This window comes from Sphingomonas sp. Leaf32 (genome assembly GCF_001421765.1).
Classification (GTDB): domain Bacteria; phylum Pseudomonadota; class Alphaproteobacteria; order Sphingomonadales; family Sphingomonadaceae; genus Sphingomonas.
Genome location: NZ_LMLA01000001.1, coordinates 54,134 through 111,804, shown reverse-complemented (window position 1 = coordinate 111,804; position 57,671 = coordinate 54,134). Strand labels below are relative to the sequence as shown.

42 protein-coding genes, 1 tRNA gene and 2 pseudogenes (2 of these 45 running past the window's edge) are annotated in these 57,671 nt (G+C 66.5%); 23 read left to right on the top strand and 22 right to left on the bottom strand.

Annotated elements, in window-relative coordinates; translation table 11 throughout:
• Positions 1-1,021, bottom strand: partial view of a TonB-dependent receptor gene (locus ASE83_RS00555; protein WP_055787348.1) — the 5' portion only. Its footprint begins 1,556 nt before the window's first position; 1,021 of the gene's 2,577 nt are visible here — the first part of the coding sequence; it begins with the start codon at positions 1,019-1,021; the stop codon falls past the left edge of the window.
• A gap of 200 nt (positions 1,022-1,221) precedes the next feature.
• On the opposite strand from ASE83_RS00555, the gene ASE83_RS00550 reads away from it, so the two are divergent.
• From ASE83_RS00550 to ASE83_RS00540, 3 genes are all read left to right on the top strand, one after another.
• Positions 1,222-2,289 (top strand): ROK family transcriptional regulator, encoded by a 1,068-nt coding sequence (locus ASE83_RS00550; protein ID WP_162236602.1) that lies wholly within the window; start codon positions 1,222-1,224, stop codon positions 2,287-2,289.
• A gap of 57 nt (positions 2,290-2,346) precedes the next feature.
• On the top strand, positions 2,347-2,616 hold the full coding sequence (locus ASE83_RS00545; RefSeq protein WP_055787353.1) for a hypothetical protein: 270 nt from the start codon (positions 2,347-2,349) through the stop codon (positions 2,614-2,616).
• Between the two features lie 79 nt (positions 2,617-2,695).
• Entirely contained in the window at positions 2,696-4,861 is a 2,166-nt protein-coding gene (locus ASE83_RS00540) for a M3 family metallopeptidase (protein ID WP_235513177.1), read from the top strand.
• 214 nt (positions 4,862-5,075) lie between these two features.
• Here ASE83_RS00540 and ASE83_RS00535 read toward each other — a convergent pair whose 3' ends face one another.
• Positions 5,076-6,146, bottom strand: a complete 1,071-nt coding sequence (locus ASE83_RS00535) for an LLM class flavin-dependent oxidoreductase (RefSeq protein ID WP_055787356.1) — start codon at positions 6,144-6,146, stop codon at positions 5,076-5,078.
• A 216-nt stretch (positions 6,147-6,362) separates the two neighbouring features.
• A pseudogene (locus ASE83_RS18730) lies at positions 6,363-6,530 on the bottom strand (aldo/keto reductase); the annotation flags it as partial.
• A gap of 254 nt (positions 6,531-6,784) precedes the next feature.
• On the opposite strand from ASE83_RS18730, the gene ASE83_RS00530 reads away from it, so the two are divergent.
• The 3 genes from ASE83_RS00530 to ASE83_RS00520 all read left to right on the top strand — a co-directional run bounded on the left by ASE83_RS00530 (position 6,785) and on the right by ASE83_RS00520 (position 11,483).
• Positions 6,785-7,873 (top strand): Gfo/Idh/MocA family protein, encoded by a 1,089-nt coding sequence (locus tag ASE83_RS00530; protein ID WP_055787359.1) that lies wholly within the window; start codon positions 6,785-6,787, stop codon positions 7,871-7,873.
• A 98-nt stretch (positions 7,874-7,971) separates the two neighbouring features.
• Positions 7,972-10,263 carry a TonB-dependent receptor gene (locus tag ASE83_RS00525; RefSeq protein ID WP_055787362.1) on the top strand — a complete coding sequence of 764 codons (2,292 nt, stop codon included), beginning with the start codon at positions 7,972-7,974 and terminating at the stop codon, positions 10,261-10,263.
• A 14-nt stretch (positions 10,264-10,277) separates the two neighbouring features.
• Complete coding sequence (locus ASE83_RS00520; RefSeq protein ID WP_055787365.1) at positions 10,278-11,483, top strand: MFS transporter; 1,206 nt, start codon at positions 10,278-10,280, stop codon at positions 11,481-11,483.
• On the opposite strand, the gene ASE83_RS00515 is transcribed toward ASE83_RS00520, so the two are convergent.
• The 3 genes from ASE83_RS00515 to ASE83_RS18675 form a co-directional block, all read right to left on the bottom strand.
• On the bottom strand, positions 11,455-12,462 hold the full coding sequence (locus tag ASE83_RS00515; RefSeq protein WP_055787369.1) for a LacI family DNA-binding transcriptional regulator: 1,008 nt from the start codon (positions 12,460-12,462) through the stop codon (positions 11,455-11,457). The two genes, ASE83_RS00520 and ASE83_RS00515, sit on opposite strands and share 29 nt — an antisense overlap.
• A gap of 286 nt (positions 12,463-12,748) precedes the next feature.
• Positions 12,749-14,164 (bottom strand): PepSY-associated TM helix domain-containing protein, encoded by a 1,416-nt coding sequence (locus ASE83_RS00510; RefSeq protein ID WP_235515971.1) that lies wholly within the window; start codon positions 14,162-14,164, stop codon positions 12,749-12,751.
• A gap of 38 nt (positions 14,165-14,202) precedes the next feature.
• A complete protein-coding gene (locus ASE83_RS18675; RefSeq protein ID WP_235513178.1) occupies positions 14,203-14,955 on the bottom strand; it encodes a hypothetical protein in 753 nt (250 codons plus the stop codon).
• Here ASE83_RS18675 and ASE83_RS00500 point away from each other — a divergent pair.
• The 3 genes and pseudogenes from ASE83_RS00500 to ASE83_RS19085 form a co-directional block, all read left to right on the top strand.
• A complete protein-coding gene (locus ASE83_RS00500) occupies positions 14,921-17,116 on the top strand; it encodes a TonB-dependent receptor (protein WP_235513182.1) in 2,196 nt (731 codons plus the stop codon). The two genes, ASE83_RS18675 and ASE83_RS00500, sit on opposite strands and share 35 nt — an antisense overlap.
• 117 nt (positions 17,117-17,233) lie before the next feature.
• Positions 17,234-19,342 (top strand): TonB-dependent siderophore receptor, encoded by a 2,109-nt coding sequence (locus tag ASE83_RS00495; RefSeq protein WP_055787378.1) that lies wholly within the window; start codon positions 17,234-17,236, stop codon positions 19,340-19,342.
• A 109-nt stretch (positions 19,343-19,451) separates the two neighbouring features.
• Positions 19,452-19,555, top strand: a pseudogene (locus ASE83_RS19085) (transposase); the annotation flags it as partial.
• Between the two features lie 60 nt (positions 19,556-19,615).
• Here ASE83_RS19085 and ASE83_RS00490 read toward each other — a convergent pair.
• Positions 19,616-19,706, bottom strand: a tRNA-Ser gene (locus tag ASE83_RS00490).
• A 90-nt stretch (positions 19,707-19,796) separates the two neighbouring features.
• Between ASE83_RS00490 and ASE83_RS00485 the strand changes: the two genes are divergently transcribed.
• Positions 19,797-20,669, top strand: coding sequence for a peptidylprolyl isomerase (locus tag ASE83_RS00485; protein WP_055787381.1), 873 nt, complete (start codon positions 19,797-19,799; stop codon positions 20,667-20,669).
• 101 nt (positions 20,670-20,770) lie between these two features.
• Here the strand turns inward: ASE83_RS00485 and ASE83_RS00480 are convergent, their stop codons facing one another.
• From ASE83_RS00480 to ASE83_RS00460, 5 genes are read right to left on the bottom strand one after another with little or no spacing between them, the layout of a single operon-like run.
• Entirely contained in the window at positions 20,771-21,385 is a 615-nt protein-coding gene (locus tag ASE83_RS00480) for a LysE family translocator (RefSeq protein WP_055787386.1), read from the bottom strand.
• A gap of 8 nt (positions 21,386-21,393) precedes the next feature.
• Positions 21,394-21,972 (bottom strand): ABC-type transport auxiliary lipoprotein family protein, encoded by a 579-nt coding sequence (locus tag ASE83_RS00475; protein ID WP_235513183.1) that lies wholly within the window; start codon positions 21,970-21,972, stop codon positions 21,394-21,396.
• Between the two features lie 22 nt (positions 21,973-21,994).
• Positions 21,995-22,960 (bottom strand): MlaD family protein, encoded by a 966-nt coding sequence (locus ASE83_RS00470; RefSeq protein ID WP_055787392.1) that lies wholly within the window; start codon positions 22,958-22,960, stop codon positions 21,995-21,997.
• Complete coding sequence (locus tag ASE83_RS00465; protein WP_200921856.1) at positions 22,960-23,811, bottom strand: ABC transporter ATP-binding protein; 852 nt, start codon at positions 23,809-23,811, stop codon at positions 22,960-22,962. The genes ASE83_RS00470 and ASE83_RS00465 overlap by 1 nt, the downstream gene beginning before the upstream one ends.
• Positions 23,808-24,917: an ABC transporter permease gene (locus tag ASE83_RS00460; RefSeq protein ID WP_055787809.1), complete on the bottom strand. Its 1,110-nt coding sequence runs from the start codon at positions 24,915-24,917 to the stop codon at positions 23,808-23,810. Before ASE83_RS00460 ends, ASE83_RS00465 begins: the two co-directional genes overlap by 4 nt.
• Before the next feature lie 56 nt (positions 24,918-24,973).
• Between ASE83_RS00460 and ASE83_RS00455 the strand changes: the two genes are divergently transcribed.
• A complete protein-coding gene (locus ASE83_RS00455; RefSeq protein WP_055787398.1) occupies positions 24,974-25,654 on the top strand; it encodes an HAD family hydrolase in 681 nt (226 codons plus the stop codon).
• Positions 25,655-25,757: 103 nt separating this feature from the next.
• Here ASE83_RS00455 and ASE83_RS00450 read toward each other — a convergent pair whose 3' ends face one another.
• The gene (locus tag ASE83_RS00450) at positions 25,758-26,201 is read right to left on the bottom strand and encodes a hypothetical protein (protein ID WP_055787401.1); all 444 of its coding nucleotides are present in this window, start codon (positions 26,199-26,201) and stop codon (positions 25,758-25,760) included.
• 130 nt (positions 26,202-26,331) lie between these two features.
• Here ASE83_RS00450 and ppc point away from each other — a divergent pair, with 130 nt between their 5' ends.
• Positions 26,332-29,007, top strand: coding sequence for a phosphoenolpyruvate carboxylase (gene ppc, locus ASE83_RS00445; RefSeq protein WP_055787404.1), 2,676 nt, complete (start codon positions 26,332-26,334; stop codon positions 29,005-29,007).
• A 575-nt stretch (positions 29,008-29,582) separates the two neighbouring features.
• Here ppc and panC read toward each other — a convergent pair.
• Positions 29,583-30,422, bottom strand: a complete 840-nt coding sequence (gene panC, locus ASE83_RS00440) for a pantoate--beta-alanine ligase (RefSeq protein ID WP_055787407.1) — start codon at positions 30,420-30,422, stop codon at positions 29,583-29,585.
• A gap of 105 nt (positions 30,423-30,527) precedes the next feature.
• On the opposite strand from panC, the gene ASE83_RS00435 reads away from it, so the two are divergent.
• From ASE83_RS00435 to ASE83_RS00410, 6 genes are all read left to right on the top strand, one after another.
• Positions 30,528-31,304 (top strand): division plane positioning ATPase MipZ, encoded by a 777-nt coding sequence (locus ASE83_RS00435; protein ID WP_443024300.1) that lies wholly within the window; start codon positions 30,528-30,530, stop codon positions 31,302-31,304.
• 6 nt (positions 31,305-31,310) lie between these two features.
• Positions 31,311-31,565 (top strand): J domain-containing protein, encoded by a 255-nt coding sequence (locus ASE83_RS00430; protein ID WP_055787412.1) that lies wholly within the window; start codon positions 31,311-31,313, stop codon positions 31,563-31,565.
• A 255-nt stretch (positions 31,566-31,820) separates the two neighbouring features.
• The gene (gene pgmG / locus ASE83_RS00425; protein ID WP_055787416.1) at positions 31,821-33,188 is read left to right on the top strand and encodes a phosphoglucomutase/phosphomannomutase PgmG; all 1,368 of its coding nucleotides are present in this window, start codon (positions 31,821-31,823) and stop codon (positions 33,186-33,188) included.
• A 170-nt stretch (positions 33,189-33,358) separates the two neighbouring features.
• On the top strand, positions 33,359-34,114 hold the full coding sequence (locus ASE83_RS00420; RefSeq protein ID WP_055787419.1) for an exonuclease domain-containing protein: 756 nt from the start codon (positions 33,359-33,361) through the stop codon (positions 34,112-34,114).
• Positions 34,111-34,506, top strand: coding sequence for a hypothetical protein (locus ASE83_RS00415; protein ID WP_235513185.1), 396 nt, complete (start codon positions 34,111-34,113; stop codon positions 34,504-34,506). The genes ASE83_RS00420 and ASE83_RS00415 overlap by 4 nt, the downstream gene beginning before the upstream one ends.
• Before the next feature lie 340 nt (positions 34,507-34,846).
• Positions 34,847-35,761 (top strand): LysR substrate-binding domain-containing protein, encoded by a 915-nt coding sequence (locus ASE83_RS00410; RefSeq protein ID WP_055787815.1) that lies wholly within the window; start codon positions 34,847-34,849, stop codon positions 35,759-35,761.
• Between the two features lie 154 nt (positions 35,762-35,915).
• On the opposite strand, the gene ASE83_RS00405 is transcribed toward ASE83_RS00410, so the two are convergent.
• A complete protein-coding gene (locus tag ASE83_RS00405) occupies positions 35,916-38,693 on the bottom strand; it encodes a TonB-dependent receptor plug domain-containing protein (RefSeq protein ID WP_055787422.1) in 2,778 nt (925 codons plus the stop codon).
• Between the two features lie 179 nt (positions 38,694-38,872).
• On the opposite strand from ASE83_RS00405, the gene ASE83_RS17975 reads away from it, so the two are divergent.
• Positions 38,873-40,762 carry an isoaspartyl peptidase/L-asparaginase gene (locus tag ASE83_RS17975; protein ID WP_082443229.1) on the top strand — a complete coding sequence of 630 codons (1,890 nt, stop codon included), beginning with the start codon at positions 38,873-38,875 and terminating at the stop codon, positions 40,760-40,762.
• Positions 40,749-41,201 (top strand): Lrp/AsnC family transcriptional regulator, encoded by a 453-nt coding sequence (locus ASE83_RS00395; protein WP_055787825.1) that lies wholly within the window; start codon positions 40,749-40,751, stop codon positions 41,199-41,201. Before ASE83_RS17975 ends, ASE83_RS00395 begins: the two co-directional genes overlap by 14 nt.
• 108 nt (positions 41,202-41,309) lie before the next feature.
• Here ASE83_RS00395 and ASE83_RS00390 read toward each other — a convergent pair whose 3' ends face one another.
• The 6 genes from ASE83_RS00390 to ASE83_RS00365 all read right to left on the bottom strand — a co-directional run bounded on the left by ASE83_RS00390 (position 41,310) and on the right by ASE83_RS00365 (position 50,666).
• Positions 41,310-44,237, bottom strand: a complete 2,928-nt coding sequence (locus tag ASE83_RS00390) for an FAD-binding and (Fe-S)-binding domain-containing protein (protein ID WP_055787425.1) — start codon at positions 44,235-44,237, stop codon at positions 41,310-41,312.
• Entirely contained in the window at positions 44,237-45,613 is a 1,377-nt protein-coding gene (hglS, locus tag ASE83_RS00385; RefSeq protein WP_055787428.1) for a 2-oxoadipate dioxygenase/decarboxylase HglS, read from the bottom strand. Before hglS ends, ASE83_RS00390 begins: the two co-directional genes overlap by 1 nt.
• A 21-nt stretch (positions 45,614-45,634) precedes the next feature.
• Positions 45,635-46,651, bottom strand: a complete 1,017-nt coding sequence (locus ASE83_RS00380) for an arginine N-succinyltransferase (RefSeq protein ID WP_055787431.1) — start codon at positions 46,649-46,651, stop codon at positions 45,635-45,637.
• Entirely contained in the window at positions 46,648-48,063 is a 1,416-nt protein-coding gene (gene astD / locus ASE83_RS00375; RefSeq protein WP_055787828.1) for a succinylglutamate-semialdehyde dehydrogenase, read from the bottom strand. The genes ASE83_RS00380 and astD overlap by 4 nt, the downstream gene beginning before the upstream one ends.
• A 2-nt stretch (positions 48,064-48,065) precedes the next feature.
• On the bottom strand, positions 48,066-49,262 hold the full coding sequence (locus tag ASE83_RS00370; protein ID WP_055787434.1) for an aspartate aminotransferase family protein: 1,197 nt from the start codon (positions 49,260-49,262) through the stop codon (positions 48,066-48,068).
• Positions 49,263-49,532: 270 nt separating this feature from the next.
• Entirely contained in the window at positions 49,533-50,666 is a 1,134-nt protein-coding gene (locus ASE83_RS00365; protein ID WP_055787437.1) for a succinylglutamate desuccinylase/aspartoacylase family protein, read from the bottom strand.
• A gap of 181 nt (positions 50,667-50,847) precedes the next feature.
• Here ASE83_RS00365 and ASE83_RS00360 point away from each other — a divergent pair, with 181 nt between their 5' ends.
• A complete protein-coding gene (locus ASE83_RS00360; RefSeq protein ID WP_055787439.1) occupies positions 50,848-51,735 on the top strand; it encodes an aldo/keto reductase in 888 nt (295 codons plus the stop codon).
• Between the two features lie 60 nt (positions 51,736-51,795).
• On the opposite strand, the gene ASE83_RS00355 is transcribed toward ASE83_RS00360, so the two are convergent.
• Entirely contained in the window at positions 51,796-52,101 is a 306-nt protein-coding gene (locus ASE83_RS00355) for a hypothetical protein (protein ID WP_055787444.1), read from the bottom strand.
• Positions 52,102-52,481: 380 nt separating this feature from the next.
• Between ASE83_RS00355 and ASE83_RS00350 the strand changes: the two genes are divergently transcribed.
• Both ASE83_RS00350 and ASE83_RS00345 read left to right on the top strand, forming a co-directional pair.
• The gene (locus ASE83_RS00350; protein WP_055787453.1) at positions 52,482-54,923 is read left to right on the top strand and encodes a S9 family peptidase; all 2,442 of its coding nucleotides are present in this window, start codon (positions 52,482-52,484) and stop codon (positions 54,921-54,923) included.
• 515 nt (positions 54,924-55,438) lie between these two features.
• Positions 55,439-57,671: the 5' portion of a bifunctional diguanylate cyclase/phosphodiesterase gene (locus ASE83_RS00345; RefSeq protein ID WP_055787456.1), read on the top strand. Its footprint extends 98 nt past the window's final position; the window shows 2,233 of its 2,331 coding nt (coding positions 1-2,233); its start codon is at positions 55,439-55,441; its stop codon lies off the right edge, out of view.

Below are 57,671 nucleotides of genomic sequence, written 5' to 3'. Positions count from 1 at the left end.
GTTCGCGCGAGATCGAATAGACCCGGCTATAGGCTTGCGCACTCGCGCCGGTGAAGCTGCCGCGTCCCTCTGCGGTGGTGGTCACATTGGCCGCGTTGACGGTGGTCCCGCCGCGATAATTGTTCTGAACGATGTCGCTGTTGAAATAGGTGCCTTCGACGAAGCCGTAGAAGCGATCGGCCGAACGCGCCTCCAGCTTGCCGAGCAGGCTGTAGCCCTTGTCGTGAATGTCGAAATCGCCGCGCTGGAGCGCGCTGGTCGGCACGTCGATGCCGTTCCGGACGACATAGGCGGACGTATTGTTGTAGGTCTGGCTGTAGCGATCGTCATGCCACGACGCCGCGCCGACGAAGCCGAAATCACCGTTCGCAAAGGTCCGCTTGACGACGATATTGCCGATCTTGCCCGGACCGTGGCCGTCGGGCGCGCCGCCCTTGTCGAACAGGTTGAGGCCGAAATCCCCCTTGGTCACGGCCGCGCCGCCCAGGTCGAAGGATCGCAGCGTATTGATCGAGACATGGCCGCCGATCGAGTTGGCGTCCATATCCGGCGTCACCGTCTTGGTGACGACCAGTTCGTTGATCGCCATCGCCGGCACCGTGTCGAGATAGACGGCGCGGTCGTTGCGCGTGGAATCGAAGAACATGCCGCCGTCGAGGTCGACGCTGTTGTAGTTGCCGTCGAGGCCGCGGATCGTCGCATACCAGCCCTTCTGGAACTGGAAGCCGCGCTGAAGCGACACGCCCGGCACGCGCGCCAGCGCATCGGCGACCGTCTGGTCGGGCAGCTTCTGAATTTCCAGCGCGCCGACGCTGTCGACCATCGCCAGGTTGGACCGCTTCGCGTCCTGCGGCGCGCGACTGAACCGACGCTGGCCGGAGACGATGATGTCGTTAGAAGGCTCGGCTGCCTCGGCCTGTTCGGCGGCCGGTGTCGGCGCAGGAGCCGTCTGCGCCGAGGCGGGCATGGCGGTCAGCACCGTGCCTGCGAGCAGGCCAATCCGCGTTGCAAGATTATTCATGACAGTCCCCTTCGATCGGTCCGACGCTCCCCTGCGTCGCTTCGGGGCGTGCACTACCCTCGCAGCATGAAATATTTAAGTCGACTAAACTTAATCATGTTTTGGAGTTGCGCGCGGGATCGTGGTAGCCACTCCGCATGTTGCAAACGGCCCGTTCACTTTGGTCCCTGTCTCCAGCCGACCGACGCGTGGTGGGCGTGATGCTGGACACCGGCCCCATATCCCGTACCGAACTGGCGGATCGGATCGGGGTGACGCGCTCGGCGATCACGCAAATGATGGCGAGCCTCGACCGCTTCGGCCTGGTGGAGGAGGGGCCGGCCCGCAAAGGTGGACGCGGTCAACCTGCCCGGCCGATCGCGGTGCGCGGCGCAGCGGGATACTCGGCCGGGATCAGCTTTTCGCACGGTTATCTCGATGCGGCGATCATCGACATCACCGGGACCGAACGCGCCTATCAGCGCCGTTTTCTGCAGGAACCGACCCCGGACGCCGTCGCGCAAGGTGCCGCCGATGCGATCGCCGCCGCCCGTGTGGAAGCCGGTATCGGCGATCAGGAATTGCTGGGAATCGGCTTTGCCCTTCCCGGCGACTTCCGGGTCGATATGCGGCTTTTCCAAGCCCATCGTTACTTCCCGGCGTTTGACGGGCTCGACGCCCGTGCCTGGTTCCAGAACCGCTTCCCGGAGCGGATATTCGTCGAGAACGACGGCCGGACCTGCGTGATGGGTGAGCGCCTGGCCGGATCCGGCAAAGGTTGTTCCGATTTCATGGCCGTCCATATCGGACATGGCGTCGGGGGCGGGCTTTTCCTGCACAACCGCCTGTATCGCGGTGCCCATTTCAACGCGGGGCCGCTCGGCACCTTTTTCCCGCTGGATCAGCCACGGCCTTCGGGACAGGATCTGCTGGAAACGCTCCGCGTCAGCGGCATCGATGCGACCGATTTCGATCGGCTCGAGCAAATCGCCGAGGAACACGGTGATGTTATCGGGCAGTGGTGCGATCGCGCCGGACGACAGCTCGCGCCCTATCTGCGTCATGTCGCCAATTTCATCGATCCGTCGTTCATCGTCGTCGGCGGGCGGCTTCCCGCCCCGCTCCTGCAACGCATCGTCACCGCGACCGGATTGCCTCAGCAGGAATCGCCACAGCGCTTTGCGGGACAATCGCCGGTCGTCATTCCGTCGAAGCTCGGTGCGCGGGCAGGCGCGATCGGTGCCGCTTCGGTTCCTATTCTCAGCCTGCTGCACCAGGAACCGGCATAGCCGTTAGAAAGCCGCCATCGCACCCCTGGACGTGAGTTCTTCGGCGATGATCTGCTGATGATCGACTATGCGGCGCGCCGTCTCACCTTCACCCGCGCCATCGCTCTGCCCGGCGAGGGTGAAAGCATCCTGCCTTACGAGCGTGCCTTTCGAGTGCCGGTGAGGATCGGCGACACATTGACGGAAGGCAGGCAGCCGTTCTCCAACGACGATACGTCTCGCCCTTGGGACGCCGGCGGTTCACGGCTCGAAACGGCAGATTGCACTCGAACGCCTGACCTGCTCGCCGCCTTCGGCCGCCACATCGACTGCACGTCACCCCATTGATCCGGTGGCGGGGCGGGTGCACACCGCGAGCCATACTCGTTTGATGGGACCTTCGATGCGTCATCTTGCCTCTGCTGCCATGCTACTGCTGATGTCGTCCACCGTGCTCGCGCAAGGGCCGCTGCCCGCAGCAACGACCGCAACGCCGCTGCCCGCTTCCAATCCGTTCGCGCAAGCCAGCACCTTGCCGTTCCAGGCCCCGCCGTTCGACCGGATCAAAAGCACCGATTACAAGCCCGCGCTGCTCGCCGGGATGGCGGCGCAACGGGCGGAGATCAGCGCCATCACGCGGGCGCGCAGTGCGCCGACCTTCGAGAACACGATCGCCGCGATGGAGCGGTCGGGGCGCTTGCTCGAACGGGCCAGCATGGCATTTTCTGGTGTGGTCGGGGCGAACACCGACGACACGCTGCAAAAGACGCAGGCCGATCTGGCGCCCGCGTTCGCAGCGCATCAGGATGCGATCAACCTCGACCCCGCGCTGTTTGCGCGCGTGAAGACGTTGTACGACCAGCGCCAGTCGCTGCGCCTCGACGCCGAACAATTGCAGGTGTTGACACTGACCTATCAGGGGATGGTGCGGGCCGGCGCGCAGTTGTCACCGGCCGACAAGGTGACGCTCAGCCGCTACAACAGCCAGCTGTCGACACTGGAAACCGCATTCCAGCAGAAGCTGCTTGCCGCCGCGAAGGCGGGTGCGCTGGTGGTCTACGACAAGGCGAAGCTCGCCGGGCTGTCGGAGGGCGAGATCGCCGCCGCCGCGGCCGCGGCCAAGGATCGTGGGCTGGCCGGCAAATATGTGCTGACGCTCCAGAACACGACGCAACAGCCCGAGCTGGCGACCCTGCAGGATCGGGCGACACGCGAAGCGCTGTTCAACGCGAGCTGGACGCGCGCGGCGAAGGGCGATGCCAACGACACACGTGCGACGATCGCCGACATCGCGCTGCTGCGCGCGCAGAAGGCGAAGTTGCTCGGCTTTGCGACCTGGGCCGATTATGTCTTGCAGGACCAGATGGCGAAGACGCCGAAGACTGCGCTGGGGTTCATGCAGCAGCTCGGCACCCCGGTTGCCGCCGAGCAGCGCCGCGAGGCCGCCGAACTTCAGGCACGGATCAAGGCCACGGGCGGGAATTTCCAGCTCAAGCCATGGGACTGGGATTTTTACTCCGAGCAGGTCCGCAAGGCGAAATACGACCTGAACCAGGACGAACTGAAACCGTATTTCGAAATCAACAAGGTCCTGACCGACGGCGTGTTCTACGCCGCCAACCAGCTATACGGCGTGACGTTCAAGCGCCGCACCGACATTCCGGTCTATCACCCCGACGTCATGGTCTATGAGGTCCGCGAGGCGGACGGCACGTCCATCGGCCTGATGTATTTCGATCTGTGGAAGCGCGACAACAAGAACGGTGGCGCGTGGATGTCGAACTTCGTCAACCAGTCGAAGCTGCTCGGCACCAAGCCGGTGATCTATAACGTCGCCAACTTCACCAAGCCGGCGGCCGGGCAGCCCGCGCTCATCAGCTTCGACGACGTCACGACGATGTTCCACGAATTCGGCCACGCGCTGCACGGCCTGTTCGCCAACCAGACCTATCCCAGCGTGTCGGGCACCAACGTCGCGCGCGACTTCGTCGAATTCCCGTCGCAGTTCAACGAACATTGGGCGCTCGATCCCAAGGTGCTGCCGCATTACGCGATCAACTATCGCACGGGCCAGGTGATTCCGCAGGCATTGGTCGACAAGATCAAGCGGGCCGGCACGTTCAATTCGGGCTATTCGTTCGGCGAGGCGCTGGCCGCGGCCGAGATGGACATGAGCTGGCATTCGCTGACCGCGGCGCAGGGCAAGCAGAACCCCGACGCGTTCGAAACGCAGGCGCTTGCCGCCACCGGCCTCGACGTCACCGACGTACCGCCGCGCTACCGCTCGGCCTATTTCCTTCACATCTGGGGCAACGGCTATTCGGCGGGCTATTACGCCTATAGCTGGACCAAGATGCTGAGCGCCAATGCGTTCGACTGGTTCGAACAGCATGGCGGGATGACGCGCGCCAACGGTCAACGCTTCCGCGACATGATATTGTCGAAGGGGCATACCGAGGATTACGCGCCGATGTTCCGTAATTTCAACGGCGCCGATCCGCAGGTGGCGCCGCTGCTGAAGGGCCTCGGCCTCAACGCCGATGGATCGCGGATCGAGGGCGACGGTGCGGCGCAGGTCAAGGCCGGCGGCTGATGGCACATGCCCGATCGTGAACGGCGCACGATCGGGCAGCGGCACGACCGGATTGCCGGGGTATGCCGGGACACCGCGTCGGCAATCATGCTTGCGACCGTTCCGTTCGGCAGCTCGAGTGAACGAGAATCCGCAGTTCGAATGCCCGTTCTCAACCACGAATGACCGCTAGGGGGTCATGTTGGCTGAAGGCAGGGCGCTGTGATTGGCGTCGTCAGAAGCACGAATTCAGCGGGGCGTGATCGATCCTTGGCAATACATGCCGGGCGAACAGGTCGGCCTCGGCCTGATGGGGATAGCCCGACAGGATGAATGCGTCGATGCCGAGGTCGCGGTACATGTGCAGCTTGGCGAGTATCTGATCGGGATCGCCGACGATCGCTGCGCCGCATCCCGATCGGGCACGACCGATCCCGGTCCACAGATTGTCCTCGGCATAGCCGTCCTGACCCGCGCTTTCCCGTAACGACGTCTGCGCGGCGACCCCGGCCGATCGCGCGTCGAGCGAGCGTGCCCGGATCGCCTCGCCCTGAGCGGCATCGAGCCGCGACAGCAGGCGATCCGCCGCTGTCCGGGCTGCCGCCTCGCTTTCGCGCACCACGACGTGGACGCGGTAGCCGAACCGCAGGGTACGACCATAGCTGGCGGCGCGGGCGGTCATGTCGGCGATGATCGCGGCGACATTATCGCGCGTGTCGGGCCACATCAGATAGACGTCGCACTCCCGCGCGGCGGCGTCGCGGGCGTCGGGGGAAAGTCCGCCGAAATACAGCAGCGGCGCACGGCCCGACACCGTCCTGAGGCGCGGGGGATCGAGTTTCAGCTTCCAGAACGTGCCATCGTGATCGAGCGACTCGCCGTTCAGCAGCGTGCGCAGGATGCGCATCGCCTCCACGGTACGGGCATAGCGCGGGCCGGATGCCAGCGTTTCGCCGGGGAGGTCGGAGGAAATGATGTTGATGTTCAACCGCCCGCCCAGCATCCGGTCGATCGTCGCGATCTGGCGGGCGAGTTGCGGCGGCCAGCTTTCGCCGATGCGGACCGCCGTCAGCAGCGCCAGTCGCCGCAGCATCGGCGCGATCGCGGCGGCGAAGGCGGTGGTATCGATGCCCAGCGCATAGCCCGAGGGCAGCAGGATGTTGTCGTAGCCGCCCGCTTCGGCCTGCAACACGATATCGCGGCAATGCTCCCAACTGGATCGCAAGCGGGGATCGTGCACGCCCAGAAACTCGTAATCGTCGTCGCACAGGGCGGAGAACCAGCTGATTTCGCAGGGATCGCTCACTTGCGGTGTTCCTTTGCCGTTAGGATATGGGAATTGCCGGTCGCCGCGAGCCGATCCATCGTCACGCGGTTCGGCCAGACGATGGCGCGACCTGTGTGGCGGGTAAGGGGTTCGTCCAGTCCCGTGCCGCGCACCCGATGCGTTTCACGGCAACGGCGCGTCGCGTGCCGCGACCAGCACCGCGTTTCACCGTGCACGCGTCCATGGGACACGGCAGGCATCGCCGAAGCCGCCATTGCCATCGAAACCATCGGCGGTGTCGAACAACGTGATTCCGGCATCGAGCGCGGTTTCCACCAATGCCTGTGCGTTGCGCGGCGTTGCACCGGCAAAACGCCACATGCCCCACGCGATGGCGGACACTAGAGCGGTTTCCGACCAGATTGAACCACCGTCATCGCCCTGCGGGCGACCGCTGACGCGACGGGCCGCTTTCGGCTCGGGGCAGCGTTGCTCGTCGGCCACGATGCAGTTGCATCGCGGCCTCCTCTCGCCTCGCCCCAAACCGAAATCGCCTCCGTGCCGGTGATCCAATCTGATCGGAAACCGCTCTAGGATACCGCCCTTGCCGAGCGGAACAGGTTCGGGTGTAACGATGAGCTGCGACATCGCTGTCATGAATAGGACCGGCCCACGCCATGAAGCAAGTACGTTACGGATTGATCGGCACCGGCATGATGGGGGTCGAGCATCTTCGAAACCTGGAGATTACTCCCGGCGCGGTGGTGACGGCGATCGCCGATCCGGTCGCGACATCGCTGGGATGGGCGCGGGAAGCGTTGGGGGAACGGGCCGCCGACGTCCGGGCATTTGCCGACGGAGCCGCCCTTGCGCGCAGTGGGCTGGTGGATGCGGTGATCGTCGCCAGTCCGAACCATACCCATCGTGCCGTGCTGGAGCCGCTGTTCGACGCGGACGTGGCGATCCTGTGCGAAAAGCCGCTGGCCACGACGATCGCGGATGCACGCTGGATCGTCGAGCGGGCGGCGCGATCGTCCCGCCCGTTCTGGACCGCGATGGAATATCGCTACATGCCGCCCGCCAGCGAACTCATCGCGCAGGTCCATGCCGGGCGCATCGGGCGGTTGCAGATGCTGTCCATCCGCGAACATCGCTTTCCCTTCCTCGACAAGGTCGGCGACTGGAACCGGTTCAGCCGCAACACCGGGGGCACGATGGTGGAAAAATGCTGCCATTTCTTCGATCTGATGCACCTGATCGTCGGGGCGGAAGCGGTGCGCGTCTATTGCTCCGGGGGCATGGACGTGAACCATCTGGACGAACGTTATGGCGGTGCGCGGCCCGATATCATCGACAACAGCTATACCATCGTCGATTTCGCGAACGGGGTGCGCGCGATGCTCGACCTGTCGATGTTCGCCGAGGGTGCGGCGAATCAGGAGGAAATCACCGCAGTCGGGGATGCCGCGCGGATCGACGTCACCATTCCCGACAGCGTGCTGACATTCAGCCCGCGCACCGGCTTTGGCGCCCCCAAGCGGATCGAGCGGCGGGTCGTGCCCGTCGATCCGGCCGCACTGGCGGCGGGCAGCCACCACGGGTCGACATTCTACCAGCATCAGAAATTCATTGCTGCGGTGCGCGGCGAGGGGCCGGTCGAAGTAACCGCGCACGACGGATTGATGGCGGTCGCGATCGGGACCGCGGCGGAGATCAGCGCGCGCGAGAAGCGGGTGGTGGAACTGGCGGAGCTGGGGTTCGAGTGAAGCGCAGCTTTGCCTGCCGAAAGACGATCTGCCGGGTGACAGCGCGAGACATAAGGATAACCTACCTATCAAGTGGGAGATAGGGAAGGGAATCGGGCATGACGGTACGACGGCTATTGCTGGGAACGGCGCTGGCGGTGCTTGCCACACCGGCCATGGCGCAGCAGGAGCAGCCATCGGCACGCGGGCCGGAAGCACCGGCCGGGGAAGCCGCGCCGGGCGATATCGTCGTGACCGCGCAGAAGCGCGAACAGCGGTTGCAGGACGTGCCGATCGCGGTGTCGGTGGTCAGCGGCGAAGTGCTGGCGGCGCAGGCCGGGGTCAATCTGGAGAATGCCCAGTATCTCGTGCCGGTGATGAACTTTCGTAAATCCGGCACCACGCTCAACCAGTCGCTGTTCCTCCGCGGGGTGGGCACGTCGACCTTTTCGATCGCGGGCGAGCCGTCGATTTCGACGGTGGTCGACGGCGTCGTCTACAGCCGGGCGGGCGAAGCGTTCAGCGACCTGATCGACATCGACCGGATCGAAGTGCTGCCCGGACCGCAAGGCACGCTGTTCGGCAAGAATGCGTCGGCGGGGGTCATCAACATCGTGACCCGCCGACCGGGCAAGACGCCGGGTGGCTTTGCCGAGGCCAGTTATTTCACCGGCGGCGACGAATGGCGCGCCCGCGCCGCGCTCGACCTGCCGATCGGTGAAGCGGTCCGCAGCCGGATCACGGGCTTCTATGGTAGCTGGGACGGCAATATTCGGAACCTCGCGCGCGGCGGCCGGCGGGTGAACGGATATGAGCATTGGGGCGTGCGCGGCATCGTTGTCGCCGATGTGACGCCGGACCTGACGCTGACCGCGATCGGTGATTATCGCCGCAGCGACGACGATTGCTGTGCGGAAGTGATCGGCACGCAGCCGACGTCGGGCCTGTCGGCGGCGCTGTTGCCCGACATTAACGGCAACCGTTCGCGCACGGTCAACCAGAACCTCGTCACCGCCACCAGCGAAGAAGGCTGGGGTCTCTCGTTACAGGCCGACTGGAGCATCGGGCGCCATGTGCTGACGGCGATCACCGCGTATCGGTCGTGGCGGAACGAGGAGGTCCGCGACGGCGACTGGCTGCCCGCCGCCTATGTCGGGCTGGGCCAGTTGCACGACGTCGGGCCGCAGACGGGCGATACCTTCAGCCAGGAGGTTCGCGTCGCGTCGCCGACCGGGGAGTTCCTCGAATATGTCGTCGGCGGCTTCTATTCGCGTGCCTATTCACACCGCATCTTCACCCGCAACGATATCGTCTGCACGGTGACGCCAGCCCCGGCCGCCGGCTTGCTGGTTCCCTGCACCACGCCCGGCGTGACCGTGACCACGCCCAGCGGCACCGCCGATTTTGGTTCGACCTTCGTCAATTATGCGGCGTTCGGCCAGGCGACGCTGAACTTCACGCTGCGGTTCCGGGCGATTGCCGGGCTGCGCTACACGGTCGACGAACTGGACGTGTTCCACCAGCGCGTGACCGTGCTGGCCGGTCCGGGGATCAACCCGAGCTTCGGTCCGTTCGCCGCCGATACGCGGGGCCGCAACCTGTCGGGCAGGGCCGGCCTGCAATACGACCTCTCGCGCAATTCGATGGTCTACGGCACCTATGCGCGCGGATATAAGGGGCCGGCGTACAACGTCTTCTTCAACCTGACCGCGCCTGCGACCAACGTCATCGAGCCGGAAACGGCGGACAGTTTCGAGGCGGGCCTGAAGAATACGCTGTTCGACGGCAAGCTCGTCCTGAACCTCGCCGCATGGTACGCCAAATATCGCAATTATCAGGCGAACAAGCCCGATCTGGTCGCCGGTGTGCTCGTCACCCGCTTCACCAACGCGGGCGAAGTGTCGACGAGGGGCGCGCAGCTCGATTTCGTGGCGCAGCCGGTACGCGACCTGTCGATCTCGGGCGGCGTCGCCTATACCGATGCCAAGGTCGATCAGTTCAAGCTGCCGACCAACGGGGTCGTCACCGGCGTCGTGCCCAACGGCACCCGGCTGGGCGCGGCGATTCCATGGAAGGGGTCGCTTGCGGCCGATTATCGCCTGCGGACCGGTGGCGTGCTCGATATCGGCTTCGGCACGCAGGTGTCGACCCAGTCGAAACAGGCCGGCCAGTTCGATGCCAATGCGACGATCCGGGCGCTGACCGAAATCCCGGCCTACACCCTCGTCAACCTGTCGGTCGCGATCATCGATCCCCGTGACCGGTTCCGTATCATCGCGATCGTCAAGAACCTGCTCGACACCAGCTTCCCCGCGTCGATCGTGAGCAGTGGTCCGGGCGGTGCCTATCGCTACATCATCCCGCGCGAGGCGGATCGTTATGCCGGCATCACGGCGCGGTTGAACTTTTGAACGGAGGCCGCCGCATGACCGCACCCGCCGGCAACCGACGCTGGGTCGTCGTCACCCTCGTATTCTGCGCGATCATGCTGAATTACGTCGACCGCCAGATTCTCGCGCTGCTGAAACCCACGCTGGAGGTCGAGTTCACTTGGTCGGACCAGGATTACGGGAACATGGTTTCCGCGTTCCAGTTCGCGGCGGCGATCGCGTTCCTAGGCACGGGCTGGTTCATCGACCGGGTCGGCTTGCGCATCGGCTTCGCGCTCGGGGTCGCGGTGTGGAGCGTGGCGGGGATGGCACATGCGTTCGCGACCACCGTGGCCGGGTTCGTCGGTGCGCGGGTCGTGCTGGGCGCGGCGGAATCGATCGGGACGCCGGGCGCGGTCAAATCGGCCGCGACCTATTTCAAGCAGAAGGACCGATCGATCGCGCTCGGCATCGGCAACACCGCGCCGAATATCGGCGCGATCCTGACCCCGCTGGCGATCCCTGCGCTTGCCGCCGCGTTCGGATGGCGGGCGGCGTTCCTCGTCGCCGGCGGGCTGGGGCTGGTCTGGGTCGTCGCGTGGTTCCGGGTGCGATTGCCGCCGCCGCTGCCGGATACGGAGGGTTCGGCACCGATCCGCTGGGGCGCGCTGTTCCGCGACCGGCGGACGCTGGCGATCGCCATCGCCAAGGTTCTGTCGGATCAGGTCTGGTTCTTCATGCTCTCATGGCTGCCCGACCTGTTCCATCGTCTGTTCGGGCTGGCGCAGGGGCAAGTGGGACTGCCGGTCGCCATCGTCTATGTCCTTGCCGCCTGTGGTGCGCTGAGCGGCGGATGGCTGCCGACGCGGTTGATCGCGCGCGGATGGAGCGTGGATCGGGCGCGCAAGTCGACGCTGCTGCTGTATGCGCTGCTGATCCTGCCGGTGCCGGTCGTGCTGTCGCTGCAAAGTCCGTGGACCGCGTCGCTGATTTTGGGATTGGGATTGTTCGCGCATCAGGGATTCTCGACCAACGTCTTCGCCCTGACCACCGATGTCATGCCGGCGCGTTCGGTCGGGTCGACGATCGGCATCGCTGCCTTTTGCGGCAACATGGGGTCGATCTTCATGATCCAGCTGTCGGCATGGTCGCTGGGGCATGGCTGGGGCTATACGCCGATGCTGCTGATCTGCGCGTTCAGCTATCTGGCGGCGCTGGGCGTCATCCAGCTGCTCATCCCCCGGATCGCGCCGGCCCGGTAGACTGGCGACGGATCAGTTCGAATGGAATCTCCCGGCGTTCCGCGCGAAAGTCAGGCGCGAGCAGCAGGTCGGCGGCTTCATAGCCCATCCGGCGGACCGGCTGCCGGATGGTGGTGAGCGGCGGCCAGACGAAGCGGGCGACCGCATCGTCGCCGAAGCCGGCGATCGAGAGGTCATTGGGTACCGACAGTCCCCGGTGATGGGCGACGCTCAGCATACCGGCGGCCATCTCGTCGTTCGCCGCGAAGATCGCGGTGGGCGGCGCCGCCAAGGCCAGCAGCGCCTCTCCCGCATCCACGCCGGCCGCGAAGTCGTAGTTGCCCGGCCGCACCAGCGCGGGATCGAATGCGATACCGGCATCGTCCAGCGCGCTGCGATAGCCGGCGAGGCGCTGGTCGCTCGTAGCATAGCTGCCATGGCCGCAGATGAAGCCGATCCGCCGATGTCCCAGCGCCAGCAGATGCCGCATCATCGCCGCCGCCGCGCCGGCATTGTCGATGAAGACCGATGCGGTCAGGTCCTGCGCGCTGCCCGGCGATACCAGCACGAAGCGGATGTCGTGGCGGGCGATCAGGTCCAGCACCTGTGCATAGTCGGTGGCGGGTGGCGTCAAGATCAGTCCGTCGACGCCCGACGTCGCAACCAGGCTCTCGATATCTTCGGCCAGCTGATCGGAATCATGGTCATAGGGCTGGGCGATCATGCGCACCCCCTCCGCCACGCAGCGGTCGCGCACGCCGGACTGCATCTCGTAGACATAATATGGGCTGGGGTTGTCGCAGGCGAGCGCGATCTGGAAACTGCGATGGCCGGCAAGCGAGCGTGCGGCGAAGCTGGGACGATAGTTCAGCGTTGCCACGGCGGCATGTACCCGTGCGCGAGTGTCCTCGGCCACCCGCAGTTCGTTGTTCAGAACGCGCGACACGGTCTTGATGGACACCTGCGCCAGTCGCGCGACGTCATCGATCTTTGGGCGCACCTGTTTTCCCTTCGACAGGCGGGAATGCCTACCGGCTCGGCCATCCGGGTCAAACGAAATACGTAGGCTATGCTGTTGCGGGCAACACTTACGTATCGGTCGAACGACTTGCGTGTGATCGAGCAATTCGGTGGATCATTTTGTGGACAGGGCGATGCACCTACCCAATCTTAAAGCAGGAGGAATTATATTGCGGATCATAGATCCCGAGAATAGCTAATGAGGGAGCGCAGATTTAGAAATATTGGCTCGCTATCGAGCGTCCGTAATCAGATGAAATGCACCTTCATTCGGCGGTTTTGCCGTCTATTCGCCACCTGTGCAGTAAAAATGCTGCGATGGTTATCAATATCAGGTCGATAATCCAGGCGATCGGATCAAGCGGCCGTGTCGCCATTATGTGAACCGACGCGACCAGAATGAAGAGCAGGATCGTAGCGGCGCGACCTGTCAAACGCACTGCGTCAGGCCGTCTGACAATCTGTGAGACCGCCAGCATGACGATCGTCGTACCCCAGAAAACGGGCATGGCGGCAATGCCGGCAAGGCTTGCCAGCGCCGCCATCAGGATCGCCATGGGTTGACCCCACAGGATGGCCGGCCATGCTCGCTCCAATCGTGTTGCCGGACGTCCCTGTTCCCGCCTGCGTGCCAGCCAGATCGTTCCGCCGGTCGCGACGATCAGCGTCAGCCCGGTTCCAAGCAGCACATAGATGAGCTTCAGGGTAAACCCGCCATAGGTGCCGTAGTGGAGCGGCGTTATCATCCCGTACACGCGCATCCCCAGCGAGCCGTCGGTGAACCCGGCTTTCGCAAGCAGCCGTCCGTCGCTGGCGAACGTAAACGTCTCGTTGCGGGCAAGGTGGCCGGGGGCCGCGACGGCGATCTGGGCGATCTGCCCTGCTTTTCCGGCTTCGTGGAAGAAGACCTGCGTCACGCTTGCACCGGGAAGGTCCTGCCGTACGCGTGCGATCATCGCCGCCACGTCGGGCAGGGGGGCCGGTCGCGCATCGGCCGTCGGTTGCGGCCCCAACAGCGACGCGATCGCCTTTTGCTGGTCCCCACGATAGGCGATCAACGCGACGATCATGATGATGAGGCCGGACAGGCCGAGCAGCGATCCGGTCAGCGATACGACGAGGTGGAAGGGTAGCGCCCATACGCCGATGCGGTTGTGCAGGTCGGCGTTGCTGCGCCTTTGCGAACCGCCCCATCGTAGACGAAAGGCATCCTTGAAGATGCGACGATGCGCCAGAATGCCGGTTCCCAGGCTTGCGAGCAGCAGCGTCCCGAAGATGCCGACCAGATAACGACCGATCGGCCCGGGCGCGGTCAGGTCGAAGTGGAGGCTCTGTACGAACTTCACGAACGGCAGATCGATGGGGTCGCCGACGCGCCCGGCAGCATCGACCGACCATTCCACGCTGCGACGATCGCCGATCGCGAAAATGCTCATGCGAGGATATTCGTCGCTCGGCATCCGGACGATCAGGTCATGATCGAGATCTTCGGTCCGTGCGCGAGCGAAGGCGCGGTCGATCGCGGTTGCCAATACGGGTATCGGCATTCCGTGGACGACCGGTGCATTCGGGCGTTCCCATCGCCCGACCTGGTCGACGAGCACGATCAGCGTTCCCGACAGGCATATGACGTACAGGACGGCGCCGAAGATCAGGCCGAGCCAGCCATGGCCGCTCAGCATCCGGCGGGTAAAATCGTTCGATGGTGCGCGCATCATCCTTATCCCTGGCCCAGCAAGGCAAGGCCGAAGCCGGCGCAGGCCAGCGACGCCATGCTTGCTGCCGGTACCAGCAGGCGCCGCGTCGCGAGCGTCCAGCCGACGAACATCGCCCACAGGCTCGGAACCAATAATCCGGCGCCGATCAGCCGGGTCTGTTCGGCCAACGGGGCACGGGTCGCTATCGCAGCGGCGACGCCGATCGCTGCGGCGAACCCGAGCGGTCCGGCGATGGCGACCTGCGCAACGCCGCGCGAGACATGGCGACGAACGGTACCGCCGACGAGTGCACGGTCGCGCCTCGGCCGGTCCGGCCTTCGCTCCAGTCGGGTTATGATGAACGCAAACCCGACCAGCGCCCATGTCTCGAGCAGGAGCGGGATACCGATCTCGGCACCGAAACCGGAGATCCAGCAGGACGCCGATAGGATGACGAGCAGCCCCGCCAGCAGGCGGACGGCGTCGCCACGCCGTGACATTGCCGACCCGCGCCATAGCGCCACGATGGCACCGATCGTCGATCCAACCCCGCCAACGGCAAGCATCATCTGCATTCGAGGACCCCATTTAATGCGATTGACTCGCATATGCATTGTTATTAGCTCGCTGCCGTAACGACTTTGGGGGGTCAAGATGTTTCTTGTTCGATCGGCAATTGCCGCAATGCTCTGCTCGTCCGCGATACCGGTATCGGCACAGGTCGCCGCTTCCGCACCGAAGGTGCAGGACGATACGAGCGGCGAGATCGTCGTCACGGGCGAGAAAGCCAATCGTTCGTTGCAGGAAACGCCGGCGAGCGTGTCGGTCGCTACGAACCAGATGATCGTCGAACAGAATCTGATCGACGTATATGACGTGCTGGAGCGGACGCCCAACGTCGCGATCGGCGCCAATCGCAACAGCTTCACGATCCGCGGGATCGATGCGTTCAACGTCTCGGGTGCGGGCGACGGGGCGCTTGCCAGCGTGTATGTCGATGGCGCGGTATTGCCGCGCGCTGCGCTGAACAACGGTCCGCTCGACCTGTACGACATCGCGCAGGTCGAAGTGTTTCGTGGACCGCAGTCGACGGTGCAGGGCCGCAATGCGCTTGCGGGTGCGGTCATCGTGCGAACGACGGATCCCGACTACGCCTGGAGCGGACGGGCGCGCCTGATGATGACCGACGCCGACGGGCAGCGTCGCGCCGCCGGGGCGATCGGTGGCCCGATCGTCGACGGACAGATCGCCTTCCGGTTGGCCGGGGAAATCGCGCGCGCCGATGGGTTGTTGTACAACACGACGCTGCATCAGGACGCCGATCCGCGTGCGTCGGAGACGGTCCGTGGCAAGCTGCTGTTCACCCCGGACGCACTGCCTCGGTTTCGTCTGGTGGCGACGTATCTGCACGATCGACATACCCGCGGCGCGTTCGCGAACGAATTCGACGCCCCCTATGATCGCGAAGACCGGATCGTCACCGAAGACTTCGCCTCCGCCACGCGGATCGTCAGCGACATCGGTACCGTGGAGGCGACCTATGACCTAGGCCGCGGTTTCGGGCTGACGTCGGTCACCAATTATTCGAACGTCGCCGCGAAGTACCGGGCCGATCCGGATCGGAATCCCATGCCCGGCCAGACGAGCCGGACGCGCGATCCGGCCAAAACCTTGCAACAGGAACTGCGGCTGACGCTCGATCTGGGCTGGGTTCAGGGTCTGGCTGGCGCATATTATCTGCGCGAGGACAACCGCGATTATTTCTTCGAAGCGACGCAGAACCTGAACCTGACCCGGCTTGGCGTCGATCGCCAGTTGGTGGCCCTGGGGTTGGCGCAGCCGACGGTGAATGCCGTGCTGGCGCTGTATGGCGGCGTCGTTCCCATCAGGAACAGCCTGTCCCAGCCGCGCCTGACACGCAATCTGGCCGGTTTTACCGATCTGACCTTTCCCATCACGGATCACCTGCGCCTGCGCGCCGGGCTGCGATATGACAACGAACGGCAGCAGCGTGGCGCGACGCAGACGGTCGTCATCAACGGCACGCTGCCCGATCCGACGAAGCTGCCGGTCGCGGCGCTGGCACCGATCGTCACCCGGCTCAACGCGCTGCTGATCGCGACGGCCGCCGGCGCCAACAGTGTCGAGCCGGTACGCGAAATCACCTATGACGCATGGCTGCCCAAGATCGGCGCGACGCTGGATCTGGCGCACGATGTGGCGATCAGCGCCACCGTACAGCGCGGGTACCGGGCGGGCGGCGCCGGCATCAACCAGCAGCGCGCGCAAGCATTCACCTACGATCCGGAATATACGTGGAACTACGAACTGGCGCTTCGGTCCGAATGGTTCGGTCGCAAGCTGACGTTCAATGCCAACGCCTATTATATCGACTGGCGCGATCAGCAGGTATCGGTCCAGTTGACGCCGGGTGCGGTGTTCGACACGCAGGTCGTGAACGCGGGCAAATCGCGATTATACGGTTTCGAGGTGGAGCTGCGGGGCAGGCCGGCGAGGACGCTGGACCTCTATGCCGGCCTTGGGCACAGCCGCTCCGAATTCCTCGATTTCACCGTCACGACCGGAACGGCATCGGGCGCGGCGAACGGCAATGACTTCGCCAACGCGCCCCGCTGGACGGCGTCGGCCGGGATGACGTGGCACCGGACCGATGGCCTGATCGCGAACGTGAACGCCAATTTCCGCAGCGCCCTGTTCCAGAATACCCTCGACCAGACGGTGCGGGACATCGAAGGGCTGACCCTGGTCAATGCGAAGATCGGTTGGCAAGGGCGCCGCTTCGGAGCGTTTCTGATCGCCAGCAACATCCTCGATACGCAGAAGCCGACCAGCTTCTATACCGACTTCGACGGGCGGCGCAGGGGGGTGTTGGCCGAACCCCGGATATTGGGCCTCAGTTTCGAGGGCCGCTTCTGACCCTCCGGCGTCGGCAGTACTCGTCCATGGGATCATGGGACGTTTCAAATTGCTATTGATAATCTGTAGCAACGATGTAGGAACCCCTTGAATCGAATGGTGCAAGAGGGGCACGGAATGGAAAAGTTGTTGGCAGCGGCAGGGGTTGTCGGCGTTTTGTTCGCCCATGCGGCATCCGCGCAGACGGCGTTGCCCCCCGCGCCGGAAGAGACTGCGGAAATCGTCGTGACCGGCACCAATGCCGGCACGAAGACGGAGACGCCGCTGATCGAACTGCCGCAGCCGCTGACGCTGATTTCCTCCGAGCAGTATCTGTCGCAGGGGGCGATCAACATCAGCGACACGGTGAAGTACGCGGCTGGCGTCCTCGCCAATCCTTACGGCCGAGACACGCGCGTCGACAGCTTCAACGTGCGCGGTATCCAGGCGCTGCAGTTCCGCGACGGGATGCGGGACATCTTCTCCTATTATGCCAGCATCACCTCCGACCCCTATAACTTCTCTCGGGTCGAGATCGTTCGCGGGCCGGCATCGGTGTTGTTCGGACAGGGATCGATCGGCGGTCTCGTCAATCTCGTATCGAAGGTGCCGGAGTTCAGGACGGGTGGGGAAGTCAACCTCGTCTATGGGAGTTTCGACCGCAAGGAAGCGCTGGGCGACATCAATGTCGCGCTGGGCGACCAGTTCGCCATCCGCGCGGTCGGGCGCGTCCGCGATGCCGACACCTATGTCGATCATGTGCCCGATGACCGCGTTATGTTCGCGCCGTCGATCCGGTGGCAGCCGACGACGCGCACCGACATCGTGCTGACCGGGCTCTACCAGCGGGACGACACCGGTTCGACATCGCAGTTCCTGCCGATCGTCGGCACCTTCCGCCCGAACCCCGGCAATCCGGGCGGACGGCTCGATCCCTATACCTTTGTCGGCAAGGCAGGGTGGGACCGCTATGCGGGCCGGTCGCTGCAGGGCGGCGGATCACTGATCCATCGCTTCTCCGACAATATCCGCGTCAGCCTGAAGGCGCGCTACATCGACAGCGACCTCGAATATTTCACGCACTATGCCGACAGCTACACCAATCCGACCAATCCGTTCGCGGTATATGGCACCGGCGGCCGCAGGATCGGACTGTACGCCGATGCCAGCGATGCGCGGATGAATGTCTTTTCGACCGACAACAACGTGCAGTTCAAGTTCGATACCGGCGCGAATATCGAACACACCTTGCTCGCCGGGATCGACTATAGCTGGAACAGGGTCGGCAAGCGCTATGCCACGACCGCGTTGGAGGTCGTCGACCTCTACGACATCGATTACGATGCGTTGCGCACGTACGATCCGACCGGCCCGTTCGCCAATGATTCCCAGAAGCAGCTTGGCGTCTACGTACAGGACCAGGTCCGCTTCTTCGACCGGGTATCCGTGATCGTCGGCGCACGGCGCGACCATGTCACCAACTCGGCGGGGCAGGAGGACAATGCCACGACCTTCCGCGCGGGCATTATCGGCGAGGTCGGGGCGGGCTTCTCCCCCTTCTTCAGCTATACCGAAAGCTTCCTGCCGATCGCCGGCCGGACGACCGGACCCGGTGGCGTTCCCGGCAATCCTTTCATCCCGCAGACCGGCACGCAATATGAGGCCGGCGTCAAATGGCAGCCGCTCCCGTCGACGCTGGTTACGGTCACCGGTTTCCATATCACGGAACGCAACCGCGTCCTCTATCTCGCCAACAACGTTACGACCCAATCGGGCGAGTTGACGACGAAGGGGATCGAGGTCGAGGCAAGCCATACGCTGCCCGGCAACTTCGAACTGCTGCTGAATTATGGCTATAACGAACTGAAGTCGGAGGTGAACACCAGCCTGGACTATATGCCGCGCCACACGGCGTCTGCATGGTCGACCAAGACCTTCGGCATACCGGGCGATGTGCGGCTGCGGCTCGGTGCCGGTGTGGTGTATAACGGCAACAGCCGCTCGACCGGGCCGCTTGATCCTTATGGCCTGAACGCTGCGATCGCGCTAGGAACGCTGTACACGCTCGTCACCCCGTCGCGGACGACGGTCGATGCGCTGGCCGAAATTACGTGGGATCAATGGCGCCTGGCCGTGAACGCAACCAACCTGCTGAACGAAAAGGCATTCGCGTCCTGTCTGGCGCGGGGCGACTGCTTCGTGGCGGCACCCCGCAACGTGATGGCGACGCTGGGCTTCCGCTTTTGACAAGGGAGGCTTTAGATACAGCAGCCGCCAGCGCTTTGCGCGGTGGTTGGTGACCTGTACCTCGGGAATCATGCTGTTGGTAATTTGGCTTGTCAGATCGAGACGAGCGATGTGGCGAGGCCGATTTACCGGGATCGGATCGTAGGCGTGCTGCGTGAGCATGAGGCTGGCGTGAAGACGGCCGAGCTATGCGGGAAGCACGGCATCAGCGATCCGACATTCCCCGCTTTAAATGGGCTGGTTCTCGGTAAAACGTAGAATCAGCAGTCTGGCTGGCGGAGCGGGAGGGATTCGAACCCTCGATACGGTTTTGCCGTATACTCACTTTCCAGGCGAGCGCCTTCGACCACTCGGCCACCGCTCCGCATTGCCGGAAGGTGGGTTCCCTAGGGCGCGACGGGATTTCGTGCAAGCGGCAGTTGCAGGATGCGCGCGATGCGTGTCACGATAGCCTATGACCTTCGTCTCGCTGATCGCCGCCCTGCTTCAATCCGCTACTCCTGCTGCGGCACCGCCGCCGCCGACCGCAGCCGATCCGGTCGAGGCGGACTGGCGGACCATTCCCGACGACGAACTGATGGTGATGACGCTGGCGGGGGACCGGCGGGTCGTGATCCGGTTGGCGCCGCGCTATGCGCCGGTGCATGTCGACAATCTGCGCAAGCTGGCGCGGGCGCACTGGTGGGACGGGACGTCGGTGTACCGCGTGCAGGACAATTATGTCGCGCAATGGGGTGACGTGACCGAGAAGAAGCCGCTGCCCGGGGGTGTCGTCGCCAATCCGTCCCCCGAATATGTCGGCGCGCGCTATGATGCGGTCACGCGGATGACGCGGGCCGATCCGTATGCGGCGAAGAGCGGGCACAGCGCCGATGGCTGGCCGGTGGCGAGCGACGGCAAGGGGGCATGGCTGACGCATTGCTATGCGATGGTCGGCGTCGGACGCGACATGGCACCCAGCACCGGTAGCGGGGCGGAACTCTATACGGTGATCGGCCATGCACCGCGCCATCTCGACCGTAATATCGCGCTGGTCGGGCGGGTGATCGAGGGGATGGAGTATCTCTCCTCCTTGCCGCGCGGGACCGGCAATATGGGGTTCTATGCGCCGGATCAGGCGCCGACGCCGATCCTGTCGGTGCGGTTGGCGAGCGATATGCCTGCCGCCGGGCGTCCCCACTACGAGTATCGTGCGGCCGATAATGTGCGGTTCGCGGCGTGGCTGCGCGGGCGGGAAAATCGCGAGCCGCCGTTCTTCACGGTGCCGGCGGGCGGGGCGGATGTGTGCAATGCGATGCCGCCGGTTCGGAAGGCACCGGTGGGGTAGGGCGGTTCGACGTTTGAGCGCAGGGTGAAGAAGAAGCGGGACCCCGGCGCAAGGCCGGGGTGACGATAGGTTTGGAGCAAGTCTTCGAGGTGGCGCAGCCGTCAGGCGCGCGAGGCGAGCAGGGCGGCGCTGAAGCCCAGGAAGATGCCGCCGGTCGCGCGGTCGAACCAGCGGCGGACGCGCGGGCGCGTCAGGTGGTGGGCGATCGAGCTGCCACCCAGCGCATAGGCGGCGTACCACAGGCATTCGACCAGCGCGAAGGTCGCGACGAGGATCGCGAACTGCGGCGCCTGCGCCCGGCTGGGGTCGACGAACTGGGGCAAGAAGGCGGTGGCGAACAGAAGCAGCTTGGGATTGCTGATCCCGACGAGGAAGCCGCCGCGAAACAGATGCGCGCGCGGCAGGTCCGTCGGCATCGCTGCGGCCGGGGTCGATCGCGCCGTCCATGCGCGGATGCCGAGCCACGCCAGATAGGCGGCCCCGATATAGCGGAGCACGTCGAACAGGCCCGGCACGGCGGTCAGCAGCGCGGTCAGCCCCGCAGCCGATGCCGCCAGCACCCCGATCAGCGCGGTGAGGCATCCGGCCATCGCCGGCAGGCTGCCGCGCCAGCCCAGCGCCACGCTGCGCGTCAGGACGTGGAGCATGTTCGGCCCCGGCGTGCCGCACAGCACGACCACCGCCGCCACGAACAACAGCCAGCTATGCACCGCCATCGCGTGGCTTAACCCCGGACCCAGTCGGCGACGGCGGTGGAGACGGTGTTCGCGGCCTGATTGATCGCCGGGCCGACGCTGTCGGCGTCGATCGTGGTGACCGGGACGCGCGCTTCGAAGCGGCGCTTTTCGAAGGTCGTTGCACCCTGCCGCTGGAGCGTCGCGTCATAGACCACGACCGCTTCGTTGCGGCTGGCATCGATGCCGAACTCCCGCAGCTCGCCCGACAACTGGGCACCCGGATCGGTGAAGCCCTGTCGCGAGCTCAGCACGACCATGTTCGCGCGCGCGGTCAGCGTGTCGGACAGCAGGCGGGCGAAGAGCCGCGCGGGCGGTTCGACCCATTGCGCTTCCTTCACATAGGCGATGGTCGTCGGGCTGGACTGTACCGGCACACGGGTGACGGCCAGCTCCTGCGGCACGACCGGCACCTGCACCGTGATCGAGCGCGCCGAGGCCGAGGTCTGCGTTTGCCCGGCGGCGATCGGCGCGGCGGGGGTCAGCGTCAGCAGCGCGGGGGGCGGCTCCGCACCGAAGCGGATACAGGCCGCCAGCGGCAGGAGCAGCAGAACCGACAGCTTCTTCATGGTGGCCCTCATTCTTTCCGCGTCACTTCTTGGGGTCATAGTCGGGCAGCTTCGAGCGACCGACCAGCGCGGTCGCGCCGCCCTGATCGACCTTTTCCGCGACCGAGGCGAGCGCACCGGTCATTGCGCGCAGATCGCCAACCAGCTGGTTCACCTGCGGGATCGTCTGCTTGCTGAACGCCTGCAGCCCGGGCTTCGCATCGCCGATCGCTTCGTTGAGCGTATCGGCGCTCTTCTGCGCGCTGGCGATGGTGCGGTTGAGCTGCTGGATCGTCGGCTGGATGTCGTTGGCCAGCACGCCGTTGGTAGTCGCCGCCAAGTCACCGATCTGCTGCGAGGCGACGCCCGCGCGCTGGATGGCGATGCGGGTTTCGGCCAGCGTCGCGGCGATTTCCGGCCCGCGATCGGCCAGCGCGTCGGTCAGCCGGTTGGTGCTGTCGAGGATCGCGGCGATCGAGTTCTGGTTGCGGTCCGACAGCACGTCCGCCAGCCGTTCGGTCAGCGTCGTGACCCGTTCGAGCAACTGCGGTGCCGAGCTGAGCAGTGCAGCGACGCCGCCGGCCTTGGGCGGGATCACCGGTACGCCCATCGGGCATACCTGTTCCGGGTTGGTTTCGGGGCAGGCGATCGGCGGCGCGCCCTTGACCGCGCCGTCGAGCGTGATCGTCGAGACGCCGGTGAAGCTGCCGACCATCGTCGCGGTCGTGCCGAGCAGCACGGGCGTTTCGTCCTTCACCTTCAGCCGGACGCGGACGAACTGCGGGTCCTTCGGCCAAAGGGCGATGTCTTCCACCTGACCCACGGGTACGCCGGAAAAGGACACCGGCGACCCCTTGGCCAGCCCGTCGACGCCCTGTTTGAAGAAGACGTCATATTCCTTTTCATGGCCGCCGCCGACGCGGGCGAGCCACACGGTGAACAGCGCCAGCATGGTCAGCAGGATCAGCACCACCGCGCCGACAAGGACATGGTTCGACCGGGTTTCCATCAGCGCCTCTGGGCTTGCGGCGACACCGGTTCGGGTCCGGTGTCGCGGGTGTGGTCACGCGCCTGGGCAATGCGATCCTGCGCATCGGTGGCGGCGCGGCCACGGGGTCCATTGAAATATTCCTGAATCCACGGGTGATCCAGCGCGAGCAGTTCGTCGATCGTGCCGACGGCGATGACCCGCTTGTCAGCCAGCACCGCCACCCGGTCACAGATGGCGTGCAGCGTGTCGAGGTCGTGGGTGATGAGGAAGACGGTCAGCCCCAGCGTCTTTTGCAGCGAGGCGGTAAGGTCGTCGAACGCCGCCGCGCCGATCGGGTCCAGGCCGGCGGTCGGTTCGTCGAGGAACAGCAATTGCGGGTCGAGCGCCAGCGCGCGGGCGAGGCCGGCGCGCTTCTTCATGCCGCCCGACAGCTCGGACGGGTATTTGGGACCGGCATTGGCTGGCAGGCCGGTCATCACGACCTTGTACCCGGCGATCTCGTCCAGCAGCGCGGGTTTGAGCTTCGGGTAGAATTCCTTCAGCGGCACCTGCACGTTTTCGGCTACGGTCAGCGTCGAGAACAGCGCCCCGCCCTGAAACAGCACGCCCCATTTCTTGCGGATCTCGGTCGCTTCGGTTTCCTCGCGACCGATCGTGGTTTCGCCGAACACCTCGATCGTGCCGGCGGCCGGGGTCTGCAACCCGATGATCGAGCGCATCAGCACCGACTTGCCGGTGCCCGACCCGCCGACCACGCCGAGGATTTCGCCGCGCCGCACGTCGAGGTCGAGATTTTCGTGGATGACCTGATCGCCGAACTGGTTCTTCAGGCCGCGCACGCGGATGATGGCGTCGCTATCGTCGCTCATATCCAGCCGATCCATGCAAAGAAGATGGCGAAGAACGCGTCGAGCACGATCACGAGGAAGATCGCCTGCACCACCGCCGCCGTCGTCCGGCTGCCGACCTGTTCGGCATCGCCCTCCACCTGCATCCCGTGGAAACAGCCCGAAATGCCGATGATCGCGCCGAATACCGGGGCCTTGATGAGACCGATATACAGGTCGGTGATCGGCACGACTTCGCGGATGCGGGTGACGAAGGTGATCGGCGGGATGCCGAGCTGCGCCCAGCTGAGCAGGCCGCCGCCGATGATCGCGATGATCGAGGCGTAGAAGCCGAGCAGCAGCATCATCACGATCGCGGCGATGACGCGTGGCAGTACCAAAGCCTCCATCGGCGACACGCCGATCGTGCGCATCGCGTCGATTTCCTCGGTCAGCTTCATCGTGCCGAGCTGCGCGGCGAAGGCCGATCCGGAGCGGCCCGCGACCATGATCGCGGTCATCAGCACGCCCAGTTCGCGAAAGGTCAGGCGGCCGATCAGGTTGATCGTGAACACCTCAGCGCCGAACTGCCGTAGCTGTACCGCGCCCTGCTGTGCGATGACCATGCCGATCAGGAAGCTCATCAGGCCGATGATGCCGAGCGCGGAGACGCCGACGACCTCGAACCGCTGCACCGTCGCGTTGAAGCGGAAGCGGCGCGGATGGCGCAGCACGTTGCCGAACGCGATGACGGTGGCGCCCATGAAGCCCAGCAGGCCGAGCAACTGTCGGGCGCTGCCCGACACCGCGTCGCCGATTTCCTCCAAGACGCGCAGCGGCGGGCTGAGTGCCTTGTCCTTGCGCACCACGGGGTCGTCGGCGGCGGCGACCTGATCGAACAGATGGCGGCTGTCGGTGTTCAGCCCGTCGATCGTCACGTCGCGGTCGCGGGCGAAGCGGTGGATCAGCCACGCGCCGACGGTATCGATGCGGTCGACCCCCGACAGGTCGATGCGGTCGACCGGTCCGTCGACGGCGTTCAGCCGTTCGGGCAGGTCACCGACAGAGCTAAGCGACAGGTCGCCGGTGAAGCGCAGCACGCCCCCGCCATCGGCCCGGTCGTGCGAAAAATCGGCGGAAGCGCTCATCACCGCCATCCATCGGCGATTTGCGGCGTCGCGGCAAGGTGGTACGCGCGCTTCCCATGCGCCACCGCGACCTCGCCATCTATGACATGGACAAGACCATTACCCGCGTCGCGACCTGGACGCCGTTCCTGCGCCACGCGCTGAAGGAACGGGGCCGGGGTGCGCTGTGGCTGTTGCCGGTCGCGGGCATCGCCGTCGCCGGCTATGCGTTGAAACTCTACGGTCGCGACCGGTTGAAGGAGATGACCCATCGCCTCGTCTTGGGGCGGGCGGTGCCCGATGCGCGGCTGATCGAAACGGCGCGTGCCTTTGCCCGCGCGACGGTCGCGACCGGTCTGCTCGACGGGGCGCGGGCGCGGATCGAGGCGGACCGGGCGGAGGGGCGGATGCTCGTCCTCGCCACCGCGTCCTACCGCTTCTATGCGCAGGAGATCGCGCAACTGCTCGGCTTCGACGCGGTAATCGCGACCGAGTCGGCGCGGGGGGATGCCGGCGACGTGCTGGCGCGGATCGATGGCGAGAATTGCTATGGCGCGGCCAAGCTGCGTGCGATCGAAGTCTGGGCCGCCGGCCAGGGTATCGCGCGTGGCGATGTGGCCGTGCGGTTCTACAGCGACCATGTGTCCGACGCGCCGGTGTTCGAATGGGCGGACGAGCCGTTTCCGGTCAACGCCCACGCCCCGCTCAAGGCGCTGGCGCGCAAGCGGGGTTGGCCGGTGCTCGACTGGCGCAGGTGATGCGGTGAGGTTGGGGGCAGGAATGGCGCGGCTCGTCCCGAACGAAGGTCTGACCGCATAAACGTTACGCGCGGCGAACGGTTCAACGATTGTGAACGTCCGCTCACTTTTTTTGCGGGCCGAGCCTTTTCGCGTTCGCCGTCGCCTTGGCATGGATCGGCGTCAGTGCCCGCCCGCCGGCACCGATCATCCCCGCCGCCAGCCGCATCGCGCGGTCGCTGCTCGCCGCGACCCGACCGGGTGAGGGCATCCGCCCGGCGGTGCCGAGCGACCAGGCGTCCTGCATCATCTGCATCCACAGCCCCTGCATCGCCGCCATGTCGGCGGCAAGCGAATCGCCGGCCTTGGCGAATGCCTGTGCCTTCTCCGTCACCATGCCGGTCAGTTCGACATGATCGGCGGTCCACGGATTACGCATTCCGGCATCGATCATCGGCATCCGCCGGTCGATCACCACGGCGGAGGCGGCCAGCGTTTCCCAGACTTGCAGGCCGCTGCGCGCGGCATCGGTCCAGATCTGCCACCAGGCAGTCATCGGCGTCGGCATCGGTCACATCCTTCGAACGGTCGGCCGCGATCGAATGCAGCGCAGCCACGTGTACGCGAAGGCAGTGGTTTAGGCCACCCGCGACATCGTGCCTTGACCGAAATCCTGCCGCATTGCAGCAAGTGTCCCCATGACGACTCTTCCCCCCATCACGAACAATCCCGACATCCGCTTCCTCGGCCGGCTGCTGGGCGATGTCATCCGTACCTATGGCGGGGAGGCGCTGTTCAAGCGGATCGAGCATATCCGATCCACGTCGGTCGACCGGCATCGCGGCGTGGCGGGGGCGGACGGGATCGACCTGGGGCTGGACAGCCTCAGCCTCGACGACACGATCGCGTTCGTGCGCGGGTTCATGCTGTTCTCGATGCTCGCGAACCTCGCCGAGGACCGGCAGGGCATCGCCGCCGAGCCGGGGGCGGACGTCGCCACCGCGATCGAGAAGCTGCAGGCCGAGGGGATCGGCGCGGATGCCGTGCGCGCCCTGCTCGACCACGCGCTCATCGCGCCGGTGCTGACCGCGCACCCGACCGAGGTTCGGCGCAAGTCGATGATCGACCACAAGAACCGCATCGCCGACCTGCTGGAACTGAAGGATCAGGGCCGCGATGAGACGGCCGAGGGCGACCGGGTGGACGAGGCGATCCTGCGTCAGATCGCGCTGTTGTGGCAGACCCGCGTGCTGCGACGCGAGCGGCTGTACGTCGCCGACGAGGTGGAGACGGCGCTCAGCTATCTGCGCGACATCTTCCTGCCGACGCTGCCCGCGCTCTATGCCCGGTGGGAACGGGTGCTGGGCGAGCGGCCGCCGTCGTTCCTGAAGCCCGGCAGCTGGATCGGCGGCGACCGCGACGGCAACCCGTTCGTCGATGCCGCCGCGATGCGCCTCGCGCTGGCCAAGGCGGCGGAGGCGGTGCTGGGCTATTATCTCGACCAGCTCCACAGCCTGGGTGCGGAACTGTCGATCTCGACCGAGCATGTCGCGGTGGACGCGGCGATCGCGGCGCTGGCCGACAAGAGCGGCGACAATGCCGCATCGCGTGCCGACGAACCGTTCCGCCGGGCGATCAGCGGTGTCTATGCCCGGCTGGCTGCGACGCACAGCAAGCTGACCGGCAAGGCGGCACCGCGTCCGGGCAACCTGACCGGCGAACCCTATGCCGATCCCGCTGCCTTCCGCGCCGACCTGGCGACGCTGGCGCGCGGGCTGGTGCAGGAGGGCAATGGCCCGCTGTCGACCGGCGGTGCGCTCGGCCGGTTGATCCGCGCGGTGGAGACGTTCGGCTTCCACCTCGCCACGCTCGACATGCGGCAGAACAGCGTGATCCATGAAAGCGTGGTCGCCGAACTGCTGAAGGTCGCGGGCGTCGAGGCGGACTATGTCGCGCTGGACGAAGAGGCGCGCGTCGCGTTGCTGCGGCGCGAGCTGGAAAGCCCGCGTCCCCTCGTCAGCCCCTATGCGGCGTATTCGGAGCAGACCGCGTCCGAACTGGCGATCCTGCGCGAGGCGGCGGCCGCCCATGCCCGCTACGGCCGCGAGTGCATCCGCCATTATATCGTGTCGATGGCGCAGTCGGTGTCGGACCTGCTGGAAGTCCATCTGCTGATGAAGGAATCGGGCCTGTACGTGCCGGGCGACGAGCCGCAGGCGCATATCATGGCGATCCCGCTGTTCGAGACGGTCGCCGATCTGGAGGCTGCGCCCGCGATCATGACCAGGTGGCTGGCCCTGCCCGAGGTCGCCGCGATCGCCCGCAAGCGTGGCCATCAGGAAGTGATGATCGGCTATTCCGACTCGAACAAGGACGGCGGCTATCTGACCTCCACCTGGCAGTTGTCCAAGGGATCGACCGCGCTGGCGCCGGTGTTCGAGGAGGCCGGCATCGGGATGCAGCTGTTCCACGGCCGCGGCGGGGCGGTGGGTCGTGGCGGCGGGTCGTCCTTCGCCGCGATCCGCGCGCAGCCGCACGACACGGTGCAGGGCCGCATCCGCATCACCGAACAGGGCGAGGTGATCGCGGCCAAATACGGCACGCGCGACAGCGCGGTGACGAACCTGGAGGCGATGACGTCGGCGACCCTGCTCGCCAGCCTCGAGCCGGAGCTGCTGTCACCGGCCGATGCGGCGCGCTTTGCCGCGGCGATGGACACGCTGTCGGAGACCGCGTTCAAGACCTATCGCGGTCTCGTCTATGGCACCGACGGCTTCACGACCTTCTTCCGCCAGGCGACGCCGATCGCCGAGATCGCCGGCCTGAAGATCGGGTCGCGCCCGGCGAGCCGGAAGAAGTCCGACGCGATCGAGGATCTGCGCGCGATCCCGTGGGTGTTCAGCTGGGCACAGGCGCGGATAATGCTGCCGGGCTGGTACGGGGTCGGCGCGGCGCTGACCGGGTTCGAGGACAAGGGGCTGCTGCGCGAAATGGCCAGCGCATGGCCGCTATTCGCTGCGACGCTGGCGAACATGGAGATGGTGCTGGCCAAGTCCGACATGGACGTGGCGGCGCGCTATGCGGGCCTTGTCGAGGACAAGGCGCTGTCGGAGGCGATCTTCGGGCGTATCCGGAGCGGCTGGCAGGCGACGCATGACGGGCTGCTGTCGGTGACGCGCCAGACGCGGCTGCTGGAGAAAAGCCCGGCGCTGGAAGCGTCGATCCGGCTGCGCACGCCGTATATCGAGCCGCTGAACCTGCTGCAGATCGAACTGCTTAAGCGCCACCGCGCGGGTGAGGCGGATGCGCGGATCGGCGAGGGCATCCTGCTGTCGATCAACGCCATCGCGACGGCGCTGCGCAACAGCGGGTAAGTGGCCAAAGTTCACGAAGTTCACACTCGCGGCGTTTTTTCGCACCTTCGCTGTTTCGTCACCCCGGACTTGATCCGGGGTCCCGCTTTCTTGCTGCCGGTGGAGAAGAAGCGGGACCCCGGGTCAAGCCCGGGGTGACGTTCGGGGTAGGCGCGGATTGCCAAAGTTGACGTCTGACGCCGGCGGTCGCCGGAATATGCGCCAAGGTTGCTGGTCGTTCGACGATGGCAAAGAACCGTTCGAGCCTGCCAGGGCATGGCGCTGTAGGAAAGCAGATTGCGGTTTGCGGCAGGTCGTCGCGGTCGGCCGCGACGACGCGAGGGTAGAAGAAGGTTTGTTCACGCGAAGGCGCGGAGACGCGGAGGGGTTGCGCTCTTGACGACCGTTTCGCGACCGGCAGACCATATCGCTCGTTGCAACCATGGATAGAGGCCGCTGGCGCGGGTGACGTTGCACAGGTCGCAACCCCTCCGCGTCTCCGCGCCTTCGCGTGAACAAACCTTCTTTTGGCAAGGGGGGGTGCTTCGTAACCGGTTGGCCTCAGCCCGCGCTGGGGTGACGTCAACGCAAGCTCTCTATTCGAACTCGACCGCGATGTTGTCGATCAGCCGCGTCGTGCCCAGACGGGCGGCGGCGAGGAGGCGGGCGGAGTGGCCGCGTACCGGGTCGCCGAGGGTGTCGGCGTCGACCAAGGTGACGTAATCGGGATCGAAGCCCGCACGGGTCAGCGTCGCGATGGCGGCGGACAGGGCGGTCGCCACATCGTCGCCGCGCTCGATCGCGCGTTTCGCCTCGCCCATGGCGCGGGGCAGGGTGATGGCGCGGGCGCGCTCGCCTTCGTCGAGATAGATGTTGCGCGAGGACAGGGCGAGGCCGTCATCCTCGCGCTGGGTCGGCACGCCGACGATCTCGACGCCGAGGTCGAGGTCGGCGGTCATCCGGCGGACGACGGCCAGTTGCTGGAAATCCTTTTCGCCGAACAGCGCGACGGTAGGGCGGACCTGCCCGAACAGCTTCGCGACCACCGTCGCCACCCCGTCAAAATGGCCGGGGCGGTGCGCGCCGTCCAGCACCTCGCTGACGCCGGTGACGCTGATGTTGGTCGCGAAGCCCGCCGGGTACATTTCCTCGACTTCCGGCGCCCACAGGATGTCGACGCCGGCTTCGGAGAGCATCTGCGCATCGGTCGCCTCCCGCCGGGGATAGCGGGCGAGGTCCTCGTCCGGGCCGAACTGCTTCGGGTTCACGAAGATCGAGACGACGACGCGGGGCGCCAGGCGGCGTGCGGCATCGACCAGCGCCATGTGCCCGGCGTGGAGCGCGCCCATGGTCGGAACCAGCGCGACCGCCTCGCCAGCCAGCGCATAGTGGCCAAGTGCTTCGCGAAGCGCTTCCAGTCGACGGATAATTTGCACGGCCGATGGCCCTTCGATATGGACGGGGGAGGCGGCTTCTATGGGGCAAGCCGCCGCGGATCAACAGACTTGGGTTAACGCGCTTTGGACGAAGCTTCGGATCGATTGCACGTCATCGTGTTCGCCAATGAAAAGGGCGGCACCGGCAAGTCGACGACGGCGGTTCACGTCGCCATCGCGCTGGCCGCCAAGGGCGCGCGTGTCGCCTGTTTCGACCTCGACCATCGCCAGCGCACGCTGGGGCGCTATCTCGACAATCGCGCGGAGACGATCAAGCGCACCGGCCGCAACCTGCCGATGCCGGTGTACGAGACGCATGACGGCGAGAGCATGGCGTGGTTCAACGACTGCCTCGGACGCCTCGGTGAGCAGGCCGAATATATGGTCATCGACACGCCGGGCCGCGACGACCGGTTCGCGCGGATCGCGGTGACGAACGCCGACACGCTGGTCACGCCGATGAACGACAGTTTCGTCGATTTCGACCTGATCGGGCAGGTCGATCCCGACACGTTCAAGGTGACACGGCCGAGTTTCTATTCCGAGCTGATCTGGGAAACGCGCAAGCACCGCGCCAAGATCGACGGCTCGACGATCGACTGGGTCGTGTTGCGCAACCGGTTGCAGCATATCGAGGCGCGCAACATGCGTCGCGTGTCGGAGGCGATCACGCAGTTATCGAAGCGCGTCGGTTTTCGCGTGACGTCGGGCCTGTCGGAACGCGTGATCTATCGCGAGCTGTTCCCGTCGGGGTTGACCATGCTCGACCGCAACGAGTTCGGCGAGATGGGGCTGGCGCATGTCGCCGCGCGGCAGGAGTTGCGCGAGATGATGGGCGGGCTGCAATTGCCCGAGCCGGCCGGTTCGCCGCTCGTCGCCTGACGCCGCATGGTGAAGCTGGTCCTGATCCTTGCGATCCTCGTCGCCTTCTGGCTGTGGCTGCGCGCCAAGCCCAAGAAGGTCGGCAGCGAGGCGGAGGCGCGGGCGATCCTGGGGGTCGGGAAGGATGCCAAGGTCGGTGAGATCCGCGCGGCGCACCGGCGGCTGATGCAGGCGGTGCATCCCGATCGCGGTGGGTCGGCGGATTTGGCCAGGCGGATCAATGCGGCGAGGGATGTGCTGTTGGGGCGGCTTCGGCATTAGTTTGTAGAAGAAGAGATTGGTTCGCGCGGAGGCGCGGAGACGCGGAGGGGTTGCGTCTGACGTGACGTCCCCCGCGCCAGCGGCCTCTATCCATGGTCGCAGCTAGAGATAGGGTCTTCCGATCGCGGAGGGCTTGCCCGGAGCGCAACCCCTCCGCGTCTCCGCGCCTCCACGCGAACCCCTAACTCCTTCCTCTACTCAGCCCGACCGCTTGCCCCTAAGGTAGCCAGCCTCAAACCCGGCAGGATTCCCCGCATGTCCCACGATTTCCACCTAAGTTCGCTGCGCGAGTATGACATTCGCGGCATCGTCGGGCGGACGCTGGGCGTCGACGATGCGCGGGCGATCGGGCGGTGTTTCGCCACGCTGCTGCGCCGCGCGGGCGGCACGCGGGTCGTCGTCAGCCGCGACGGGCGGCTGTCCTCGCCCGAGCTGGAAGCTGCACTGGTCGAGGGACTGACACGAAGCGGGGTCGATGTGGTGCGCATCGGCCTCGCCCCCACGCCGATGCTATATTATGCCGAGGCGGTGCTGGAGGTCGATGGCGGCATACAGATAACCGGCAGCCATAATCCCGCCGATTACAATGGCTTCAAGATGGTGATGCAGCGGCGTCCGTTCTTCGGTCCCGACATCCAGCGGATCGGGGCGATGGCGGCGGCGGGCGAATGGGACGACGGGCAAGGAACCGTTTCGGACCATGATTTCACCGACGCCTATGTCGGCCGGCTGATCGCGGGCTATGCCGGGGGCAGCTATCGCATCGGCTGGGATGCGGGGAACGGCGCCGCCGGGCCGGTGATCGAGCGGCTGGTCGCGCTGCTGCCGGGTGAGCATCATCTGCTGTTCACCGAAGTCGACGGACATTTTCCGAACCACCATCCCGATCCTACCGAAGTTAAAAATCTGGTCGATCTGCAACGACTTGTCGCCGAAAAGCAGCTCGATTTCGGACTGGCCTTCGACGGCGATGGCGACCGGATCGGCGCGGTCGACGGGCAGGGGCGGGTGCTGTGGGGCGATCAGCTGCTCGCGATCCTTGCCGAACCGGCGCTGAAGGAAACGCCCGGCGCGACGATCATCGCCGATGTGAAGGCCAGCCAGGCGCTGTTCGACCGCATCGCGGAACTCGGCGGCAAACCGCTCATGTGGAAGACCGGGCACAGCCCGATGAAGACCAAGATGCGCGAGACCGGCGCGCCGCTGGCGGCCGAAATGTCGGGGCATATCTTTTTCGGCGGTGAGGATTACGGGTTCGACGATGCGCCCTACGGGGCGGTGCGGCTGATCCGCGCGATCCATCTGAGCGGGCGGTCGCTCAGCGAATTGCGCGACGCGATGCCCGAGATGGTGAACACGCCGGAACTGCGGTTTCGGGTGAGCGAGGAGCGCAAGTTCGCGGTGGTCGACGAAGTGCTGGCGCGGTTGCAGGCGGCAGGTGCGGCGGTGAACACCACCGATGGTGCGCGGGTGACGACGGCGGATGGCTGGTGGCTGCTGCGCGCATCGAACACGCAGGACGTGCTGACCGCACGCGCCGAGGCGCGCGACGCAGCGGGGTTGCAGCGGTTGCTGGCGGAGGTCGATGCGCAACTCGCGGCGTCGGGGGTGACGCGGGGATAAGACAAATCCGTTTGTCCTGAGTAGCCGCTGAGCTTGTCGAAGCGGCGCATCGAAGGACGGAGGCAAGTGCTTCGATACGGGTCTTCGACAAGCTCAGCCCCTACTCAGCACGAACGGGTCTCTTCTGCGCCGGGGTGGCTTTTCCGGCCGCGACGCGCCATTTGAAGGGCATGGCCCAAGCGCAGATCATCCGTGTCGTCGACCTCGAAACCACGGGGCAGGCCCCGCCGGTGCATGGCGTGTGCGAGGTCGGCTGGCAGGATGTGGCGCTGGGCGAGGACGGCCGCTGGGAATTGTCGGGCGAGGGCGGGCAGCATTTCGTCAATCCCGGCCGGCCGATCCCGCCGGTGACGCAGGCGGTGCACCATATCCTCGACGAACAGGTGGCCGATGCGCCGTGGTGGCAGGACATTGCTCGCCGCGTGCTCGACCCCTATCCCCGGCGCATCGCGCTGGCGGCGCACCGGGCGGATTTCGAACAGAAATTCTGCACCGCGCAGCTGACGCACGGCGCCGACTGGATCTGCACGTGGAAATGCGCGCTGCGACTGTGGCCCGATAGCCCCGGCTTTTCGAACCAGATGCTGCGCTATTGGCGCAAGCCTGCGGGCATGGAGCATGAGCGCGGGCTGCCGGCGCACCGGGCGTTTCCCGATGCCTATGTGACCGCGTTCCACCTGCGCGACATGCTGAACGAGGCATCGATCGCGCAGTTGCTGGAATGGTCGCGCCAGCCCGGACTGCTGCCGCGCGTGCGCTACGGACCCGATCGCGGGCGGGCGTGGACCGAGATCGACGACGATTCGCTCGACGGGTTCCTGACCGACCGCGACGAAGATGTACGCTTCACCGCCGAGACCGAGCTGGCACGCCGGCAGGGCGGTGGCGAGGTGAAGCGCAGCCGCAACGACTGGCTGCTGCTGTGACACGGACGCCGATGCAGGTGGTGCGGGTGCATTGCCCGGTGTCGGCCAATGTGCTGGCACGGTTGCAGGCGGGCGAGGCGGCGGCGCTGGCCGACGATGCGCTGCTGAACGCGGTGGTCGAGGTGATCCGGGGCGGCGATGTGCTGGGCGCGATCGGGCCGTATCGCGGGGTGTTCGAACTGGGTTTCGGGCTGGAGAGCTTCGTGCCGCAGGCAGACGCGGCGCCGACGACCGGGCGCGCGGGTGAGGCGGCGGTGGTGCCGACCGTCGTCGTGAAGAGCTATGCCGCTGAGGGTGCGGACATCGCGGCGGAGCTGGCCGCTATCGTTGCGGCGCATCCGTGGGAAGTGCCGGTGATCGAGGTTGGGGTTGTGGGGTTGGTCACCGCTTGAACCACTCCTGTTCCCCGGCCCTTCCGTTCGGTTCGAGCAGCTTCGAGCCTGTCGAGAAGCGGTAGTCGAGAACGGCCCGTCTGGGGCGCCGCCTTCTCGACTTCGGTTCTCGACAGGCTCGAACCTGCGCTCGAAGCAAACGAGATGGGGGCCGGGGTGCCCCATGCGCGCCTGGTTCTCGACAGACGCTTCTCGACAGGCTCGAAGCTGCTCGAACTGAACGGATTTAGTGATGGCCAGGATATTGGTTTGATGCGCGATTGGCATGATCCGCTTGCCGTCGCAGGCGGGCGGTGCCAGCGTTCACGCTGAACATACCACCCAATCCGGTCCATCCTTCATGCCCAACGATCATAACGACGTCCATCGCCGCGAATTGCCGCCGCTGCCCGCGCTCGCCAGTTTCCTCGCGGCGGTCGAGACCAGCAGCTTTTCGCGCGCGGCCAAGCGTATGGCGTTGACGCAGAGCGCGATCAGCCGGCAGATCGCGTTGCTGGAGGACTGGCTGGGCGTGCCGCTGTTCGAACGGCGCGGGCGGCGGGTGACGCCGACGCCGGCGGCGCTGGCCTATGCCGAGGCGGTGGGACCGGCGGTCGAGCGGTTGCGCAGCGCCACGCGGCGGTTGCTGACCCCGGTCGCCGACCGCGCGCTGACCATCGCGACGCTGCCCAGTTTCGGGATGCGCTGGCTGGCACCGCGTCTGCCGGGGTTGACCGCGCGGTATCCCGAGCTGCTGGTGAACTTCGCCGCGCGGTCCCATCCGTTCGATTTCGCCGAGGAGCGGTTCGACGCGGCGATCCATTTCGGCCTGCCCGACTGGCCGGGCGCGGACCATGCGCTGCTGTTCCATGAGGATGTGGTGGCGGTGTGTTCGCCCGACTGGCTGGCGCGCAACCCGGTGGCGACGCCCGCCGACCTGTTGCCGCACGCGCTGTTGTCGCTGGAGGCGCGGCCCGATGCGTGGGGCCGCTGGTTCGCCGCTGCCGGCATGGCCGATGCGGCGATCGGCGAGGGGCCGGTGTACGAGCATTTCCTGATGCTGGCCCATGCCGCGGCGGCCGGGATGGGCATGGCGCTGATCCCGTCCTTCCTGATCCGGCCGGAGCTGGAATCGGGGGCGCTGGTGACGCCGGTTGACGTGACGCTGAGCGCGTCGGAGGCTTATTATCTGGTGTGGCCGCGCAGCAGCAGCCACAGTCCGTTGTTCGGTCGATTCCGGCAGTGGTTGCTGGAGGAGGCCGGGGCGGAGGCTTGAGGCGCTATCCGAACCACATAGCATCCGTTCGTCCTGAGTAGTCATTGAGCTTGTCGAAATGACGTATCGAAGGACCGCCAAGGGTGCTTCGATACGGGCCTTCGACTTCGCTCAGTCCCTACTCAGCACGAACGGAGTTGGGGGGGGCGTCCCCTTACAGCGGCCGGCCCCCCATCTTCCACGTCAGCTGCACCGCATAGCTGCGGCCGATGCCGTCGAACCACGAAATGTCGTAATAGGGATAGGACGCATAGGTCGGGTCGCGGACCGGGGCCTGGTCGAACAGGTTGGTCACCGTTCCGGTCAGGCGGAGCCGTTCGTTCAGATCGTAGCGTGCCGACAGGTTGAACAGGTAGCTGGCCCGGATGAAGGCGTCCTGATCGTAATTGGGCAGCTTGCCCAGCCGCAGGCCGGTGAGCGTGGTGGAGAAATCGCCGAGGCTCCACGTCAGGCTGGCGGTGCCCTTTTCGCGGGGGATGTCGAAATTGCTGTCGACCGCGAACTTGTTGATGATCGGATCGCCCGGATATTGGCGGACACTGTGGTTGAAGACATAGGTATAGCCGCCCGACAGGGTGAAGTCGCCGATCGCGGCGGTCGGCAGGCGGAGATTGGCGGCGATGTCGATGCCGTCGGTGGTTTCCTCCGCGACGTTGATCGGGTTGACCGCCACCGCCTGTAGCTGCCCGGCCAGCGCGCCGCTGGTATAGCGGATCACGCGGGCGATGGCGTCGCGGCAGGTCGGCGACGACGGATCGGCACCGCCGCCGGTGCGACAGCGCGATTCGTCGCGCAGCACCGAATCGATGCTGATGTCGCGCACCTGATCCTTCATCTTCACCCGGAAATAATCGACCGACAGGTCGATCCGGCTGGACGGTTGCCACACCACGCCGGCGTTGAGTGAGGTCGAGGTTTCGGGCTGCAACTGACGATTGCCGGTCTTGCGCGCGATGATCGTCTGGTCGGAATAGCTGCAATCGCCGATCGTCTCGCCCGGCTCCTCCGTGCGGCACAGATAATAGTCGGTGGCCGAGGGGTGGGTGTTGCCGGGGCCACGGAAGACGTAGTTGAGGTCGGGCGCGCGGAAGCCGGTGCCATAGGCGGCACGGAACAGCAGCCGCCGGGTCGGGCGCAGTTCGCTGCCGATATTATAGGTGAAGCGGCCGAAATTATTGCCGGCGATGTGGAAGGAATCGTAGCGGCCGGCGGTGCTCAGTTGCAGGAACGACAGCACCGGCACGCGGAATTCATAGCCGAGACCCCAGCGGCTGCGCGACCCGCTGCCATCCGAATCGACCAGCCCGACATAATAGTTGGTCAGCGTCAGCGGATCGGGATTCAGATCATAGCCCTGCTTGCCGGCCTCCGCGACAAGCGCGAAGCCGACCGGGCCGGCGGGCAGCCGGAACAGCTCGGTCGTGTTGAGCGATCCGGCCAGCGTTTCGGTCCACGACCGGGGCTTGTAGAGCGCATCGACCGCGATCGAGCGATATTCCTCCGGCGTCAGCGGCTTGTAGAGGCGGCGGACATCGGCGTTGAAGATCGCATAGCCGGTGGCCGGATCGACGCCCTGCTGCTGGCCCAGGAACAGCGCGTTCGATTTCGAGATGACGATTTCGGGGAAGGTGACGCGCGACGTATATTGCGCGTGGTTGAACGATACCTCGTACTTCCACTTGTCGTTCTGGCCGAACTGGCCACGAATGCCGGGCGTGATGTTGAAGGTGATCGACCGGTTGCGGGTCATGCCGTTGTCGAACCCGCCGATTTCCTCCGGCGTGAACTGGCGCGTCCAGTTGTCGAGCTGTAGCCCGCTGTCGGTGGCGTCGGGCGACAGATTGGGGTTGAAGAAGGTCCCTTCCTCATTGCCGTCGGGCGAGACGTAGTACCAGCTCTTCATCCGGCGGAAGAGCTTCAGCTTCGACACGCTGAATTGCAGGTCCGCGAAGAGTTCGGTGCCGCCGCCCAGATCGTAGCCCATCGAGCCGTAGGCGGTGACCGATTTACGCTCCGAGATCATCGTGCCGTACGCGACCGATTCGTTGCTGCCGCAGAACTGGCCGTACCGCCGCCGGTTGGCGTAGTAGATCGTACCCTGGTTCAGCGAGGACAGCGCGCTGCACGTCGCCTGGCCCGGATCGATATAGTTCGCATCCTCGTCGGAACGCAGGAAGGTGCGCTGCGCCAGCGGGGTGGCGGTGGTGGGGTTGTCGGCGGTCGAATCCTGCCGCTTGCGCTGATATTGCCATAGCGGGCGCTGGTTGAGGAATTCGATGCCGGCGACGCCGTGGAAAGCCCCGGTTTCCCAGCCGGTCGTCGCCATCAGCCGGTATGCTTCGCCGCCGCCATGTTCGGTATCGCTGTAGCGCAGGTCGATGCGGGTGCCGTCGGGCTTGGTCTTGAGCTGGAAATTGACGACGCCGGCGATCGCGTCGGAACCGTAGATCGCCGAGGCGCTGCCGCTCAGCACCTCGACGCGGTCGATCAGGCCGACGGGGATGTTGGAGATGTCGGTAAAGTTGCTGTTGCCCTGAAACGGCAGCGGGAAGTCGGCGATGCGACGACCGTTGACCAGCACCAGCGTGTGATTGGGGCCAAGTCCACGCAGGTCGACCTGCTGCGCGCCGGGGCTGAAGCTGGCGCCGGAGGCGCTCTGCTGGCCCTGCGTCTCACCGCCATTCTGGGTCAGGCTGCGCAGCACGTCGGGGACGCTCAGGAAACCGCCCTTCAGAATGTCCTCGGACGTGACGACGGTGACCGGTGCCGGGCCTTCCTTCTGCACGCGCGGGATGCGCGATCCCAGCACGACGATTTCGTCCGACGCATCCGCCGCCGGGGTGGTGGCCGGCAGGTCCTGCGCCATCGCGCTCCCCGCGATCGCCATCATCCCCGTACCCGCCAGCAAATGTGCGACCCAGTTCCCCCGCATTATAATACTCCCCGATCATGCCCCGATACGTAATCATAATGGCATGGACTTCTGACATATTGAAACATAAAAACGTCATGTTGAACTGGCGTAGCGGTAATTTGATGGGGAGTGTGGCCTTGCGACACTATGGATTGGGCATCGCGTTGATATGCGGGGGAATTGTATCGGCCGTTCCGATGGCCCGGGGGCAGCAGGCGGCGGAATCGGTCGCGGGTGCGCGCTTTTTCGTGACCGGCGATCCCTCCAAACCCCGCCGTGCCGTACCGTCGCAGGGGCTGATGCTGATGGGCGGCGGCGACTGGGACCAACAGGCGTTCCAGTGGTTCGCGAGGAAGGCCGGGTATGGCCACATCCTGATCCTGCGCGCGTCGGGCGATGGCGAGGGCGGGCGCGAGATGTTTGCCGAGATGGCGGGCGTCGCATCGGTATCGACCATCCTGTTCACCGACCGCGCCGCATCGACCGACCCGCGCGTGCTGGCGGCGATCGCCAGAGCCGACGGGATATTCCTGGCCGGGGGCGATCAGGCGAGATATGTCCGCTTCTGGCAAGGGACGCCGGTCGCCAAGGCACTCGATGCGCATGTCGCGGCGGGCAAGCCGATCGCGGGGACCAGTGCCGGTCTCGCCGTGCTGGGCGGCACCGCCTATGGCGCGATGGACGGGGGCAGCATCGATTCGTTCAAGGCGCTGTCCGACCCGATGGGCGATGCGGTGACGCTGGTCCGCGATTTCCTGCACATGCCGCGGCTCGCCCATATCGTCACCGACACCCATTTCAACCAGCGCGACCGGCTGGGCCGGCTGATCGCGTTCGTCGCCAAGGCGCGCGCGACCGGCGACCCGACCGCCATCGGGCTGGGCATCGATGAAAAGGGCGCGCTGTGCGTCGATGCCGATGGCCGGGCGACCTATCGCGGGCCGGCGAACACCCATGCGTGGCTGGTCCAGCCAAAGGGGGTGCCGGTACTGACCAAGGGCAAGCCGCTCGACTGGGCCAATATTCGCGTCACCGGCATCGCGCCGGGGGGCACGATCGACCTGAACCGGCTGACGGTGGCGAAACCGGCGTTTGCCGGGTCGGCCAAGGTGGTGGCGGGCAAGCTGATCGACGCGCCGCTGCCGCCCGGCGGCCATTGGTCGCTGGCGATCCATGGCGGGGCGGGGGTGATCCCCAGGGGTTCGCTGACCCCCGAGCAGGACCGAGCCTATCGCGCCGGGCTGAACGCCGCGCTGTCCGCCGGGTCGGCGGTGCTGGCGAAGGGCGGCAGCAGCCTTGATGCGGTGGAAGCGGCGGTGCGGGTGCTGGAGGACGATCCGAACTTCAATGCCGGGCGCGGCGCGGTGTTCGATGCGGAGGGGAAGAACCAGCTCGATGCCGCGATCATGGACGGGGCGACGCTGCGCGGCGGAGCGGTCGCCGGGGTGAGCGCGACGAAGAACCCGGTCGTGTTGGCGCGGGCGGTGATGGAGCATAGCCGCCACGTCCTGCTGACCGGTACGGGTGCCGACCAGTTCGCGCGCGAACAGGGGGTGGAGCAGGTCGATCCCGCTTATTTTCGCACCGACAAGCGCTGGCGCGAGTATCTGGAGTGGAAGCGCGATGAGACCCGAGCCGCGCTCGACCCGACCCATCGTTTCGGCACGGTCGGCGCGGTGGCGCGCGACCAGCGCGGGCATCTGGCCGCCGCGACCTCGACCGGGGGGCTGACCGGCAAGCGTTGGGGCCGGATCGGCGATTCACCCATCCTCGGGGCTGGCACCTATGCGATGGACAAGACCTGCGCGGTGTCGGCGACCGGCACCGGCGAATTCTTCATCCGGCAGGTCGCCGCGCGCCAGATCTGCGACCGGGTGCAATGGAAGGGGCAGGACATCGCCACGGCCGCCGACGACACGATCGGCGAGGTGGGCGAGATCGGCGGCGATGGCGGGTTGATCGCGATGGACGGTAGCGGACACATCGCGTTCGCGATGAACAGCGACGGGATGTATCGTGGTAGCATGGCGGATGACCAACCCCCACGTACCGCCATCTATGCGGGAGAACCGGATGTCGGCCGATAGTTCGAACCCGTCGAAGCGCGAACTGGACGCGCGATTGCTGGCGTTGTTGCGGCAGGATTCGCGCGTCGCGGTGTCGGAACTGGCGCATGTGCTCAACGTCTCGCGCGCGCATGTCTATGCCAGCATCGCGCGGATGGAGCAGGACGGGACGATCGACGGCTATACCGTGCGGCTGGGCGAGGCGCACGACCGCCGCATGGTGCGCGCGCATGTGATGATGACGACGTTGCCCAAATTGCTGACCGAGACGAACGAGGCGCTGGCGGCGATCCCCGAGCTGACCGGGTTGTACGCGATTGCCGGGGAATATGACCTGATCGCGATGGTCGAGGCTCCGAGCCTGGAGCGGCTGAACGACGTGATCGACGCGATCGGGCGGATGGAGGGGATCGGGCGGACGACCTCGGCAGTGGTGCTGGCGACGCGGTTGCGGCGGTAGAGGGAAAAGCCCGCCAGCCGTTCCGTTCGTGCTGAGTAGGGATTGAGCCTGTCGAAAGCCCGTATCGAAGTACCTTGGCCAGTCCTTCGATACGCCATTTCGACAGGCTCAATGGCTACTCAGGACGAACGGGGGTTTGGCGGCCTCTCCACCGTACCCCGCCAATACCCGGTCGATCAGCTCCACCGGATGCAACGGACGGCGGCCGGTCAGCCGCTTCGTCTGGCAGCGGCAGGAAAAGCCGGTGGCGAGCATCGCGTCGTCCCGCGTCACATCTGCCCAGCTCAGGGCGAAGATGTCGCGCGACAGTTTCTGGTTCTGCGCCTCATGCCCGAACAGCCCGGCCATGCCGCAGCAGCCGGTCTTCGTCGGCACGGCGGTGATGCCGAAGCCCGCCAGTGCCTCCGCCCACAACGCCAGCGCCTGCGGCCGGAGCGCCTGTTCGGTGCAATGACCGAGCAGGCGTTGCGGGGGGAGGGTCGCCGTGGTCACCGGCATCCGCCCGTCCCGAACCGCATCGGCCAGCACCGTCTCCAGCCCGGCGACATCGACGCTGTCGCCGGTCATCTCGGCAAATTCCTGGGTGAACATCAGCGCGGTGGCGGCATCCAGCCCGACCAGCCGCACGCCGAGATCGGCAAGCGTGCGCACCTCCGCCATCCGCTTGCGCGCGATCCGGGCGAAGCGGTCGCGCATCCCCAGCAGATGGAGGACCTTGCCGTTGCTGCGCGGGGGCAGGCGCAGCACGGTATGGCCGCACGCCGCCAGCACCCGACCGGCGGCGGCGACCAGCGGGCCGTCGAAGCTGGCGGTGAAGCTGTCCTCGACCAGCACGACGATGTTCGCCCGCGCCCCGGCGGGCAGCGCCGCGACCTTCGCTCGTGAGGCGAGCGGGGGCAGCGTGCGCGGATCGGCGACGGCGAAGTCGGGCAGGTCGACATAGCCGAGCCGGTGTTCCAGCGCGGCGCGCGCCCGGTCGCTCCCGGCGATGCGATGGGCGATCCCCGGCATCGTGCGCGCGGCGGCCAGCATCGATTCCATCCGGGCGACGACGCGGTGGCGGATCGGGCGGGTGCGTCTGCCCCAATAGCGTTCGGCGAAGCGCGACTTCATGGTCGGCACGTCGACCTTGACCGGGCACAGGGTCGTGCACGCCTTGCACGACAGGCAGGTGGCGAGCGAGGCATGGGTGTCGGCGGCCATCGCGTTGCGTTCGGCGGCCTCGGCGGGAGTCGGGTCGGCGATCGAATCGAGCCGCGCCCATGCGCGCAGCAGCGAGGCGCGGCCCTTGGGCGATTGCGCGCGGTCGCGCGTCGCCTTGTAGGACGGACACATCACGTCGAGCGCATCCCACGCGAAGCACGCACCGTTGCCGTTGCACGCGACCGCGCGGTCGAACTCCGTGGAGCGTGCCGCGTCGATCTTTCGGTCGGATTCTCCCCGCAACGGTACGCCGTCGATCCGGTCGATCGGTTGGCCGGCTGGCGCGGCGAGCTTGCCGGGGTTGAGGCGGTTGTGCGGGTCGAACGCCGCCTTCAGCGCCTGTAGTTCAGGGTAGAGGCTGCCGAAGAACAAAGGCGAGAACTCGCCGCGATAGCCGCGACCATGTTCGCCCCACAGCAGGCCGCCATAGGATTTGGTCAGGCGTGCGACCGCGTCGGAGATCGGGCGGATCAGCGCGGCCTGTTCGGGATCGCGCAGGTCGAGGAACGGGCGGACATGCAGGCAACCGACATCGGCATGGCCGAACATGCCGTAGTTCAGGCCATGGCCGTCGAGCAATGCGCGGAACTCGGCGACGAAATCGGCGAGCTTTTCCGGCGGGACGGCGGTGTCCTCGACAAAGGGGATGCCCTGTCGCGCGCCGCCCAGCCGGGCGAGCAGCCCGACCGATTTTTCGCGCAGGGACCAGAGCTGGCCGATGGCGGCGTCGTCGCGGACGATCCGCATGTCGCCCTGCGGATCGATCGCGGCGAGCGCGGCGAGGCCGGCGTCGATGGTCGCATCGTCGTCGGCGGTGAATTCGACGAAGTTCATCGCGGCGACGGGGGCATCGCTCGCGCCGCCGAGCAGCCCTTCGACGCTCGTCCAGATGATGTCGCTGCGCGCGACGCCCAGCACCTTGTCGTCGAGGATCTCGATCGCGACCGGATCGGCGGCGATCAGGCGCTGCACGTCGCGCATCGCGGTGTCGAATGCGGCATAGCGGATGACCGCCAGCGCGCGCTTCTTCGGCTTGTGCGCGACGCGGAGGGTGATCGAGCGGGTGATCGCCAGCGTGCCCTCCGACCCGGCGAGCAGGTAGCCCAAAAAGAAGCGGTCGGCGGCGGCGTCCCACGTCTTCTGCAGATTATAGCCGGTGAGGCCCCGGTTCATTGCCGGGAAGATCGCGGCGATGTCGTCGGCGCGGTCCGTCACGATGCGCAGCGCTTCGCGGTGGATGTCGGCGACGATGCCGCTGCCCGCCGCGATGGCCTCCGCCTGTGCCCGCGTCATCGGCTCGGCGCGCCACGGGGTGCCGTCGGACAGGGTCACGTCGAGCGCGACGATATAGTCCGATGTCTTGCCCCAGCGGCGCGATCCCTTGCCCGACGCATCGGTCGCGACCATGCCGCCGATCGTCGCGCGGCTGGCGGTCGACACCATCGGCGGAAAGAAGCGGTCGTGGGGTTGGAGGAAGGCGTTGAGCTGGTCCAGCACGACGCCCGGTTCGACCGTGACGGTGTTCGTATCCGGATCGAACGCGCCTAGCCCACGCATATGGCGAGCGAAATCGACGATGATGCCGTCGTTCAGCGACTGGCCGTTGGTGCCGGTATTGCCGCCCCGCGCGGTCAGCGACAGGCCGGTGTCGCGCAGTTCGCGCACCAGCAGCGTCACGTCGTCGCCGGTGCGCGGATAGACGATCGCGGTCGGGCGCACTTGATAGATCGAATTGTCGGTCGATGCGACCTGCCGCGCACCGATGCCGTCCTCGGCATCGCCGGCGAACCCCGCCTGGTCCAGACGGCGCAGCAGGTTCGCGACCGTCGCCATCAGGCCACCGCCACCCCGCGCAATACTTCGCCGACTTCGATCAGCGACCGCGCCTCCGTTTCGGCATAGAGCGCCAGTTCGTCCTGCACCGCGTCGCCCATCGCGGCCTCGAACGCGGCCTGCGCCGCCGATGCGGCATAGCTGCGTTGTTCGGTGCCACCCAGATTCGACTGGAAGATACCCGCCGCGCTGACCGGCAGGAAATCCTCGTACACGATCGGCAGCGCGCGGACATAGCCCGCCGCCAGCCAGCCGTCGATGTCGCCCGCCGGACGCACCCCGCCGGCGACCAGCCGCCGCCCGGCGTCGGTCAGGTCGTAGCGGAAATAGGCCAGCCCCTGCTCGCGCAACCCGTCGACCGTGTCGGGGAAGGCGGCGAAGACGGTGGCCAGCCGGTCGGCATAGCTCGCCCCCTGCGACCCCTGTTCGCCGCGCGCTGTCGCGAGCAGCCGGTCGTACAGCGCGCGCCCCTTGGGCGTCAGCGCGGCGCCACGCTGCTCGATCTCACCGAAGCGGGCGGTGTGCTGGCCGGGCTGGTCGCCGGGGAACGTCACGTCCTCCTCGATCGCCTTGAAACTGGTCTGGCGCAGCAGGATGGGCACGGCACGGGGCGGCGGTCCTTCGATCACCGCCTTCGCATCGATGCCGCGTGCCTGCATCGCGGCCTGCGCGGCATCGATGTCGAGCGTGCGCGGGGTCAGATGATTGATGTGCGGCCCGCGGAACGACACGACGTCGGCGATCAGCCGGTGGGCATCGTGCAGCCGGTCATAGGTCGCGGCGTCGACCCGCGCATCGCCGTGCCAGCGAAAGGTTTCGAGCAGCGCCATGACGAAGCGCTCGGCATCGCCGCGGTCCAGCCCGCCCTGCGCCTCGTCCCGCTCGATCAGGCGGATCGCTTCGTCGGTGAAGATGCGGCGTGTCGACAAAATCGCTTCCGCCTCGGCACGCAACCCTTCGTCCTCGATCAGGTCGAGCCGCAGCAGCGAAGTGAAGACGCGGAACGGGTTGGCGGCCAGCGCCGCGTCGTCGACGGGGCGGAACGCGGTCGAATGCACCGGCACGCCCGCCACCGACAGGTCGTAATAGCCGACCGGGTACATCCCCATCACCGCAAAGGCGCGGCGCATCATGTTGAGTTCCACCGCCGTGCCCAGCCGGATCGCGCCATGCCGTTCGACGTCGAGCCGGTCGAGTTCGTCCGCCGACGCCATTTCCGCCGCCAGATCGGGGCGGTCAGCAAGCACCTGCGCATTCACGTCGGCGACGATCGACAGCAAGTCGCCATAGAGCGGCACTTCGGCGCGGTACATCGCCGACATCGCTTCGGAAAAGCGGGTGCGGATGGCGTTCGGGGGGGTGAAACGATGGGTCATGGCTACCTCGGACAGATAGGGTCAGCGCGGGGCAAAGATAATGGGGTCGCCGATCGCGACGCCCAGCGCCCGTGCGGCGACGGGATCGATAACGGCGCCATCGTCCTCTACGACCAGCGCCGCGAAACAGGCGCGAAACGCAGCCAGCCGGCCTGCGGCGGCGATGCAGGGTGTGGAGTCGTCGCACTCGGCCACCTCCCGCACGATCGCGGTGCGGGCGTCGCGCACGGTGGCGATGTCGTCGGTCGCGGCGGTCACGGTCGGCCCGCCGTCGAACAGGTCGACATAGCGGTCGTAGCGAAACCCTTCCTTCTCCAGCAGCCTGAGCGCGGGGCGGCCGGATGGATGCGGTATGCCCAGCACGGCACGCGCCGGTTCGGGCAGCATCGCCAGCAGGACCGGCGTGGTCGGCAGCAGCCCGGCAAGGACATGGGTGCCATGGTCCGCGTTGAACGCATCGGCTGCCGCAAAGCTCATTCCGAAGAAGCGCGCGGCGATCCCGTCCCAGAAGGGGGCGTCGCCCGCATCGTCCACCACGCCGCGCAGTTCGGCGATGGTCCGGTCGGCGAAGCGCGCGCGGTGCATCGCGATGAACAGATAGCGGCTGCGCGCGAGCAGCGTGCCGGCTCCCCCCGAGCGGGCATCGGCGCGCAGGAACAGCCCGCCGACCTCGCTACACCCGGCATGGTCGGTGCAGATGGTCAGTATGGTGTGATCGACCGAGCGGCCCAGCACCGCATGGTCGGCGCCATGCCGGTCGATGCGATAGCTGTAGAAGGGCGTATCGGTGCCGATATGCGAGAAGATCTGGCAGGTGCCGTGGATCGCACCGGTCGCATCGTCCTCCAGCACGAACAGGAAGCGGTCCACGCCGAAGCTGTCGGTATCGCGCGCGAAGGCGGCATCGGCGGTGGCCAGCCGTTCGCCAAGCTTCGCCTCGTCCGGCGGCAGGTTCACGAACCCGCCGCCGGTGGTCCGCGCCATGGCATAGAGCGCCGGCAGGTCGTGCCCGCCGGCGGCCCGCAACAGGATCGTCACGCCGGCCTGGCTCCCAATGCCGGCTTCAGCGCGTCCCAGTTGCCCGCTGCGCTGCCCGCTTCGAAACTGGCCATCGGATAGGCGCAATAGTCGGCGGCGTAATAGGCGCTGGGGCGGTGGTTGCCCGAATCGCCGACACCGCCGAAGGGCTGCGCGCCCGCCGCACCGGTCGTCGGGCGGTTGCGGTTGACCACGCCGGCACGCGCATCGAGCACGAACCGCTCCCACAGCGCGTCGTCGCCGGTCAGCAGCCCGGCGGACAGGCCGAAGCGCGTGTCGTTGGCCGCCATGATCGCGGCGTCGAAATCGCCGACGCGCAGGACCTGCAAGACGGGCGCGAAAATCTCCTCATCGGGTACTGCCGCGCCGGTCACGTCGAGCAGCGCGGGAGTGACGAACCCGGCGCTCCGCCCCGCGATCCCGCCGAAGGGCACGATGGCGCGCGCACCGGCGGCCTCCAGCGCGTCAACCTGCGCACGGGCGGTCGCGGCGGCGGCGTCGGAAATGAGGGGGCCGATATAGGGGTTTTCGTCCCAGCGGCCGATCGGCAGGCGCGGGATCAGCGCGGCCACGGCATCGATCACCGCATCGCCGAATGCGCCGTCCGGCAGGATTAGGCGGCGGGCGCAGGAGCAACGCTGCCCGGTGGTGATATAGGCCGACTGGACGATCAGCGCCGCGACCTCGGCCACGTCGCCGTCCCAGGCGATCAGCGGGTTGTTGCCGCCCAGCTCCAGCGCGAGGATGACGTCCGGACGATCGGCAAAGGCGCGGCGTAAATGCGCGCCGGTCGTGGCGGACCCGGTGAACAGCAGCCCGTCGATGTCGGCGGCGACCAGTGCCGCGCCGGTTTCACGCGCGCCCTGCACCACTTGCAGCACGCCGTCGGGCAGGCCGGCTTCACCCCAGGCCGCCGCCATCGCCGCGCCGACCGCCGGGGTCAGTTCGGACGGTTTGAACACCACCGTATTACCGGCGAGCAGCGCGGGGACGATATGGCCGTTGGGCAAATGGCCGGGGAAATTATACGGCCCCAGCACCGCCATCACCCCGTGCGGGCGGTGGCGCAGTACCGATTCCCCGAACGGCATCGCGCTGCGCTTTTCGCCGGCGCGCTCGGCCTGCGCGGCGATCGACAGTTCGACCTTGCCGACCATCGTGCCGACTTCCTGCGTGGTTTCCCACAGCGGCTTGCCGGTTTCACGGGCGATCAGTTCGGCAAGCTGGGCGGTGCGCGCCTGCAACACGGTTGCATAGGTGCGGGCGATGGCCACGCGGTCCGCGACCGGGGTACGCCGCCAGTCGCGAAACGCGGCGCGCGCGCGGGATACCGCCGCATCGACATCGGCCTGCGTGGCGGCGGGGCCGGACCAGATCGTGTCGCCGGTGGCCGGGCAGAGGGAGGTCAACATGCTCACGCCGCCTGCGCCATGATCCCGCGCGCCGCGCCGCACGCCGCCTCCAGCCGCGTGACCGCCTCGGCGATCTCCTCTGCCGAGATCAGCAGCGAGGGGAGCAGGCGCACGCAATTCTCGCCACCGCCGGCGACCAGAATGCCGTGGTCGCGCGCAATCCCCATGAATTCGCGGTTGTTGGGGATCAGCTTGAGGCCGATCAGCAGCCCCTTGCCGCGCACTTCGGCGATCACGTCGGGGAAGCGGCTGCGCAGCGCCTCCAGCCGTTCGAAGAAATCGGCGCTGGCGGTGCGGGCGTTGGCCAGCGTCCCCTCGTTCGCGATGGTGTCGAACGCCGCCATGCCGACCGCCATCGCCAGCGGGTTGCCGCCAAAGGTCGTGCCGTGCACGCCCGGCGTCATGCCCTTGGCCGCCTCGGTGGTGGCAAGGCAGGCACCGATCGGGAAGCCCGATCCCAGCGCCTTGGCCAGCGCCATGATGTCGGGTGCCGCGCCGTCGAACCACTGGTGCGCGAACAGCTTGCCTGTCCGGCCCATGCCGCTCTGCACCTCGTCATGGATCAGCAGCACGCCACGCCGCCGCGTCAGTTCGCGCAGCCGCAGCAGCCATTCGCCCGACAGGGCACGCGCGCCGCCTTCGCCTTGCACCGGCTCGACGATCACCGCTGCCGTGGTCGGGCGGGCGATCGCTGCCTCGATCGCGGCGTGATCGTCGAGCGACAACTGGACGAAGCCCGGCAGACGCGGGCCGCAGCCCTCCATATAGCCGGCATTGCCCGATGCGTTGATCGCGGCATAGGTGCGGCCATGGAACGAGCCGGCAAAGCCGATGACGTCGATCCGCTCTGGCTGGCCGTTCACATGATGATAGCGGCGCGCGGTCTTGATCGCGCATTCGACCGCTTCGGTGCCGGTGTTGGCGAAGAACACGCAATCGGCGAACGATGCGTCGACCAGCCGCTGCGCCAGCGCCTCCTGCCCCGGAATGCGAAAGATGTTGGAGACGTGCCACAGCTTGCTGGCCTGCTGCGTGAGGGCTGCGACCAGTGCGGGATGGGCATGGCCCAGCGCGTCGGTGGCGATGCCTGCCACGCAATCGATATAGCGCCGCCCCTCGGTATCGATCAGCCAGACGCCCTCGCCACGCTCCACCGCGATCGGCGCGCGATTGTACAGGTTCATCAGGGGATCGGTCATGGCGGCTCCTTCGGGTCGATTCGGGAATGCACCGGCGGGCGGGCGACGGATCGCTCGCCGCGTGCGAGGCGGTTCACGCGGTCGCCTTATTGGACCGGCCGGGTGGTGCGGACAAACGCAATGGCGTCATCTGTTGATGATGGTTGGGAATGAAGGATGGTGTTTGCTTCGTGCCGTACCCCCGCGCAGGCGGGGGTCCCGGGCAACAGCAGGATGGCGCTTGTGGCTCTGGACCCCCGCCTGCGCGGGGGTACGGTCTGACTGTTGGCCCTACCGCGCCTTGACCGGTGTGACGGTGGGCGGGCAGCCGTCGCGCTTGCACGGCAGGCGGTCGTCCCACGACAGCAGGCGGACGACCATGTCGCCCGGCTGGGTCCGCGGATCGGTGCCCATGCCTGCCACCCGTCCGTCGAGCGGGGCGGTCAGCGTCGCCACGGTCCGCCCGAACGGATCGGTGACGATCGCCAGCACGTCGCCCTTCTTCACCATCTGGTTCAGCATCACGCGCACCTGTGCCCATCCACCGCGCGGGCTGTCGACATTGGTGACGACATTGCCGAGGAACGGCTCGGGATCGCTCAAGCTCGGCTTGCCCGGCAGCATCCCCCGGTCGATCATCACGTTGCGCACGCCGCGCAGGCCTCGCGCGATCATCGCCCGGTCGAAGACCTCCGCCCCGCCCAGTTCGTAGGTGACGGCCGGGATGGCGTTGGCGTTCAGCATATCCTCGACCGCGCCGTCGATGCCCGCATTCACATAGATGCTGTCGGGGCGCAGCATCATCGCGATCCGCTTGGCGGCGGGCGTCGCGACGAAGACATAGGCGGGATAGGTGCCGCCGCGCGACTGGGTATGCAGGTCGATTGCGAAGTCGGTGTTGCCGATGAAGATGCACGACCATAGCCGTCCGGCATAACGCTGCGCCGCATTCCCCTCCGCACCATGTTCGTGCGGATCGCGCGGGATCAGCCGGTTGAGATTGTCGCCCGCGCCGTTGTGGCCGCCGGTAAAGGCGCGCGTCGAATTTCGCAGGCCCGGCGCGTTGAGGCCGGGTACGGCGATCAGCGTGCCCTTCAGCATCGCCGGGTCCAGCCCTTCGACCAACTGGTGGATGACGCCGATGCCGTTCAGTTCGTCGCCATGGATGCCGGCGGTCAGCAGGAAGCGGGGGCCGGGCTGTGCGCCCTTCACCACGACGATCGGCACGTAATAGCCCTGTCCGACGTCATTGTCGTCGACCCGCAGCCACAGCCGCGTCTTGCCGGCGGGCAGGGTGGACAGGTCCAGCGTCTCGATCACCGCCGATCCGTCGATCCGGTCGCCCGGCTCAGCCGGCAGCGCGAGTGCCGGCAGCGCGGCGAATAGCGTGGCGGCCAGCGCGAACGAGCGAAATGAGCGGGACATGGCGGTTCTCCGGAACGACAGGAAACGGGCGTCGCACATCGTTACGGCCCCGGCCAAGCGACAATTGGTCATGTCCTGATGCGTCCTGCTCATCATCGACGGTCGGCGCCATCGTGCGGACGGAATGGCATTGGTGGTTTTCCGCATTGCCGCCAACGCCCTGACGCCTACACACGGCCTCATGCTGACCATCGATCCCACGCCCCGCCCGCTCGGCAAGAGCGATATTCTCGTTTCCCCTATCGCCTGGGGCATGTGGCGCTTTACCGGGGAGGTCGCTCCGGCGCGAACGCTGGTCGAGGCGGCGCTGGAGGCGGGGATCACCCTGTTCGACACCGCCGACATCTATGGCGCGGACACCCCCGCCGGGTTCGGATCGGCGGAAAGCCTGTTCGGGCAGGTGCTGGCCGAGGCGCCTTCGCTGCGCGACCGCATGGTCATCGCGACCAAGGGCGGCATCCGGCCCGGCAATCCCTATCGGTCGGACCGGGCGTATCTGGCGCAGGCGGTCGACGCCTCGCTGGCGCGGATGGGGATCGACCGGATCGACCTGTACCAGATTCATCGCCGTGATTTCCTGACCCACCCGCAGGAGGTCGCCGCCAGCCTGACCGCGATGGTCGAGCAGGGCAAGGTGCGCGGGATCGGCGTGTCGAACCACAGCCCGGCAGAGGTCGATGCGTTGCAGGCGTTCCTGGGGCTGCCGATCCTGAGCACCCAGCCCGAATTTTCGCCGCTCCACGTCGAGGCGCTGTTCGACGGGGTGCTGGATCAGGCGATGGCGCGCGGCATGGCGGTGCTGGCGTGGTCACCGCTGGGGGGCGGGCGGCTGAGCGGGGGCGATCATCCCGCCGCGCTCCTGCTGCGCGACCATGGGCAACGCTTCGACGTCGATGCCGCGACCGCCGCGCTATCGTGGAGCATGGTCCATCCGGCGGGCATCATCCCGATCGTCGGATCGCAGAATGCGGATCGCATCCGCGCCGCCGCCGGGGCTTGCCGCGTCACCTGGACCCCGGCCGAATGGTATGCGGTGCTGCAGGCGGGAATGGGGACGACGCTCCCCTGACATGCGTCGACGGCCGCACCCCTTGCAGGATGCGGCCGTCGCGGCGGTGCGATCAGGCGATCAGCGGCCGGCGAGGGCGCGGTCCAGATCGACGCCGCGTGCTTCCCATTCACCGCGGGTCTTGCACAGCTTGGTCAGGATGCGGCTGCCGGTGGTTTCGGTGCGGAAGCAATAGCGGGCGTTGGGCGACGCCTTGTAGCTCGCAGCGGCCGGGCCGGCGGCCAGGGTGACCGTGGTCGCCAGCGCGCTCGAACCGGCGACGCTGGTCGCGACGGGGGTCGGGGCGGCACTAGGTTCGGCGGCGAAAGCCGAGGTGGTGGCGACGAAACCGAGGACGATCGAAGCGGCGAAACGGATGGCGGTCATGGTAGAGGCTCCCTGAATTCCGGTTGGTTTCCGGTGATGCCGACTACTTTGCATCCCCTGTGCCAGTTTTTCAGATCGAGTAATATCAAAGGCTTAGTTGATGACTACAAACGTAGCTGTGGTATGCGCCGCCATTAGGTCGTAAAATTCGCTAGATATTCGGGAAGTGGTTTGCGGGTGTGAGGGGCCTGACCTCTGCCCCGGGAGATTCGTCACCCCGGACCTGACCCGGAGTCCCGCTTCTACCGCCCGGTCAGAAAAGAAGCGGGACCCCGGATCAAGTCCGGGGTGACGCTAAGGGTAGCGCTGGTCTCGCAACCGCCTAGCGCCGCCGATCCGCGCATGTCAGGATGTTCGCAAACGACCATAAGGGGTTACGAATGCGCGCTGGTGCCTGTCTGATCGCTCTGCTGCTTGCCACGACCGCCCACGCGCAGGAGCCGGCCACCGGCTATCACCGCGCGCCCGACGCCATCGCGAAGATATTGGAAACGCCACCGACGCCGGGCGTCGCGGTCAGCCCCGATCATCGCACGCTTGCCATTCTGGGCCGTGAGAACCTGCCGAGTATCGCCAACCTGTCGAAGCCGATCCTGCGCCTTGGCGGCTATCGCATCGATCCGGCGACCAATGGACAGGCGGAAATGCGGGTTCAGTGGCTGAACGCGCTGAGCTTCAAGGACATCGCGACCGGGCGCACCGTCGCGGTGAAACTGCCCGCCGGCACCCGCTTCGCCGCGCCCGACTGGTCGCCCGATGGGTCGCGGCTGGCATTTTACGTGCAGGAGGCGAATGGGCTGTCGCTGTGGATCGCGGACCGGGACGGGTCGGCCCGCGCGATCGCCAAGGGGCTGAATGGCACCTTCGGGACACCCTTCAGCTGGATGCCGGACAGTCGATCGCTGATGGTCCGACTGGTGCCCGTCAACCGTGGCACGCCCCCTGCCGAGCCTTCGACGCCAAGTGGCCCGATCGTGCAGGAAAGCAGTGGCCGTACCTCCGCCGCGCGCACTTATGAGGATCTGCTCGGCGACAAACATGACGAAGCGTTGTTCGACTATTATTTTACCAGTGTCCTGGCGCGGATCGATGTGGCGGATGGCACCCTTCATCCGGTCGAGGGGCCAGCGATCTGGAGCGACGTCAGCGTCTCGCCTGATGGCCACTATCTGCTGACCGAGCGCCTCAAGCGTCCCTACAGCTACCTGCTGCCCGCGGGCTTCTTCCCTACAGAGATCGCCGTCTCACCGATCGTCAATCCCGGTATGCACAACGGGTTCGTTTTGGTCGACCGCCCGCTGGCCGACGACCTGCCGGTCGATTTCGACGCGACGGTCAAAGGGCCGCGTGAGGCGGTGTGGCGGTCGGATGCGCCCGCGACGCTGGTGTGGGCGGAGGCGCTGGACGGCGGCGATCCCAAGGCGAAGGTCGCGTTCCACGACCGGGTCATGATGCAGCCGGCGCCGTTCACCGCCGCGCCGGTCGAGCTGGCCCAGACGCCGGCGCGCTTCGGGGCGGTGTTCTGGGGCAATGACGATTTCGCGATGGTGATCGACCGCGAATGGCGCACGCGGACCGAACACCGCCATGCCGTCGCGCCGGGGCGTCCGGGGCAGGCGCGGACGCTGCTGACGCGCAATTATCAGGATCAATATGGCGATCCCGGTTTCCCAATGACGGAGGAGAATGCGGCGGGCAAGCCGGTGATGCAGTTCACCCCGGCGCGCGACGCGGTCTATGTCACCGGCGACGGCGCGACGAAGGCGGGGGCGTTCCCCTTCCTTGGCCTGATGCCGGTCGCGGGCGGCGAACAGAAGCGGCTATGGACCGCGAAGGCACCCTATTACGAAACCGTCGTCGCGCTGCTGGACGACAAGGGGCAGCGGATGCTGACCCGCCGCGAAAGTGCGAAGCTCGCGCCCAATTACATGCTGCGATCGGTGAAGGGTGGCAGCGCGAAGCCGGTGACCGACTTCGCCGATCCCGCGCCCGTGCTGGCCGGCGTGACCCAGCGCACGATCACCTATAACCGCGCCGACGGCCTGCCGCTGTCGGGATCGCTTTATTTGCCCGCCGGCTATGACGCGAAGCGCGACGGGCCGCTGCCGACGCTGCTCTGGGCCTATCCCGCCGAATATACCGATGCGAAGGTCGCCGGGCAGACGGTGGACCAGGGCAATCGTTTCGTCCGGCCGCGCGGGATCAGCCACCTGTTCCTGCTGACGCAGGGCTATGCGATCCTCGACAATCCGGCGATGCCGATCATCGGCGAAAACGGCGCGGAGGCCAACGACACCTATGTCCAGCAGCTGCGCGACGATGCGCAGGCGGCGGTCGATGCGGTGGTGAAGCTGGGCGTGGCGGACCGCGGCCGGATGGCGGTCGGCGGGCACAGCTATGGCGCGTTCATGACCGCCAACCTGCTGGCGCATACCGACCTGTTCCGCGCCGGCATCGCGCGGTCGGGCGCGTATAACCGCACGCTCACCCCGTTCGGGTTCCAGGCGGAACAGCGCACCTATTGGCAGGCGACGTCGACCTATACCGACATGAGCCCGTTCACCTATGCCAACAAAATCAAGGAGCCGATCCTGCTGATCCACGGCGCCGCCGACGACAATAGCGGCACTTTCCCGATCCAGTCGGAGCGGATGTACGCCGCGCTGAAGGGCAATGGCGCGACGGTCCGCTATGTCGTGCTGCCGAACGAGGCGCATGGCTATCGCGCGCTGGAATCGACCGAAGAGACGTTGTGGCAGATGACCGACTGGCTCGACCGGTATGTGAAGCCGAAGGTCGCGGCGCCTGCGGCGGCGCAATAACGTCCGATCATTGGCGGGGGCAGGAGCCGGTCGAGGCCCCAGCCTTCGCTGGGGCGACGTTTTCGGGCGGAACAGTCGATAGCGGCGAGATTGCCGTCGCTATCGACCAGGACGGATCGACGTCCATCGGCCTATCGTCACCCCGGAACAAGTCCGGGGTCCACGGTGCGGCGATCGGTGCGGCCGGCGCTTCCTGGGACAAGGTAAGCGGCGAAGTGAACCCCGGAACACATCCGGGGTGACGAAGGGATTGCAGGTTACCCGGCGATCGCCCTCGAATTGCCTGAATGATGATCGGCCCTGACATTGGTCGCATAAAGAATACGTATTTCGGATACTGCAAACCCCGACAGGCAGCGTCTTGGAAGTTGCGTAAATTCCGCAACGAGGCATGGCCAATCGCCATAAAAATCCGGATTATTCCGGTATTTGGCATGTTTTACGGTGCACCGATATTTAATCGGCCCCTTCCATTCTGTGGCGTGAACGTAGCGCCGGAGGGGGGTTCTGGCTGAATGTCGTATCTGTTTGAAACCGTCGTCGCGCGCCATGACCTGCCGGTGGTCCTGCTGGCGCTGTCGCTGTGTATCGTCAGCGCGTTGTCGACCTTTGCGCAGTTGCAGCGGTCGTTCGAATGCGTGGTCGAACGGCGGCGGCTGTGGCTCGGCTCGGCGGCGGTCACCGCCGGGGGCGGGGTGTGGTCGACGCACTTCATTTCGATGATCGCCTATCGCAGCCCGGTCGCGTTGCAGTTCGATCAGTTGCTGACGGGATTTTCGGCGACGATCGCGGTCGCAGCGTTCGGTATCGCCTTCCTGTTGCTGCGGCGCGCCCGGGGCATGGTGCAGGTGCTGCTGTGCGGCGGCATCGCGACGCTGGGCATCGTCGGGATGCACTTCACGGGCATGGCCGCGATCGCCAATTCGATGGCCCACCGCGTCGATCGCGCGCCGATCGTGGTGGCGGTGCTGGTCGGCTGGCTGCTCCTGTCGGGCGCATTCGCCGTGTTCCTGCGGGCGGACGGGCGGCAGCGCATGGTGCTGCCGGCGATGGGCATGGTGCTGGCGACGGTCCTGATCCACTTCGTCGCGATGGCATCGGCGATGGCCGACCATGGCGGGACGATCGTCGCCGGTGCAGGCGCGCGATCGCAGTGGCTGCTGTTGTGGATCGTCGGGGCGGCCCTGCTGCTGATCGCCCTGACGGCGGCGGCATCGGTGGTCGACCGGTTCCTGACCGACCTGCGGGGCCTGGCCGATGCGACGTCCGAAGGGCTGTTGATTACCAGCGACGACCGCATCCTCGACGCCAATGAACAGGCGTGCGCGCTGCTGGGGGTCGATCGCGCCGCGCTGGTCGGTACGGCGACCGCCGCATGGTTCGAAACGGCGGCGCGTGACCATCTGCGCCCCCATCGCGGCAGCGCCACCCGCGCCCGCATCCGCGACAGCGTGGTCGAGGACCAGCTGGTCGAACTGACCGCGCGCGCGATCGAATATCGCGGCCGCGACGCGACCGTCATTGCACTCCGCGACCTGACCGAAACCGCCCGTGCCCAGCGCGCGATCGAACATCTGGCGTCGCACGATCCGCTGACCGCCTTGGTCAATCGCGCCGCGTTCGACATCGCGCTCAACGAAGCGGTGCGCTCCGCCGCGCCCTTTGCACTGATCGCGGTCGATCTCGACCGGTTCAAGGCGGTCAACGACCTGTTCGGCCATGGCGCCGGCGATGCGATCCTGATCCGGGTCGCGCGCATCCTCGACGATTGCGTCCGCGCGCAGGATCTGGTCGCGCGGGTCGGCGGCGACGAATTCGTGGTTCTGCAACGCGACATCGCATCGTCCGACGACGCCCGTCGCCTGGCGGCGCATATCCTGACGCGCTTCGCCGAGGAGATGGACTCCGCGCGCGATCCCATGGCGGTCGGGTGCAGCCTGGGCGTCGTCACCTACCCCCGCGACGGGTGCGATCCCGAAACGCTGCGCCACAATGCCGATGTCGCGCTGTACCGTGCCAAGCAGGACGGACGCGGCACCGCGTCGTTCTTCGACGAGACGATGGACCGGCAGGCGCGCGACCGCCGCAGCCTCGAACATGATCTGCGTCACGCGGTCTGTCGGGGCGAACTGCAACTGGTCTATCAGCCGCTGGTGTCGACCGACGACGATCATGTCGTCGGCTACGAGGCGCTGTTGCGCTGGGACCATCCCGAACGCGGACAGGTGTCGCCGACGCTCTTCATCCCGGTCGCCGAAGAGGCGGGGACGATCATGGCGATCGGCGAATGGGTCCTGCGCCAGGCGTGCCGCGACGCCAGCAACTGGCCCGAACCGCTGACGCTGGCGGTGAACGTATCCCCGGTGCAGTTGCGCGTGGCGACGCTGCCGATGCTGGTGCGCGACGCGTTGGCGGACAGCGGGCTGGCGCCCGAGCGGCTGGAGCTGGAGATTACCGAAACCGCCTTGTTGCGCGACCGCGAGGTGTCGCTGGCGATCCTGCGCGAGATCCGGACGCTGGGCGTGCGCATCGCGATGGACGATTTCGGCACCGGCTATTCGTCGCTCAGCAACCTGCGCCATTTTCCGTTCGACAAGATCAAGATCGACAAGAGCTTCGTATCGGCGATGCACGAGGACGAGGCGGCGCGATCGATCGTCCGTGCCATTGCCGGCTTGGGCAAGGGATTGAACCTGCCCGTCGTCGCCGAAGGGGTCGAGAACGAGGTGCAGCGGGCGATGGTGCAGG

Bases quoted from the DNA above. Each gene is read 5' to 3' on its own strand.
- ASE83_RS00465 (WP_200921856.1), bottom strand. From the start codon at position 23,811: ATGAGCGACGATAGCGACGCCATCATCCGCGTGCGCGGCCTGAAGAAC.
- ASE83_RS00365 (WP_055787437.1), bottom strand. From the start codon at position 50,666: ATGTCCCGCTCATTTCGCTCGTTCGCGCTGGCCGCCACGCTATTCGCC.
- ASE83_RS00455 (WP_055787398.1), top strand. From the start codon at position 24,974: ATGCGCCACCGCGACCTCGCCATCTATGACATGGACAAGACCATTACC.
- hglS (WP_055787428.1), bottom strand. From the start codon at position 45,613: ATGACCCATCGTTTCACCCCCCCGAACGCCATCCGCACCCGCTTTTCC.
- ASE83_RS00360 (WP_055787439.1), top strand. From the start codon at position 50,848: ATGCTGACCATCGATCCCACGCCCCGCCCGCTCGGCAAGAGCGATATT.
- ASE83_RS00550 (WP_162236602.1), top strand. From the start codon at position 1,222: ATGCTGGACACCGGCCCCATATCCCGTACCGAACTGGCGGATCGGATC.
- ASE83_RS00355 (WP_055787444.1), bottom strand. From the start codon at position 52,101: ATGACCGCCATCCGTTTCGCCGCTTCGATCGTCCTCGGTTTCGTCGCC.
- ASE83_RS00450 (WP_055787401.1), bottom strand. From the start codon at position 26,201: ATGCCGACGCCGATGACTGCCTGGTGGCAGATCTGGACCGATGCCGCG.
- ASE83_RS00545 (WP_055787353.1), top strand. From the start codon at position 2,347: ATGATCGACTATGCGGCGCGCCGTCTCACCTTCACCCGCGCCATCGCT.
- astD (WP_055787828.1), bottom strand. From the start codon at position 48,063: ATGTTGACCTCCCTCTGCCCGGCCACCGGCGACACGATCTGGTCCGGC.
- ASE83_RS00510 (WP_235515971.1), bottom strand. From the start codon at position 14,164: ATGCTGAGCGGCCATGGCTGGCTCGGCCTGATCTTCGGCGCCGTCCTG.
- ASE83_RS00395 (WP_055787825.1), top strand. From the start codon at position 40,749: ATGTCGGCCGATAGTTCGAACCCGTCGAAGCGCGAACTGGACGCGCGA.
- ASE83_RS00420 (WP_055787419.1), top strand. From the start codon at position 33,359: ATGGCCCAAGCGCAGATCATCCGTGTCGTCGACCTCGAAACCACGGGG.
- pgmG (WP_055787416.1), top strand. From the start codon at position 31,821: ATGTCCCACGATTTCCACCTAAGTTCGCTGCGCGAGTATGACATTCGC.
- ASE83_RS00405 (WP_055787422.1), bottom strand. From the start codon at position 38,693: ATGCGGGGGAACTGGGTCGCACATTTGCTGGCGGGTACGGGGATGATG.
- ASE83_RS00485 (WP_055787381.1), top strand. From the start codon at position 19,797: ATGACCTTCGTCTCGCTGATCGCCGCCCTGCTTCAATCCGCTACTCCT.
- ASE83_RS00460 (WP_055787809.1), bottom strand. From the start codon at position 24,917: ATGAGCGCTTCCGCCGATTTTTCGCACGACCGGGCCGATGGCGGGGGC.
- ASE83_RS00480 (WP_055787386.1), bottom strand. From the start codon at position 21,385: ATGGCGGTGCATAGCTGGCTGTTGTTCGTGGCGGCGGTGGTCGTGCTG.
- ASE83_RS00370 (WP_055787434.1), bottom strand. From the start codon at position 49,262: ATGACCGATCCCCTGATGAACCTGTACAATCGCGCGCCGATCGCGGTG.
- ASE83_RS00390 (WP_055787425.1), bottom strand. From the start codon at position 44,237: ATGGCGACGGTCGCGAACCTGCTGCGCCGTCTGGACCAGGCGGGGTTC.
- ASE83_RS00525 (WP_055787362.1), top strand. From the start codon at position 7,972: ATGACGGTACGACGGCTATTGCTGGGAACGGCGCTGGCGGTGCTTGCC.
- ASE83_RS00410 (WP_055787815.1), top strand. From the start codon at position 34,847: ATGCCCAACGATCATAACGACGTCCATCGCCGCGAATTGCCGCCGCTG.
- ASE83_RS00350 (WP_055787453.1), top strand. From the start codon at position 52,482: ATGCGCGCTGGTGCCTGTCTGATCGCTCTGCTGCTTGCCACGACCGCC.
- ASE83_RS00540 (WP_235513177.1), top strand. From the start codon at position 2,696: ATGCTACTGCTGATGTCGTCCACCGTGCTCGCGCAAGGGCCGCTGCCC.
- ASE83_RS00430 (WP_055787412.1), top strand. From the start codon at position 31,311: ATGGTGAAGCTGGTCCTGATCCTTGCGATCCTCGTCGCCTTCTGGCTG.
- ASE83_RS00520 (WP_055787365.1), top strand. From the start codon at position 10,278: ATGACCGCACCCGCCGGCAACCGACGCTGGGTCGTCGTCACCCTCGTA.
- ASE83_RS00470 (WP_055787392.1), bottom strand. From the start codon at position 22,960: ATGGAAACCCGGTCGAACCATGTCCTTGTCGGCGCGGTGGTGCTGATC.
- ASE83_RS17975 (WP_082443229.1), top strand. From the start codon at position 38,873: ATGGCCCGGGGGCAGCAGGCGGCGGAATCGGTCGCGGGTGCGCGCTTT.
- ppc (WP_055787404.1), top strand. From the start codon at position 26,332: ATGACGACTCTTCCCCCCATCACGAACAATCCCGACATCCGCTTCCTC.
- ASE83_RS00495 (WP_055787378.1), top strand. From the start codon at position 17,234: ATGGAAAAGTTGTTGGCAGCGGCAGGGGTTGTCGGCGTTTTGTTCGCC.
- ASE83_RS00475 (WP_235513183.1), bottom strand. From the start codon at position 21,972: ATGAAGAAGCTGTCGGTTCTGCTGCTCCTGCCGCTGGCGGCCTGTATC.
- ASE83_RS00530 (WP_055787359.1), top strand. From the start codon at position 6,785: ATGAAGCAAGTACGTTACGGATTGATCGGCACCGGCATGATGGGGGTC.